The sequence below is a fragment of the Klebsiella ornithinolytica NBRC 105727 = ATCC 31898 genome (genome assembly GCF_001598295.1).
Taxonomy (GTDB): domain Bacteria; phylum Pseudomonadota; class Gammaproteobacteria; order Enterobacterales; family Enterobacteriaceae; genus Klebsiella; species Klebsiella ornithinolytica.
Genome location: NZ_BCYR01000007.1, coordinates 113,566 through 170,893, shown reverse-complemented (window position 1 = coordinate 170,893; position 57,328 = coordinate 113,566). Strand labels below are relative to the sequence as shown.

Sequence of the window (57,328 nt, the reverse complement as noted above, 5' to 3'; positions counted from 1 at the left end):
CAGGCCATCTTCAAACAGCGGCCCCGTCGAGCGCGGCGGCCGTTTAACCCCCTGCTGCACAAACCACTGGTTCCATGTCGTGCGCTCCTCGTCGTGCAGCAGCGGCATCTGCAGCAGCTGCTCCGGGGTATCGATATGCCCGTGCAGACGCAAAAAGGCCTGACTGCATACCGGCACCATTTTACCGGAAATCAGCTTTTCGCTTTGATAGCCCACCCAGTGACCGTTGCCAAAGCGAATCGACATATCGGAAGCATCGCTAAGGTAGTTGCGGTGGTTCGCGTAAACCACGTTGATTTCGGTATGCGGATTGGCGTGCACGAACGACGGCAGACGGGGAATAAACCAGCCCATGCCAAACAGCGGGATCAGGCTGATCGTCACCTGCTGGGTTTGCACCTGATCGACCAGATGTTCGGTGGCCTGGCGCAGCACGTTAAACGCCGCGCGGATCGAACGGTAATACTCCCGCCCCTGCTGGCTGAGGGTCAGCCGCCGCCCCTGGCGTTCGGTAAGCGGGATCTGCAGATAGCCTTCCAGCACCTTCAGCTGGTGGCTTACCGCCGAGGGTGAAATCGCCAGCTCCTGCGCCGCCAGGGTCACGCTGCCCAGGCGGGCGATCGCCTCGAAGGCGCGCACCGCCCGCAGCGGCGGATCGTTGGCTAACGTACTCTCAGACCAACTAACCGGCCCTTCTGACTGTTCTGTTTTTTTCATATATTGATTTTCTTAGCGTATTTCACTACTCGATGCTTTATTTAATTATATTAAAAATCATAAAGATAGTTAACAACGCATTTATCATAAGAAAGAATATATGCGTATTTTACAATTTAATTCATTTGTTGGATGGTAGCTATTATTTGAGCATCTTGTCGGAAGAACCAGTTGGACACACTCATACAACAAATCATCAACGGGGTCATGCTCGGCAGCATCTACGCCCTGATCGCGCTCGGCTACACCATGGTGTACGGCATTCTGCGCATTATTAACTTTGCCCACGGCGATATTCTGATGGTCGGCGCGTTAACCACCCTTTCCGGGATGAACGCGCTGAATGCCCATTTCCCCACTCTGCCGCCGCTGGCGCAGCTGGGGCTGGCGCTGCTGCTGGCCATGGCGGTCTGCGCCCTGCTGGCGATGGCGGTCGAGCGCTTTGCCTACCGCCGCCTGCGTAACGCTCCGCGCCTGGCGCCGCTGATCTCCGGGATCGGCGTCTCGGTACTGCTGCAAACCGTAGCGATGATCGTCTGGTCGCGCAATCCGCTGATGTTCCCGCAGATCCTGCCGATGGATCCGATCGCCGTGACCCGCGGCAGCGAAGCGCATCCTCCGGCGCTCATTACCGTCACCGGTATCGTCACCGTCACGCTGGCCCTCGCGGTAATGCTCGGCCTGTGGCTGCTGGTGGAGTACACCCGCTTAGGTCGCGGCATGCGCGCGGTGGCGGAAAATCCGCGCATCGCCACGCTGATGGGGGTGAACCCCAACGCGATTATCATCCTCACTTTCGCCATCGGCGGCGTATTCGCCGCGCTGGCTGGCGTGATGATGGCCAGCAACTACGGCAGCGCCAGCTTCTCCATGGGCTTTCTGCCCGGCATTAAAGCTTTCACCGCCGCGGTGCTCGGCGGCATCGGCAATATTCGCGGCGCGATGGTCGGCGGCCTGCTACTGGGCCTGATCGAATCCCTGGGGGCCGGCTATCTCGGCGACCTGACCAACGGCGTCTTTGGCAGCAACTACCAGGATATCTTCGCCTTTATGGTGCTGATTCTGGTGCTGGTCTTCCGCCCTGCCGGTTTACTCGGCGAACGCGTCGCGCACCGGGCCTAGGAGAAATATTATGACAACGGCACAACTCGATACACCCGTCGTCTCCCGCCGCTTCTGGTCCGGGATGACCCTGTTCGTCTGCGCGCTGCTGGTGGCGCCGATGGTCGCCAGCCAGCTCGGCGGCAACTACTGGGTGCGGGTCATCGACTTCGCCCTGCTCTACATCATGCTGGCGCTGGGGCTGAATATCGTGGTCGGCTACACCGGCCTGCTGGATATGGGCTTTATCGCCTTCTATGCCGTCGGCGCATACCTGGCCGCTCTGCTGGCCTCGCCGCATCTGCTGGAGGTGTTCCCGCTGTTAAATAACCGGTTCCCGGAGGGCCTGCACACCTCGTGGCTGGTGATTATTCCGCTTGCCGCGCTGGTGGCGGCAGGCTGCGGGATCGTGCTGGGGGCGCCGACGCTGAAGCTGCGCGGCGACTACCTGGCCATTGTCACGCTCGGTTTTGGTGAGATTATCCGCATCCTGATGCGCAACCTCGACCGCCCGGTCAACATCACCAACGGCGCAAAAGGCATTTCCGGGGTCGACTCGCTGAACCTGTTCGGGCTGAAGTTTAGCGGCGTCTATCACTGGTTTGGTTTTAAAGTCCCGGCGCTGTGGCTGTGGTACTACCTGCTGATGCTGGTGATTGTGGCGATTATTTTCGTCTGCCTGCGGCTACAGCATTCGCGCATCGGCCGCGCCTGGCACGCCATCCGCGAGGATGAAGACGTCGCCCGCGCAATGGGCATCAATCTGCGTAACTACAAACTGCTGGCTTTCGCTATCGGCGCCTCGTTCGGCGGCGTGGCGGGGGCGCTGTTCGGCGCATTTCAGGGCTTCGTTTCGCCGGAATCCTTCACGCTACAGGAGTCAATTGCGGTACTGGCGATGGTGGTGCTGGGCGGGATGGGTCATATCCCCGGGGTGATCCTCGGCGCGGTGCTGCTGACCGCGCTGCCAGAGCTGCTGCGCAGCCAGGCGGCGCCGCTGCAGCAGGCGCTGTTTGGCGAAGTGCTGATTGACCCGGAAGTGCTGCGCCAGCTGTTCTACGGCCTGGCGCTGGTGCTGGTCATGCTCCTGCGCCCTCAGGGCATCTGGCCCGCGCGTCATCAGGGAGTCAAAGCATGAGTCTGTTAAGCGTACGCCACATGTCAAAACGCTTTGGTGGCCTGACGGCGGTCGATGACGTATCGCTGACCATTAATGAAGGTGAAATCTACGGCCTGATCGGCCCCAACGGCGCGGGGAAAACCACCTGCTTTAACCTGATTACCGGGCTGTACCCGGCGGACAGCGGCGAGTTCGCTATCGCCGGTGAGCCCTACTTCCCGAAGAATATCGAGAAAGTCACCGCCGCCGGCATCGCCCGCACCTTCCAGAACGTGCGGCTGTTTAACCAGATGTCGGTACTGGAGAACGTGATGGTCGGCCGCCACGTGCGCACCCGCAACGGTCTGTGGGCCGCGCTTACCCGCCATAAACGCGCCCGCGCCGAAGAGGCGCAGACCCGCGAGCTGGCATGGCACTGGCTGGACTACACCGGCATTGCGCAGTTCGCCCACTACCGCGCCTGCGACCTCGCTTACGGCCACCAGCGGCGGCTGGAGATTGCCCGTGCGCTGGCTACCGATCCGCGCCTGCTGGCGCTGGATGAACCGGCGGCCGGGATGAACGCCGCCGAGAAGATGGCGCTGGGCGAACTGCTGCTGCGCATTCGCGATGACGGCAGAACGCTGCTGATGATTGAGCATGACGTCAAGCTGGTGATGGGGATCTGCGATCGCCTGATGGTGCTGGATTACGGCAAAACATTAACCAGCGGCACGCCGGAGACCGTGCGCCGCGATCCGGCGGTGATTGCCGCCTGGCTGGGAGGCAATGTCCATGTCTGATCTGTTAACCGTAACCGGCCTCAGCGTGCACTACGGCGGCATCCAGGCGGTACGCGACGTCTCATTCAGCGTTAAAGCGGGTGAGCAGACGACGTTGATCGGCGCCAACGGCGCGGGAAAAAGCTCCACCGTCCGCGCCATTACCGGGCTGGAACCCTTTAGCGGCGAGATTATTTTCAACGGTCAACCGGTTCGTCGACGCAAAGCGGAGTCGCTGCTGCGCGAAGGGCTGGTGATGGTACCGGAAGGCCGCGGCATCTTTACCCGCATGACGGTACTGGAAAACCTGCAGATGGGCGCCTGGCTGCGTCGTGATAGCGCGGCGGTCCGACAGGAGATGGACGAGATCTTCGCCAACTTCCCGCGCCTCGCCGAACGCCAGCACCAGCTGGCCGGGCTGCTCTCCGGTGGCGAACAGCAGCTGCTGGCGCTCAACCGCGCCCTGCTCAGCCAGCCGCGCCTGCTGATCCTCGATGAGCCCTCGATGGGGCTGGCGCCGCTGATGGTCGAGAACGTTTTCCGCGTGATCGCCACTCTCCGTCAGCGCGGCGTGGCGCTGCTGCTGATTGAGCAGAACGCGCGTCTGGCGCTGGAGGCCACCGACAGCGCGTGGGTGATGGACAGCGGCAGCATTGTGGAACGTGGTGCCTCGCAGGCGCTGCTGGCCGACGACCGTATCGCACAGATTTATTTGGGCGAAGTGCCCGCATAACACTAACCAGCATCAGGGAAAAACAATGAAAACAGTCAAAATCAGTGCGCTCAGCGCCGCTATTCTGCTCAGTGGCTTTGCCTCATCCGCCGCATGGTCTGCGGCCAGCGAAACCGTGATTATCGGCCTGGCGGGCCCGCTGACCGGCCCTTCCGCGCGTATCGGCAAGGATCTCGAAAACGGCGCGCAGCTGGCGATTGACGATATCAACAAGCAACACCCGACCATCGGCGGCAAGGCGGTAACCTTTAAACTGCAATCTGAAGACGATCAGTCCGACCCGCGTACCGCCGTTGCCGTCGCTCAGCGTCTGGTGGATAGCGGCGTCGCCGGCGTCGTCGGCCACTGGAACACCGGCACCAGCATTCCCGCCGCACGGGTTTACCACGATGCCGGCATCGCCCAGGTCGCGCCGGTCGCTACCGGACACGCCTATACCAGACAGGGTTTCGACACCAGCTTCCGCGTGATGGGCCACGACGATGACGGCGGCCAGTTTGCCGGGCAGTACGCGGTACAAACCCTGAAGGCCAAACGCATCGCGGTGATCGATGACCGTACCGCTTTTGGTCAGGGGCTGGCGGACGAGTTTATTAAGTCGCTGGACGCGCAGGGGATCAAAATCGTCGATCGCCAGTATGTTGACGACAAAACGGTGGACTTCAGCGCCGTACTGACCGCCATCCGCAGTAAAAATGCCGATCTGATTTTCTTCGGCGGCGTCGATAGCCAGGCCGCTCCGCTGGCGCGTCGTATCAAACAGCTGGGCATGAACGCCACCCTGATGGGCGCCGGCGGTTTCGTCAGCCAGACCTTCCTGCAGCTGGCGCAAAAAGAGGGTGACGGCGTGGTGGCGCTGGAGCCGGGACTGCCGGTTGAACAGATGCCGGGCGGCAAAGCCTTTGAGCAGGCCTACCAGGCGCGCTATCACACCCATATCGAGCTGCACGCGCCGTTCGCCTATGACGCCACCCGCGTGCTGGTGGCGGCGATGGAAAAAGCTGACTCCGTCGACCCGGCCAACTATCTGCCCGCGCTACGCGCCATTAACTACTCCGGGGTCACCGGACACATCGCCTTTGATAAAGAGGGCAACCTGAAATCGCCAACCTTTACCGTCTACAAAGTCGTCGACGGCAAATGGCAGCCGCAAACCGTACTCGGCGGCGCAACAACGAAGTAACGCAGTGAGGCAATGTGATGAGTGATAATAATGAGCTGGGCATTCTCGCCCGCCGCAAAATTGAAGCCGAAATTATTAAGCCGATTTACGACATCCTGGTGCGCGAGATAGGTAAAGCTCGTGCCCAGGCGGTCATCGGCGAAGCCATTGAAAACGCCGCGATTGAGGCGGGAAAAACGTTTGCCCGCCAGGAGCCGAACGGCGCGAACATCCAGAGCTTTGTCGCCCTGCAATATCTGTGGGAAAAGGACAATGCCCTGGAGGTCAAGGTGCTGGACGCCGATGACCAGCAGTATAACTACAACGTCAACCGCTGCCGCTACGCCGAGATGTACCACGAGATGGGCCTCGGCGAGATTGGCCACCTGCTCTCCTGCGCCCGCGACGACAAGTTTATCGTCGGCTACGCGCCGGAGGTGGAGCTGACCCGCACCACCACCATCATGCAGGGCGGAAAGTGCTGCGACTTCCGCTATCGCGTGAAGAAGGACAAGCCATGATAGCCATCAACGCTGAACGTCTGTGGTCAACCCTCAACGAGATGGCGAGGATTGGGGCGACGCCGGCCGGCGGCGTCACCCGGCTGACGCTGAGCGACGAGGACCGCCAGGCGCGCGACCTGCTGCGCCAGTGGGCACAAGAAGCCGGTTTTCCCTGCGCAGTCGATAGCATGGGCAATATGTTTATCCGCCGCGCCGGAAAAAATCCGCAGCTGGCCCCGGTATTGACCGGTTCGCACGTCGATTCGCAGCCGCTCGGCGGCCGCTATGACGGGATTTACGGCGTGCTCGCCGGGCTGGAGGCGCTACGCACGCTGAACGAACGCGGCATTGAGACCGAACGCGATATCGTGCTGGTGAACTGGACCAATGAAGAAGGGGCGCGCTTTGCCCCGGCGATGCTGGCATCCGGCGTCTGGGCCGGGCAGTTCAGCGAAGCTTTCGCGCTGGCCCGCAAAGATCGCGACGGCATCAGCGTCGGCGCGGCACTGGAGGCGATCGGCTACCGCGGCGAGCGTCCGACCGCCGCGTTCCCGGTTCATGCCTGTTATGAGGTGCATATCGAACAGGGACCGATTCTGGAAGAAGAAGACGTTGATATCGGCCTCGTCCACGCGGCAATGGGCCAGCGCTGGTTCAACGTCACGCTGGAGGGCTTTTCCGCCCACGCCGGCACCACGCCGATGGGCAGCCGCCGCGATGCATTGACCGCTTTCGCCGAGCTGGCGCTGGCGGTGGAGCAAATCGGGATCGCCCACAACCCCGACGGACGGGCGACCATCGGCATGGCGCAGGTGATACCGGGTTCGCGCAACGTGGTGCCGGGGCGCGTCGAATGCAGCGTGGAATTCCGCCATCCGCAAAGCAGCGCGCTGGAGGCAATGGAACAGGCGTTGCGTCACGCTGCCGACACGCTGGCCAGACGCGGGGTGCAGGCGCAGATCGAGCGCATTTTTGACTACGCGCCAATCGCCTTCAACGCCCAGTGTCTGGCGCGCAGCGAGCAGGCGGTTCAGATGCTCGGCTACAGCGCCAGACGCATGGTCTCCGGCGCCGGCCACGATACCTGCTATATCAGCAAGGTCGCGCCCGCCAGCATGATTTTCATCCCCTGCGAGAAGGGAATTAGCCATAACGAGGCGGAGAATATTCTGCCCACGTGGGCAGAAAAAGGGGCCAACGTACTGCTGCATAGCGTACTGCTCGCCGCCAGGGAAAAGTAAGCGCCCTTCTGCTGATCGTTCTGGCGCCGCGCGGTGCCAGAACGACAGCTCACCGCCGTGACGGTACGCCAGCTCCTTCCGGGAAGGAGATAACTGCAGGCATAACCAAATTAAAACAATATCTTAGATTGTTTACCCGCTCGGACAAAAAGCCATTTATTTGTGGATTATCTGCTAAAATCAGCCAATAGATCGCATAGAGCAGGCAGGTATGCGGACATAACGGCATGACATTCCGTTGTATTTCAGTTCAATTCAATGATTTTCGAATCGCTTCTTTTTTACTGCTGACGCCCGGGTACGTGTGAAAACGAAAAAGAGATCCTCAGCATCGTCCAATATTCTCCGCTATATCTGGGGATCCGCGCTGGCGACGATTTTTTTAACCACCATTCTCTCCTTCTGGCTGCTTTCCGGCTCGTGGGGAACGTGGAAAAGCGCGCATAACAATGTTACCCAGTTCGATATTTTCTACCGGGTACTGCAGGTCTCTAATGACCTGGCCGGTGAGCGCGCCTTCGTTAACGAGCTGATATTAAGCTCGCCTGAGGAGAAAGAGTCACGCTGGCAGGCGCTGGTCGCCCATCGCGACATCACCGACCGCGACATGCAAAAGATCCCGAAAAACCTGCTCTCTCCGGCGCTGATGGGCGAAATGATGCAGCAGCTGGAGCGTTCCCGTCGTATTGCCGACCGCTTTCGCACCCAGGTGCTGAGCGACCCGCAGTCCGCAGATTTGGCCATTCACGATATGGTGGTGGCAACGGATTTCTATCATAAGGCGCTGTTCGAGCGCACCACCGAGTTTCTGCTGCTGGAGCCCAGCGCGCTGGGTCCGATTCTGCGCGCGCAGGCGCTGGGCGAGCTGCGCGATGCAACGGGTCGACTCGGTTCTCAGGTGCTGATTCCGCTGGCCACACACACCCCGATTCCGCGGGCCAACCGGGAAGGATTGATTCGCGGTATCGAACGGATCAATACCGCGTGGTGGCTGCTGCAAACGCAGGGCAATGAGGCCACCTATCTTCCCCACTTCCAGAAAACGCTGGAAAACACGCGCCGGGACTTTGAACATCAGGGCATTGCGTTAATCAATCAGTTAAGCGCTGAGAGCGACAGCGGTAAGCCCTATAGCGTGAGCGCCGAACAGTTTGCCGTCGATTATCACGCCAGCCTCAGTTCGTTTGATGATCTCCTCAATACCTATATGAACGGAGTAAAGGAGCACTACACCGCCGCCGAACATCGGGCCTTAGAGAATTTCCTGCTACGGCTGGTGGTGCTTGGGCTGGTGTATACCCTGACCATTGCGATGATTTTCTATATTCGCTCTCGCGTTTTACGCCCCATTCTGCGCTTAAATGAGCTCGCCGCGGCGCTGATTGCCGGAAAACAACTCCACGTCCAAATCGATGACGATACGGCAGAAGAGGTGCAGAGCCTGTTTTCATCCCTCGGGACCCTCGGGAAAAAACTCCGTGAAGATGCCCGCATCAGCCGCCAGTACCAGCGCCAGTCGGAAGAGGATCCGCTGACCCATCTGTTTAATCGCCGGGCATTTAACGCCCGGGCTGATGCGCTATTAAGTCAGTCCAGCAAGGCGCTTCCGGCCTGGTTAGTGATGCTCGACGTTGACCGCTTTAAGTCGATAAACGATAACTGGGGACACCCGATGGGTGACGAGGTGCTGGTTGCCCTGGCCAAAACCCTGAGTAAGTTGAGCCGCCCGGAAGACGTGGTGGGGCGCCTCGGCGGAGAAGAGTTCGCGGTCCTGTTTCTGGCCGCTTCGTCAGACGAAGTCGCCAGCTATACCGCGAGGATTCAGCAGGAAATCCGCAAGCTGACCCTCCATACGACCGGCGATATCACCTTTAAGATCACCGCCAGTTTCGGGGTAGCTAAAGGCTGGCAGTGCCCGCTGCAAGAGCTGATGTCGCGGGCCGACAGGGAGCTGTATAACGCCAAGAACAGCGGGCGTGACCGGATTTGCGGCCTCTCCTGAGCGCACCGGCGCCTGCGTGCCTTGCCATTTTAATCGTCCCCCGGTTTAACAGCGCGAAGAGATACCCCTGATATCACCTCAGGGCTATCTCTACATTCGCTTAGTGCTTCTTACGGTTACGGCGCATGTCTATCGTCACCGCCGCAACAATAATAATCCCTTTGATAATATCCTGAACGTAAGCGTCGACGCCGACGAAGGTGAAGCCGCTTTTGATTAAGCCGAGAATCATCGCCCCAATCAGGGTGCCGGTGATGCGGCCGACGCCGCCCATCAGGCTGCTGCCGCCGATAACGGCCGCGGCGATAGCGTCCAGTTCGTAGGACATCCCCATACTGGACTGCCCGCTGCTGACGCGCGCCGCCAGCACAACCCCGGCCAGCCCCGACAGCGCGCCGGCGATGGTGTAGACGATAACCAGATACTTATTCACATTGATGCCGGATACTTTTGCCGAGGTCATGTTGCCGCCGATGGCGTAAACATATTTACCGTAGCGGGTGTGTTTCAGCGCGATGTGAAACAGAGCGGCAATCACGAAGAAAATAATCACCGGCATCGCCCCCTGACCAATCGACGTAAAGCTATCGGACAAGAAACTGATGGGATTTCCCTGGGTGTAATATTGCGCCAGACCGCGGGCAGAGACCATCATCCCGAGAGTGGCGATAAACGGCGGAATCCCGGTACGGGTGACCAAAAAGCCGTTGGTTAATCCACAGATCAGCCCGACGCCAATCCCGGCGCAAATGGGAATGACCGCCGGTAGGTTAACCAGTGACGGGAACATCGGCGACAGGCTATCCGAGGTTTGTGCCAGGCTTGCCGCCACCACGGCAGCAAGGGCAATGACCGAGCCGGAGGAGAGGTCAATCCCGGTAGTGATAATGACCTGCGTGACGCCGACGGCGATAATCCCGATAATGGCGACCTGCAGGACAATCAACACCAGGCGGTTGGTGTTCATCAGGAAAGACTGGTCGCGGACAAACCAGCCGGCAACTTCAAAGGTCAGGGCGATGACCACCATAACAATAAAGATACCGGTATCTTTCGGTAATTTATGCCGTAAATTACCAAGGAAAGAGGATCGCGCATTTGCAGCTGTTGCGGTCAGTTTCATATTGCTCATTCTCTACACCTCAGTGGGATGCCAACGACAAAATGGTTTCCTGATCGGCCTCGTCTTTGTCGAGGATGCCGGTAATACGTCCTTCGTGCATGACCATAACGCGATCGCTCATGCCCAGAATTTCCGGCAGTTCAGAAGAGACCATAATCACCGCAACGCCGCGATTCGCCAGTTCGCTAATCAGGTGATAAATTTCAGCTTTCGCCCCCACGTCAATCCCGCGGGTTGGCTCATCAAGAATTAATATTTTGGGCTGCGCTAAAAGCCAGCGGGCAATTAAGACCTTTTGCTGATTACCGCCGCTCAGGTTATTAATAATCTGATCCATGGTCGGGGTTTTAATATTCAGACGACGGATCTGTTCCATGCAGTCTTGCGCCATCTTCATATGTTTGACAAACCCGCTCTTGCCGATATATTCCGGCATATTGACGATACTCATGTTTTCCATCACCGAGAGCACGAGGAACAGTCCGGACTTTTTGCGGTCTTCGGTCAGCAGCGCCATCCCTTTTTCGATGGCCACGGAAGGCGAGTCGATGATCACCGGCTGGCCGTCAATCAACACTTCGCCACTGTCAAAGCGCTCCATCCCGAACAGGCTCTCCATCACTTCACTGCGCCCGGCGCCAACCAGACCCGCAACGCCGAGAATTTCGCCACGGCGGACGCTGAAATTCACCTCCTCAAAATAGCCTTTGCGCGACAGATTGCGGACCGTCAGCACCTCTTCGCCAATGGTATTATTGAATTTCGGGAACAGCTGAGTTAATTCGCGGCCCACCATCTGGGTAATAAGCGACTGACGGGTAAATTCGCCCGTCTGCCGGCTGCCCACCCAGGTCCCGTCGCGAAAGACGCTAATTTCATCGGTAATCGCGAAAATCTCATCCATCTTGTGGCTGATATAAATAATGGCTTTACCCTGTTCGCGTAAATCGCGAATGATGGTGAACAGGTGGGCCACTTCACTTTCCGTCAGCGCCGAGGTGGGTTCATCCATAATGACAATATCCGCGTTCCACGATACCGCTTTGGCTATTTCCACCATTTGCTGGGCGGCAATGCTGAGCTCGCCCACCAGCCGGTCGGCGGATAAACGGATATTCAGTTTATTGAGCAGTGTCTGCGTCTGGCGGGCCAACTGTCGATGGTCGACAAAGCCGTATTTCATCGGCTCGCGCCCCAGCCAGATATTTTCTGCCACCGTCATATGCGGCACCAGATTCAGCTCCTGGTGGATCATGGAGATCCCCGCGCGCAGCGCATCCATCGTATCCTGGAACTGCACCGGTTCGCCCTTCACCCGGATCGCGCCCTTATCGGGACGGTAAATCCCGATAAGGCACTTCATTAACGTCGACTTTCCCGCACCATTCTCCCCCATCAGGGCGTGCACCGTCCCCGGGCGCACGCGTAATGAGACATTATCGAGCGCCTTCACGCCAGGAAAGAACTTACTGATACCTTCGGCTTCAAGTGCAAAAGCGTTCATACCTCCCCCTCCGTACCACTGAGCCAGAAATGATTATTTTTGATTACGGCTGACAAATTCAGACATATTCTCTTTGGTAATCAGCTGGTAAGGGACATCGATGACTTTTTCGACTTTTTCCCCGTTCGCCAGTTTGACGGCTGCATCCACCGCCCCTTCCCCCTGGCCTTTAGCATCCTGGAAAATGGTGGCGATCATCTTGCCGTTTTTCAGCATCTGCAGTGCGTCAGGGGTCCCATCGACGCCGGCAATCAGAATGTGCTTCGGATTGCTCCCCAGCGCCTGCAGCGCGCCAATCGCCATTTCATCGTTATTGGAGGCGATCGCCTGAATATCTTCCCCACTGGTCATCCAGTTACTCACCACATCTACGGCATCGTTACGCATGAATTTCGCCGTTTGCTTCTGAACGATCTTGATATCCGGGTATTTCGCAACCACCTCTTCTACGCCTTTGGTACGATCGCGAGTTGATTCGTTCGCCAGGTCGCCCAGCAGAATCGCCACGTTGCCTTTGCCGTTCATCGCCTTCGCCAGCGCTTCCATCTGCAGACGGCCGGCCAGCACCGAATCCGAACCGACGTAGGCCATTTTGTCGGTCAGCGTAATCTGCGGACGGCGGTTAACGAAGACCAGCGGAATGCCGGCTTTGGTCGCCTGATCGATAATCGGCTTCACGGCGTTGGTATCGACCGGGTTGACGATGATGGCATCGACGCCCTGACCAATAAAGTTCTGCACCTGCTGCAGCTGCTGCGCGACATCACCCTTGGCATCCTCTACCTGCGACTTCACCCCCTCTTTTTGCATCTCTTTTTGCATGGCGGTACGCAGGATAGTCAGGAAGTTATCGTCGAAAAGCGCCATGGAAACGCCGACGGAGAGATCTTTTGCCATCACCGCAGCGGGCAACATACAGACTAACAAAGAGGCAACAATCGTTTTCTTGATGTTCATAGTTGTTCCTTGGGGTTCAGTGATATGCCAGTTCATTGAGATGAAATGAAAGATTCATTTCGTAAATGCGTGTTGCTGATACCTGCCGGATCGCCAGCCAGAAGTTTCACTTCTGAGCGCGCTGTTTTTGCACATGTTTATCAGAACCACCTAATTCAGTGGTTTTTTAGTGAATTATTAAAACAGCAGTTCATAAAACATACGATTTATCACCCGGAAAATTTCAGACGTTTTATTTCATTAACAACACATATGAAACTTTTATAATTAAATAACTGAAATGAAAATTTTAAAACCGTCTGATAACAGAACTTTGACAGATATCTAACATTGCGGCATAAACGCGCAAAAAATGAGAGGCGCCCAGCAGTTTGCAGACAAGTCACAGGCCCGCCGCTGGCAATCCGCCAGAGAAGATTTTCCGCCTAAAGAAGAGGGGGATTTGAAACGTCAGCGATCCTTTCAGGAGGGCCGTTACAAATTGATCCGATTTTCACTCCCGTCATGATGAGAGGAAAAGAGCGCCCGCTTTGTCATCCGCTGCCGGTATCAGGCTAACGGTTTCAACATGTTAGCGTGATGACCACGCTCACCTGGCTCGCACACGCCGCCGTGTACCGCCCGGCAGGTCTATTCCCATGACCATCGCAGGGGCATAGACTGCTCACATCTTTCATCGTGCCCCGCAAGGCAACCCGATATGTCGCGTCTCCTTTCGCTGAAATTCGCCCTTCCGGCGCTCGCACTTTCCTTCTCTTCGCAGGTTGCGGCGGCGCCCGATATAGAGGTAGGTTTTTCCCCCGAAGGCTCTGCCCGCCAACTGGTATTAGAGACCATTAATCAGGCGCAAACCTCGATCCAGATGATTGCCTACTCTTTTCAGGCGCCTGATATTGCGCGGGCGCTTGTCGCCGCCCATGACCGCGGCGTCAAGGTGCAAATCGTGGTCGATAAAAGACGCAACGCGGTGGAAGCCAGCCAAAAGATAATGAAGTATGTTGCGGAGCACGGGGTGGCATTACGTATTGATGGCCACTATCACATCCAACACGATAAGACGATTATTGCCGATGGGGCGACGGTTGAAACCGGGTCATTTAACTATGCTCCGTCCGCCGAAACAAAAAATAGTGAAAACGTCGTGGTGATACGTCATCAGAAAGCCGTGGCCTGCCAGTATATCGCCCACTGGCAGTCGAGATGGGAGCTGGGTGTCCCTTATGCGGGGTAAATACGCGTAAAAAACGCCGTCTTCACCCGGCCCGCGGCGCAGCGTGAAGACGGCGGTTGCATACTGGAAAAGTCAGTCCGTGACTTTCAAGGCCAGCTCATAGGCACTGGTTTTTCCTTCATCGCGCGCGCCGCCCATCTGATACACGCGGACGGTATATTTTCCGTTGGTTTCGAGACGCTGCTCAAAAGCACCTTCTGTCATCGAGCCATTAAAAATGGTTTCGTTCGCGGGGTTGATCACGTTGAAATAAGGATGGGGCCATTTGCTCTTCATGGTGACGTGCATTAGCTGACCAGCTTTCGCCACCAGCGTGTAATCTTTCACATCGGCGCCGCTCAGGGCATTTTTAATGGTGGTTCCGCTGGTACCTTTATCGAAATGAACCGGGATTGTATTTATCTTATAACCCGCCATGACAGATAATGGTGCGAATAAACAACCAGCGCAGATCAAGCTACCAACAATTAACTTTAAATTTTTCATTTAATTAACACCTTATGTTTTTATATCTGGTGTTATAACACATAAGGTATTCCAGAAAAATTTCAGGAAATAGATTGAAACGATTTCATCGTCGTCTCGCGGTGAAGTAAATCGCTATAGATAGCAGTTAATATCCCACCGGGGCGAAACTCTTTCTTTATCCACTGCGTCACCTGCCCACTGGCCGCATGCTGGGTCGCCAGCAGCATTCCTGAATCCTGGCGCGGGTTATGAATCTGGCGGGTAATCAGCCGGTTTTCCGCCATGGCCTCACGAACCATATAATCCGGCAGAAAACCAATGCCTTCACCGAGGATCTGGCACTGGCATTTGGTATTAAAGTCCGGCACCAGAATCGCCTCCTGCCCGTGCAGTAACCAACCCACTTTCTTATTAATGGTGCTGGCGGTGTCCTCCACCATAATATTGGGGTAAAGCCGTAGCTGGCTTTCCGCTATGGGTTCCGGCATAAACGCCAGCGGATGATCCGGGGCAATGGCGAAGACCCAACGAATGGCACCAATTTCAGTGTAGTCAATGCCGCCGCCGTCGAGCAGCGTATCCGGCGCGCCAATCGCGATATTAGCCTGCTGATTAATTATCGCATCCCAGACGCCGTTATACACCTCCGTGGTAACGGTAATCTGGCAGGTTGGAAACTGTTTTTTGAGCACCTGCAACAGACGCGCCGTGTGCCGCGGCGTATAAAGCAGCTGGTTGATGCAGATACGGACCCGGGCCTCAATCCCCTGGGCTATGGTATCTATGCTGCGCTTGATGGCATGGAAATCATTGAGCAAATCCGTGGCCTTACGGAAAAGATAGTAGCCGGACTCGGTCAGCTCGATGCTACGGGTATTACGGGTAAACAGCACCACGTCCAGCCCCGTCTCCATGCGCTTGATGGTGTAGCTGATGGCTGATGTCGTCAGCCCCAGCTCGTCTGCGGCTTTGCTGAAACTGCCAAAGCGCGCCGCCGTGGTAAACGCCAGCAGATTTTCTTCAGTAAAAATTGAGTTCATTGGCCCGCTCCTGCTTTCGTCAACCGCTCATTAGCCCCACTCTGCAATCGACTCTATTTCCTGTCCCTGCCATCGGGCAATCATTTTTGAATATCTTTTAACACCATGCGAATTGTCGGCCCGCGCGGGCCGCGAAATTCTCCGCGGCGTCATGGTTCAGCGCGAGCTTTTTGAGGTTGCCTCGCTCAGTTTACGACCGGTATATTCGGAAATCAGCCCCACGCCGTTGCCGGCCAAAAAACCCAGCAGCGTCACCGGCCAGTTCATCCCGGAGGCGAAAAACAGCGTCATGCCAAGAAAGCCGCCGGGAATAAACGCGGTGAGGGAAAAGCGCCCCTGCCAGACAATCACCGCGGAGAACGGCACCGTGGTGATAACGCTGGCCCAGAAGGATGATATCCCGGTGGCGGCAGTCAGCCCACCCGCGGCCATCGCCGCCAGAAATGCCCACGCGGCGCCGGTGTAGTTGACAAAAAGACTCTTCACAAACCCCTCTTTACCGCCGCCTGCCGCATAAAAACTGCAAAAGGCGACAAAGCCGATCGTGCCAAGCAATCCCCAGCGCGGATCAAGCCCAACCTGCGAGGAGATCAGCTGCCAGATCCCGGCACAAATGCCGACAGTAATCCCCGTTGCGGTGAGTCCGTTCATCTCTTCCCCCTCGTGATAGTGGTCGTGGAAATTGGTTTCGTTCGGGAACTATATAGAAATAATCCCCTCTTGAATTACGGGAAATCGCATGCAAGAAACAAACATTGCACTGCCGCACAGTCTGCATCCATTATTAAAAAATATTCAACAATGAGTGGGGTTATCGCGAATAAAATTTAAGCGGGTTCTTTTATCTATTTTTGGTTGCTATGCTCAGGTCATCAAAAAGTCTCAGCCGCCACCACAGGAGTAAGATGATGACCACGGAAAATATTATTGCTGAATATCTTTTGGCTGCGGAGCAAGGCAATGTCGAACAATTAAAAACCTGTTTAGCCCGTGGCGTCGATATTAATGCCAGCAATCGCCAGGGGCGAACCGCTATTACTCTGGCCAGCCTGAATAAACATTATGCCTGCGTGTCTGTGCTCATTGCCGCTGGTGTCGATATTGATAAGCAGGACCAGACCTGTTTTAACCCGTTCTTACTGAGCTGCCTGAATAATGACGTCGAGCTGCTGCATTTAATTCTGCCAGCGAAACCTGACCTTACGCGTTTAAGCCGTTTCGGTGGCGTCGGTCTGACGCCGGCCTGCGAAAAGGGTCATCTTGAGATCGTAAAAATTCTGTTGACCGAAACCGATATTAACGTCAACCACACTAACTTTGTCGGCTGGACGCCGCTGCTGGAAGCGATTGTTTTAAACGATGGCGGCGCAACGCAGCAGGAGATCGTTAAGCTGCTGCTGGACCACGGCGCCAATCCCCATATGACCGATAAATATGGCAAAACGCCGCTGGAACTGGCGTGGGATAAGGGCTTTGCTGAAATCGCCCACCTGCTGGTTGCCGCCGGCGCCTGAGGAAGGAGAACGGCCATCGACACCTCCTTACGGCGGTGTGTGCAAGCGCTAACTGCGGATGAGAGCTTTCTCACTCAACGCGGCGGCGGACGGGTCGAGCAGGTCTTCTCGCGTGCGGTCAACCTGCGGATTCCCGACAAGCCAGGGCTCCTGACGCTGCTGTGCGCCGCATATGACAATGCGCCCAACAGCTGTAGGTTAGCACTCACCTACTTTGACAACCTGTTCCGGCCAGGGGAAAGCGTCCGGTTCACCGATTCAGGAATGTATATTGGCAATGATAAATGGATAGACCTCCAGCGCTGTGAGCGCTGGCAAATGCCAACGGCCGTATTAAGCGCGGCAGCATTGACCCGGATAGCCTGGCGACGCTGGCAAAACATTATCATTGAGCAACTGCATGAGGACGATACCTTATTTCTTTATCGCGGCGACAACCCGTTTTATAAAGCGATGGGGTGCGAATTACAGCATCGCCGGAAAACATTATTTAACGCCCTTCGGCAAAATAAAAATATCAGTGCCGCCATCGCTAATATGCTCGGACTAGGTATTGGCCTGACGCCATCGGCGGATGATTACCTGGTAGGCCTTAGCGTTATTTTATTTATTAACGGACATCCGGCTAATCAATACCGGGATGAATTTTTAGCGGCGCTGCAGTGTGCCAGACATAACACCACGCCGCTCAGCGCGATTACGCTGGAGGCAGCTATTAATCAGCGCTATCGCGAAAGTATCGCCGGGTTGATTAACCTCATGATTAATCAACCGACAATCTTTTCTATTGCGGCAATTGCCGATATTAAAAATATTGGCTCAAGTTCCGGCAGCGACATGCTATTGGGCATGGCGGATGCCTGCGCGCTGAGCCAAACGTATGGAGGGAATTATGTCAGTTAAAATAGTCGTGAAGAAGAATACCTATTTTGATTCCGTCTCATTAATGTCGATATCCACCCGCGCCAATAAGATCGACGGCGTAGAGCAGGCATTTGTAGCGATGGCGACCGAAATGAACAAAGGAGTCCTGAAGAATCTGGGACTGCTGACGCCGGAGCTGGAAGCAGCGAAAAACGGCGACCTGATGATCGTCATTAATGGCCAGGACGGCGCCGATAACGAGCAAATTCTCTCCGGGATCGAAGCGCTATTTAGCCAAAAAGCGCAAAGCGGCCAGCACGAAGCGCGCTATGCCACCCTCGCCAGCGCTAAAAAACATCTTCCGGACAGCAATATGGCGGTTATCTCAGTCAACGGACTGTTCGCCGCCCGCGAAGCACGACAGGCGTTACAAAACGGTCTCAACGTGATGTTGTTTTCCGATAACGTCTCTCTCGAGGACGAACGCGCGCTGAAACAACTGGCCCATGAGAAAGGTTTGCTGCTGATGGGGCCAGACTGCGGGACCGCCATCATTAACGGCACCGGTCTGTGCTTCGCAAATGCGGCACGCCGCGGCAACATCGGTATTATCGGCGCCTCTGGCACCGGTAGCCAGGAGCTGAGCGTGCGTATTCACGCGTTCGGCGGCGGCATATCACAACTTATCGGCACCGGCGGTCGCGACCTGAGTGAAAAAATCGGCGGCATGATGATGCTCGATGCCATTCAGATGCTGGAAGCGGATCCGCAAACGGAAATTATCGCCCTCGTCTCCAAGCCGCCCGCCCCGACCGTGGCGAAAAAAGTGCTGGAGCGCGCACGCGCCTGCCGTAAACCGGTTGTCGTGTGCTTCCTGGGCCGCGCCGAACCACCGGCCGATGAGCAAGGTCTGCAGTTTGCCCGCGGCACCAGAGAAGCGGCGCTGAAGGCGGTACTGCTGAGCGGCGTTAAGCAACAAAATCTCGATTTGCCCCCGCTGGACCCGGCATTGATTGCTGAAATTCGTGCACAGCTCACGCCGCAGCAGAAATACATTCGCGGCCTGTTCTGCGGCGGCACGCTGTGCGACGAAACCATGTTCGCCGTCCTGGAAAAACAGGCCGAAGTTTACAGTAACATTCAGCCGGATCCGGCTTATCGCCTGAGCGATATCAACCACAGCATCAAGCACACCTTCCTCGATTTCGGCGATGACGACTTCACCAATGGTAAACCGCACCCGATGATCGACCCAACCAACCGCATCAGCCGCCTGCTGCAGGAAGCGCGCGATCCAGAAGTTGCGGCGATCGTGATGGACTTCGTGCTGGGCTTTGGGTCGCATGAAGATCCGGTCGGGTCGACGATCGAGGCGATCAAAGAGGCAAAAGCCATTGCCGCCGCCGATGGCCGTCGGCTGACGATCCTCGCTTACGTTTTAGGCACCGATATCGATACGCCATCGCGGGAACAACAGCGCCTGATGCTTAGCGAGGCGGGCGTCATTCTGGCCAACAGCAGTACCGAGACCGGCCTGCTGGCGCGTGAACTTATCTGCAAAGGGGAGAACGCCTGATGAATCAGTCACTATTCAGCCAGCCGCTGAACGTTATTAATGTCGGGATCGCGATGTTCAGCGATGATCTGAAAAAGCAGCATACGGCGGTGACCCAGCTCGACTGGACGCCGCCAGGCCAGGGCAATATGCGGGTGGTCAATGCCCTCGACGCGCTTGCCGACTCCGCGCTGGCGGATAAAATCGCCGCCGCCAACCAGCAGGCGCTGGAACGCATTATCCAGTCGCATCCGGTCCTCACGGGCTTCGACCAGGCCATCAACGTGGTGCCTGGGATGACGGCAAAAACCATTCTCCACGCCGGGCCGCCGGTAACGTGGGAAAAGATGTGCGGAGCGATGAAAGGTGCGATCACCGGCGCGCTGGTATTTGAAGGGCTGGCAAACAATCTGGCTGATGCCGCCGAACTGGCCGCTTCAGGTGAAATCACCTTCTCGCCATGTCACGAACATGACTGCGTCGGGTCTATGGCCGGCGTCACCTCCGCCTCCATGTTTATGCATATTGTCGAGAACAAAACCTACGGCAACATCGCTTATACCAACATGAGCGAGCAGATGGCGAAGATCCTGCGCATGGGGGCTAACGACCAGAGCGTTATCGACCGTCTGAACTGGATGCGTGACGTCCAGGGGCCGATGCTGCGCGACGCCATGAAGGTGATTGGCGAAATCGATCTGCGCCTGATGCTGGCGCAGGCCCTGCATATGGGCGATGAGTGCCACAACCGCAACAATGCCGGTACCACGCTACTGATCCAGGCGCTGACGCCGGGCATTATTCAGGCCGGCTATCCGGTCGAACAGCAGCGTGAAGTCTTTGAATTCGTCGCCAGCAGCGACTATTTCTCCGGCCCGACGTGGATGGCGATGTGTAAAGCCGCGATGGATGCCGCCCACGGCATTGAGTACAGCACCGTCGTTACCACCATGGCGCGTAACGGCGTCGAGTTCGGTCTGCGAGTCAGCGGGTTGCCGGGAGAGTGGTTCACCGGCCCGGCGCAGCAGGTGATCGGCCCGATGTTTGCCGGTTATAAGCCGGAGGATTCCGGTCTCGATATCGGCGATAGCGCGATTACCGAAACCTACGGCATTGGCGGTTTCGCTATGGCAACGGCACCGGCCATCGTCGCACTGGTTGGCGGAACGGTGGACGAGGCCATCGATTTCTCCCGCCAGATGCGTGAAATCACCCTCGGTGAAAACCCCAACGTCACTATCCCGCTGCTCGGGTTTATGGGTGTGCCGACCGCTATCGATATTACCCGCGTCGGCAGCAGCGGTATTCTGCCGGTGATCAATACCGCCATCGCCCACAAAGATGCGGGCATCGGTATGATCGGCGCCGGCATCGTCCACCCGCCGTTTGCCTGTTTTGAAAAAGCCATTTTGCGCTGGGTCGAACGTTACGGCGCTTAAAAACATCCCCGGCCCGGGGCGAAAGCGCCCTGGCCGGGCGATAAATCTGATAACAACAACGCCATTACCTTCTGTACCGGGAACCTACACGATGAAAGAACTTGTGGTCGTTGCCATTGGCGGCAACAGTATCATCAAAGATAACGCCAGCCAGTCAATTGAACATCAGGCTGAAGCGGTCAAGGCCGTGGCGGATACGGTGCTGGCCATGCTGGCGTCGGACTACCATCTTGTCCTGACCCACGGCAACGGGCCGCAGGTCGGACTGGATTTACGCCGCGCTGAAATCGCTCATGAGTGCGAAGGTCTGCCGCTGACGCCGCTGGCCAACTGCGTTGCCGACACCCAGGGTGGAATCGGCTACCTGATTCAGCAGGCGCTCAATAATCGCCTGGCCCACCGCGGCGAACAAAAAGCGGTGACCGTCGTCACCCAGGTCGAAGTCGATAAAAATGACCCCGGCTTTACCCACCCGACGAAACCGATTGGCGCTTTTTTTAGCGAAGCCCAGCGCGATGATCTCCGGCAGACGCATCCGGACTGGCACTTCGTCGAAGATGCCGGGCGTGGCTATCGGCGGGTGGTCGCCTCGCCGGAACCCAAACGCATCGTGGAAGCCGAAGCCATTAAAGCGCTGACCCGACAAGGGTTCGTGGTGATCGGCGCCGGCGGCGGCGGCATCCCTGTAGTCCGCAGCGCGCAGGGAGATTATCAGAGCGTTGATGCGGTGATTGATAAGGATCTCTCAACCGCGCTACTGGCACGGGAGATTCACGCCGATATCCTGGCCATCACCACCGGCGTTGAAAAAGTGTGCATTCACTTTGGGCAGCCCCGGCAGCAGGCGCTGGGGACGGTCAATATCAGCGATATGACCCGCTATATGCAGGAAGGTCACTTTCCGGCCGGCAGCATGTTGCCCAAAATCGTCGCCAGCCTCGCGTTTTTAAAGCATGGCGGCAAGCGGGTGATTATCACCACGCCGGAGTGTTTACCCGCTGCGCTGCGCGGAGAGACCGGTACCCATCTTGTGCACGACTGAGCAAATGAAAAGAAAGAAAAAGGAAGATTCATGAATAAAGACAATAGCCGTCGCGAATTTCTCAGCCAGAGCGGAAAAATGGTCACCGCCGCCGCCCTGTTTGCCGCCGCCGCACCCGTCGTTTACGCCGATGAGCGCTCGATATCCGCGACGACCTGCGACAACCAAAAGGTTATCAGCCCCGACGACACCCACTACTATCTCGATAATGTCCTGCTGGAAAGCGGCTTTGAGTATGAAAATGACGTAGTAGTACACACTCGTACCGAACGGCAAACCCTCGAGATTGCCGACGGCAAAATTATCGCGCTCCACAACCATCGCAGCCACCCTGATGCCTCCCTGCCCCGCTATGATGCCGGCGGTAAGCTGATGCTCCCGGCGATGCGCGATATGCATATCCATCTGGATAAAACCTTTTACGGCGGCCCGTGGCGTTCACTCAACCGCCCGGCGGGCACCACGATTCAGGACATGATTAAGCTTGAGCAGAAGCTGTTGCCTGAGCTCCAGCCGTACACCCGCCAGCACGCGGAAAAACTGATCGACCTGCTCCAGTCAAAAGGGTCAACGATAGCCCGCAGCCACTGCAATATCGAACCCACCTCCGGGTTGAAAAACCTCGAAGATCTGCAGGCAGTCCTCGCGCACCGCCAGCCGGGTTTCGCCTGCGAGATTGTCGCTTTTCCGCAGCACGGACTCCTGCTGTCAAAATCAGAACCGCTGGTACGTGAAGCCATGCAGGCCGGCGCACACTACGTCGGTGGCCTCGATCCGACCAACGTTGATGGAGCGATGGAGAAATCCCTCGATACCATGTTCCAGATAGCGCTGGATTATAACAAAGGGGTCGATATCCATCTCCACGAAACCAGCCCGGCGGGCGTCGCGGCGATAAACTATATGGTAGAGACCGTAGAGAAAACCCCGGCGCTAAAAGGCAAGCTGACTATCAGCCACGCTTTTGCGCTGGCGACATTGAACGAACAGCAGGTTGAGGCCATTGCCAGCCGCATGGCGGCCCAGCACATCACCATCGCCTCCACCGTGCCGATCGGTACCCTGCACATGCCGCTGCAGCAGCTGCGGGATAAAGGGGTATTTGTAATGACCGGCACCGACAGCGTGATTGACCATTGGTCGCCATACGGCCTGGGCGACATGCTGGAAAAAGCCAATCTCTACGCCCAGCTCTATATTCGCCCCAACGAACAGACCCTTTCGCGTTCGCTGGCAATTGCCACCGGCAACGTACTGCCGCTCAACGATCAAGGCCAGCGCGTCTGGCCGAAAGAGCAGGATGAGGCCAGCTTTGTGCTGGTCGATGCCTCCTGCTCCGCCGAAGCGGTGGCACGCATTTCACCGCGTACCGCGACCTTCCACAAGGGCAAGATGGTTTGGGGCAGCGTCGGCGCCTGAATATGACCGCATAAAAAGCCCCGGCAAACCGGTGCTTTCGCCCGGCGGCGCTACGCTTACGAAGGCCTCGAGGCTGAATGCGGTCGACAGGCCGGGCAAGGCGCCCCCGCCTCCCGGCCAATAAACGCAAAACCCCGGCACCGGGCCGGGGTTTTATTTTTCACATCTCGCGGTTATTTCTGCGGACGCATCGCCGGGAACAAGATCACGTCGCGGATGGTGTGGCTGTTGGTAAACAGCATCACCATCCGGTCAATCCCGATGCCCAGACCGGCGGTCGGCGGCAGACCATACTCCAGCGCGGTGACGTAGTCTTCGTCGTAGAACATCGCTTCATCATCCCCGGCGGCTTTCGCATTCACCTGGTCCTGGAAGCGCTGCGCCTGGTCTTCCGCGTCGTTGAGCTCGCTGAAGCCGTTACCGATTTCGCGGCCGCCGATAAAGAACTCAAAGCGGTCGGTAATTTCCGGATTCACGTCATTACGGCGCGCCAGCGGAGAGACTTCCGCCGGGTATTCGGTGATAAAGGTCGGCTGAATCAGGTGCGCTTCCGCCACTTCATCAAAGATTTCCGTGACGATACGACCCAGGCCCCAGCTCTTCTCAACGTGAATACCGATGGACTCCGCAAGGGCTTTCGCCGCGTCGAAGTTATCGAGATCCGCCATCTCGGTTTCCGGACGGTATTTCTTGATAGCCTCACGCATGGTCAGCTTTTCAAACGGTTTGCCGAAGTCGAAGATCTGGTCGCCGTATGGAACTTCTGTTTTACCCAGCACGGTCTGCGCCAGGGTGCGGAACAGGGATTCGGTCAGCTCGATCAGATCTTTGTAATCCGCGTACGCCATATAGAGTTCCATCATGGTGAACTCTGGGTTGTGACGCACGGAGATGCCTTCGTTACGGAAGTTACGGTTGATTTCGAATACGCGTTCGAAGCCGCCCACAACCAGACGCTTCAGATACAGTTCCGGCGCGATACGCAGGTACATGTCCATATCCAGCGCGTTGTGATGGGTGATGAACGGACGGGCAGACGCACCGCCGGGGATCACCTGCATCATCGGGGTTTCGACTTCCATAAAACCGCGGCCTACCATGAACTGGCGCATCGTCGCGAGGATCTGCGAACGGACTTTAAACGTGCGGCGGGATTCGTCGTTGGCGATCAGATCCAGATAGCGCTGACGGTAACGGACTTCCTGATCCTGCAGGCCGTGAAATTTGTCCGGCAGCGGGCGCAGAGCTTTGGTCAGCAGACGCAGCTCAGTACAGTGGATAGACAGCTCGCCGGTTTGGGTTTTAAACAGCTTACCGCGGGCGGCAATAATGTCGCCAAGGTCCCACTTTTTGAACTGTTCGTTATAGACGCCTTCCGGCAGATCGTCGCGCGCAACGTACAGCTGAATACGCCCGCCGACGTCCTGCAGAGTGACGAAAGAGGCTTTCCCCATGATGCGACGGGTCATCATACGACCAGCAACGGAGACTTCAACGTTCAAGGAGGTGAGTGCTTCGTTATCCTTGTCATCGAATTCAGTGTGCAACTGGTCAGAAGTATGGTCACGACGAAAATCATTCGGGAACGGGATACCCTGCTCACGAAGCTGAGCCAGCTTTTCACGACGGGTTTTCAGTTCATTATTAAGGTCAATTGCCTCATCGGCACTTTGTGCTTGTTGTTCAGACATGTTGGTTCCTCATAACCCTGCTTTCAAACTTGCTTCGATAAATTGCGCCAGGCCACTATCCAGCGCGGCCTGGTCAGTGCGGGTCTCTACACCAGTGCGCGGCCGATCGTTGACGTTATCGCCAAAGACCGAACGATAGAATCATAAATAACCTGGCCTTACTTAAGGCTGATATCACTCAGCAATAGCCAAACTAAAGTTTTTTTCATCGATGGCTTGCCACCTATACAGAATATCCTCCTCCTAACAGTCAAACGATGCAAGGCGCTGTTTTCGCACCTGCGTCGGCCATGTATTGATCCTTTCGCTCGGCGACATATCCCGGCGGCGCGCAGCGCCTGAGCGGGCGACGAGCCCGTAGCGCCTGGGTTTTGCCGCCCGGAAACCATGGCTACGCGCCCCCTCCGGGAAGTTCACCGGTCGCGGCGCGGCGCTTGCCGACGCTGCAGGCGGCAGCGAAGGCCAGGATGACAATCACCGTTACGCAGCCCAGCGTCCACTCCCCCATCTGGGAGAAGAAATGCTGATACGCGGCGATCGCCGTTTCGCTAATCTGTGATTCGGTGGTCTGCTGCGCGACGATACCCGCCAGCCAGTTGGCCACCGCGCCGGTCGCCAGCATATAAATTCCGGTCAGTACCCCGGTCACGCCCGGCATATTCAGGCGCGTGATCTGCGCCATCGCCACCGGGTCGATAAACAGCTCGGCGAAGCCCATCAGCGCCAGTCCGCCGACCATCAGCCCCATTGATGCCTGGCCATCGACGGCGCCATGACGTGCGTTCAGGGCCAGCACAATAAAACCGCAGCCCATCAGCACCAGGCCAAAAGCAAATTTCAGCCACACGCGAAGCACCGATCGCGTGCTGCCTTCCGGGCGCATCAGCCAGGCCAGCGCCACGCCTGCCGCCATCACGGCAACGGCATTCACCGACTGGAAGAGAGCCGTCGGCACCTCAATGGTGAACAGTCGGCGATTAACAAAGCGATCGATAAACAGGCTGATAGAGCTACCGCCCTGCTGCGCCAGAACCCAGAACAGCGTGCCGGTCAGCATCAGCAGTACGATTTGCCACAGCGCGCGACGGTGCTGCGGAGAGTTCACCATAATGCGCGCCACCATTTGGGCGGCGAAGACGCAGACAATAGCCAGCAGATAGCCCGACCAGTTATTTTCCAGCAGCAGCGTGAAGAACACCGGCGCCACGCAGAGCATGACCACCAGCCAGCCCCAGGTCGGCAGCACAAATTTCACCGCGCACAGCGCCTGCCTGTCGACGCCGCGGGTGTGGCTGAAGTGACGATGGCCGCTGAGGAAAATCAGCAGGCCGATAAACATGCCGATCCCCGCCAGCGCAAAACCGATATGCCAGCCATACCACTGCGCCGCCAGCCCGCAGGCGATGGGTGCCGCGATGGAGCCGACATTGCCGGCGGCGTACAGCAGCGAGAAACCGCCGTCGCGGCGATGGTCATCAACGGCGTAAAGCTCGCCCAGCAGGCAGCTGATGTTGGATTTGAACAGGCCGTAGCCGCAGATAATGATCGCCAGCGCGAGGTACAGACTCCAGGTTGCATCAGATTCAACGCCCAGCACGACGTGGCCGAGCGTCATCAACAGCGCGCCGGCAATGACCGCCGTGCGATTGCCGAGCAGGCGGTCGGCAAGCCAGCCGCCGAGAATGGGGGTAACGTAAACCAGGGAAGCGTAAGCGCTGAACAGACTGATGGCGTGGCTGTCATCAAAGCCAAGCTGATGGGTGAGGTAGAGGATAAGTAAGGCACGCATGCCGTAAAAGCTGAAATATTCCCAGATTTGGATCGCTACGATGTAATAGATCGCGCGCGGTTGTGAGGGTGTTTTCATGAGGTCTCCTGCAGCGTGAAAAAGGGAAGTGGCACGCCACTTCCCCTGGAGCTTCAATTACTTGTTGTTTTCTTCTTTCAGCACTTTAACGGTGTAGCGACCATCCGCCTGACGATATGCGCCGTGGATATCGGTTTCGAAGCCCGGGTAGTGGGCGCCGATTTCGCACAGCATCTGCAGGAACTCCAGCACCGGACGGCTCTCTTCGGTGATCATTTCGCCCGGCATCACCAGCGGAACTCCCGGAGGATACGGCAGGATCATGTTGGCGTTGACACGGCCCACCATCTCTTCGAGATAGACCTCTTCCGTCTGACCGTGCAGCTCTTTCTGGAACGCAGCGTACGGCGTGATCATCATGGTCGGCAGCACTTCGAAAGCGCGGAACATCAGATCCGGCAGGTTGTGATGCGCAATCAGTTTGTGAATATTCTGCGCCAGTTCCTGAACTCGCATGTTTTCATAGAACTCCGGATCTTCACGATACAGAGACGGCAGCATGTTTTTCACGCGCAGGTTCAGGTCGAAGGCACGTTTAAAGTCGGTCAGCGCGCGCAGCAGGCTCAGCGCTTTGGTTTTGTCGATACCGATGCTGAACAGGAACAGCAGGTTGTACGGACCGGTTTTCTCTACCACGATGCCGTGTTCGTCGAGATATTTCGCCACGATGCTTGCCGGAATACCGAACTCATCCATGGTGCCGTCTTTCTTCATCCCCGGAGTCAGCAGCGTGACTTTGATCGGGTCGAGGTACATGTGTTCGTTATCGATGTTTTTGAAACCGTGCCATGCGCTATCAGAACGCAGCGGCCAGCATTCCGGGCCATCGATATGTTCCGGCTGCCAGACGTCGAAGAACCAGCCTTCGGATTCGCCTTTCAGACGTTTGATCTCTTTACGGAACTTGATAGAACGTTCGATAGAGCCATCGATCAGACGCTTACCGGCATTACCTTTCATCATCGCCGCGGCCGTTTCCGTCGAGGCAACCACGCCGTAGTGCGGAGAGGTGGTAGTGTGCATCATGTAGGCTTCGTTAAAGGTCTCTTCGTTAACATCGCCTTTAACGTGAATCATCGAAGCCTGAGAGAACGCCGCCAGCAGTTTGTGCGTGGACTGGGTTTCATAGATCACTTTCCCTTCCACACGGCCACCGCTCATCCCGCATTTACCGGCATAGATTGGCGAGAAGTTGGTGTAAGGCACCCACGCGGAGTCAAAGTGGATAGATTTCACATCCAGCGTTTTCTTGATGAAGTCGGTGTTATACAGCAGACCATCGTAGGTGGAGTTGGTGATAACCGCGTGCACCGGCCAGGTGGCGTTCGGCGTCTCTTTGACGCGTTTGGCGATAGTGGCGTGCTGGAATTCGCTCTGCGGAATACCGCCGAGGATGCCGTAGGCGTTACGGGTCGGACGGAAGTAAATCGGCGTAATATCGCTCATCATCATCAGGTGAGTCAGCGATTTGTGACAGTTACGGTCAATCAGTACGGTGCTGCCAGCAGGCGCAGAGTACATACCGACGATTTTGTTCGCCGTTGAGGTGCCGTTGGTCACCATGTAGCTGCGTTCGGCGTTAAAGACACGCGCAATATACTCTTCAGCTTCTTTATGCGGGCCGCTGTGGTCCAGCAGGGAACCCAGTTCAGAAACCGAAATGGAGATATCGGATTTCATGGTATTTGAACCAAAGAAATCATAGAAGATGCTGCCTACCGGGCTTTTCTGGAAGGCGGTACCGCCCATATGGCCTGGAGTACAGAAGGTGTATTTACCTTCACGCACATATTTGAACAGCGCTTTGGTCAGCGGCGGCAGAATGGTATCGATGTATTCATCGGTATTCTGTTTGATTTTATCGGCAATGTCGTCGGCCGCACCCAGCGCATATTCGAAGAAGCGCACCTGCATACGCAGATCGTTCAGGCTAACGTCCAGCGTCGAGTAGGTGTTGGCGAAAGCGTACAGCGGCATATATTCGTTCAGCTTGCTGATCTCTTCGCACAGTTCAAGATTGTATTTATCCCAGTCGAAGATCACGCCGCACAGACGGGCATTGTTTTCGATCAGTTTCAGTAAATCTTCGCGGTCGTTCGGATAGACAATACGGAAGTCCAGGCGTTCAAGGGCGCGATGCAGTTCACGGATAGGCTCTTCTTTAAAGTAGACGCCCATGTGATTCATGATTGCGATAACGTTCATAGTCGAATCTCCAGATATGGAGAGCCCCTCCCGTCACGTGGTGACAGGTGCAGGAAGGAGCTCCAGGAAAAGGGGTTACGGATTAATGCGCGCTGGCGGCAGAGCTGTCAGTGGTGTCGTTTTCGTGCTGACGCTGATGCATTTTGCGACCGTAGAACATCAGGATAATCAGGCTGACGATAAAGGTACCGGCCAGTTCGAAGGAGCTTGCCCCCATCAGGGCGATGAAGCAGAACGCACAGCCCAGGACGGAACAAATCAGGCTGACAAGGTTGCGAATGTTAATGCCTTCGAAACGAATCAGGTCAACGCAGGAGTAGAAGTAAGGCAGCATGGTCAGCAGGACGGCGATACCGGTCAGTTCACCGAACAGGTCAGACGCTTTACCACCGCTGGAGTTCATCAGGGTAATCAGCACCATCAGCGCGGTCATTTTCACCGCCGCCAGCAGCAGGCCTTTTTTCGGAATACCGTTGTTATCCACTTCACCGTACACTTTCGGGAAGTTGCCATCGTTAGCGGCACGGACCCCGGCCTGACCAACCAGCATCATCCAGGAGCCCAGAGAAGTCAGGCAGGCAAATGCGGTGAAGGCAGAGACGACCGGCGCAGCCCAGCCGCCAAGAATTGTTGAGGCGCTGATAGCGAACGGCGCACCGGAGGCAGCCATCTGAGCCGCAGGGTACATCCCGGCGATAACCTGAGTCGCAGCGATATAGACCACGCCGGCCATCGCGGTTCCCAGCATGGTTGCCAGCGGAACGGTACGTTTCGGGTTTTTCACCATCCCGGTGCTGACGGCGGCAGACTCAACGCCGACGAATGCCCACAGGCAGAGCAGAATACTTTTGATTACCGCATGGCTGTCTGGCGTGCTGGAGGTGTTCCAGTTTGCCTGATAGGTCGCCGCATCAAACCAGTGCCAGCCGATAACCGCGGTCATCACTACCGGAATTAATACCAGCACCAGACCAATGGTGGTCAGACGGCTTACCCAGGTCCCGCCGAGCATATTAACGAAGGTGAATATCCAGACGATCGCAATACACGCGATACCGGCTGGAATGGGGTTATTCAGAATCGGGAAGAAAGTAGACAAATAAGAAACGGCGGTAATACCGATGGCCAGATTACCAATCCAGTTTGCATGATAATAAAGGACGCCGGTCTGGAAACCGAACGCGGGAGATATTTCCCCGGCATAGGCAATTGGACCACCCTGCTGTGGGTTCTTGGTCGCCAGTCGGGCATAAACATAAGCCAGAGACATCGCACCAATAATAGAAATAACCCATCCCCAGATAGCAATACCACCGATGCTGGCGAGGTTCGCAGGTAATAATGCAATACCGCTCCCCATCATATTACCAGCGACGACGCCGGTACAGGCAAATAGCCCTATCTTCTTGGCAGAACTCATGTTTGCTTTTCTCCTAAGTTTATTTGGGAGGTACAGATCATGATATAGAACCTTTAATTGACCCGACCAACTGCCAACAAGATTACTGATTCAAAGAAGATAAGTCCTAAAGATAAAGTGAAATAACAACAAACATCAGACAAATGATATTTTGACCTTTTTCAATTAACATATCAGGATGACATGTTGATATCATAAAAAGATAAACATCGTTGTTTTACAGTAGGTTATAACCAATTCCGCGTGTTGAATTTGTGTTGTATTTCGCCATTGTGGCGTTAAATATATATAACAATCAGGGTGCTCATGAGAAACATAAAATTAACCTCACCACACTCAATATCCTGAGTATGGTGAGGGTTTACTTATTCTGAAGAGAGGAAATTATCGAGGTACGGGACCACGCGGGTAACCGAGGTCTGGAATACTGCATTTTCAATCCAGTAAAAGGTGTTCTCGCCCGGGCGTAAATTAAAGGCCGTCAGATAAGCATCCGCTGCTTCCCGGTTCTCCCCTTTCATCTCGTAGACTTTACCCAGCAGCACGTAATTCATCCACGACATCTCAAGGTCGATCCCGGTATTAATCGCGTTATACGCTTCATCGACTTTACCCTGGCCCAGCAAATCCACTGTTTTAATTTGGTAAAATACCGCCGTATCTTTGATCCCCGGCATATCGCCAACCCGAGTGATTTCAGCGTACAGCGCGTTGAGCTGCTCTTTATTTAACGGCTGCTGCGAATGACGTAAAACATCCACCAGCGTTTTTTCCGCATAGGCGTAAGCAAACTCAGGCGAGTCTTTAATCACATCATCAAGCAGCGCGCTGGCCTTACCTAAGGAATCGACATCACCGTTCATTAATAACTGATGCGACTCGTAGAAATGGGTCAGCGCCGTGCTGTGCGACGGTTGATACTGTTTCAGCATCGCCTGCATGCGTTCCGACCACGGCTGCTTTAAGGCCTCCGATAAGCTGCTCAGCAGATCGTTTTGAATCGCCAGCTGGTTGTCGCTGGTAATGAAATAACGTTTGTCCATCATCGTTGAACCGTCGGCGTTATCCACCATCTGCACGGACATAAAGCACTGCTGCGCGCGATAGTGCCGCTGGTTGACGAACTCAATCGTCAGCGTTTTACCTGAACTGCTTGGCTCATTAATGTTGTAGTTGGTTTTGTCATGCACCATAAAGGTCGAGAAGGTGTTGAGCGACGTGGTCACCAGACTGCCCAGGCCCACCGCATACGAATGCTGCGATGCCCAGTTGGTGCAGGAGTTACCTTTCAGCAGATGGATATCGATATCGCGCGGGTTCAGCAGCAGGCGCGCTTTATTCACCGGTGGCCGCGACTCGATCGACGACAGCGCCACCAGGGCCACGCAGGAACCCAGCGCCAGCAGGAACAGGATCCATACCCAGAAGGTAGTAATACGTCGGCGCTTCTCCGGTTTTGCGGACGGCGTCTGGCCTTGCTCAATCTCGCCGGCAGCGCGCGTCGGGGTCGTCAGGTCAGGCGTCGCAGCGGGGACCGCAGGGGAGATCGCCATCGCGGGCTCTTCCCCCTCTTCCGTGCACCAGATGACCGGCACCGTGAGCTTATAGCCGCGCTTGGGTACCGTCGCAATATATTCGAGGCTACTATCATTGCCATCTTTCAACGACTTACGTAGCTCGGAAATACTCTGCGTGACGACGTGGCTGGTGACCACGTTACGTGTCCAGACATTATCAATAAGCTCGTCCCTGCTGAGCACTTCACCAGGGTGACGGGCAAAGAAGACCAAAAGATCGATTAAGCGCGGTTCCAGAGTAAGCTGGCGCCCCTTCCGGCTGATTTGGTTAACAGAGGGTGTAACCAGCCATTCTCCCACGCGAACAACAGGTTGTTGCATAAAAAAGAGCCCAAAACGAAAAGGGAAAGGCGCGATGATAACACATTTCCCCTCCCTATTTATGATAGGGGTCATTACCTTGAACGCGTTATATCATTCTGCACTTATTTCGCTTAGCCAGTTTTTATTTCTAAACAAAACCGGCAATGGTTTATTAACATCTGCGTCATTACTTCAGAAAAATGAAGGCCTGTTGTGCCTCTGACGTTTCGGGAAGCCCCCGAGCGGCCAGACTATTCATGGAGACACATGCTGCTATTCCCCCCGGCTCTCTACCGACATTGCCCAGGAAAAAGCGGATGATGATGCCCAATGCTCCGCTCATGCGGCGGGACAAGCTACGTCGCCGCACAGACAGAGAAGTATTACGCCCAGCGCAGCGACTGATTTTCCGCAGGACGCGGACTATTCCGGGAAACACCCGCGCGCGGGCGCATTAAAGAGGCGTGCTTCAGCGGCGGTAAAGCCGGTTATCTGGACTCCCCGCCGTCGCCGCGCAACAGATCCGCGGCCCCGGCAGGGACGAGCTCCGGCTTTCAGGCGGATCGATGCTGCGCCACCGCCTGCTCCAGCGCGCTAATATCCGGGCTGGAGAGCAGCGGCTGCAGGTTCAACAATGTCTCTTCCTCTAATTGATAGAGATCCAGCTTCAGCAGTCGCTCAATGTCCGGTTCGGGGAAACGATACTTAATAAAGGTAGCCGGATTTCCGCCGACGACGGCATATGGCGGAACGTCTTTGGTGACCACCGCTCCCGCCGCCACCACGGCGCCTTCGCCAATTGTGACGCCCGGCATAATCATCGCCCGCATGCCAATCCAGCAACCATCTCCGAGCACGGTATCACCGCGATGCTGATAGGCTTCGTTAACGCATGATACAAACGGATAGAGGCTGATCCAGTCCATCCGGTGCGTGCTGTTGCCGCCCATCAGGATCACCACTTCCGGCGCGATACAGACAAAATTACCAATAAAGAGCTTATCTACATGACCTAAGGGCTCCCACCCTTCGCTGACGGCATCGCCGTGCAGGTAGCGCACCACGCAACGTTCAAATCCGCGATCCCAGCAGTCGCTGTAGTAGCTGTGGCTGCCGCGAATGATCACATTCGGGTTGGTTACCGTCAGATGCAGGCGTTCGGTGATTGACCAGTGTTTATCGGCCATCGAGGCATTCCTTCTTGCGTTAATATATCCGCTTGCTGACCCGTTATCATAACCCGGAAAAACTCAATACCGGAGCAACCGCTGTAAGCGTTGCTGGCATCATGATGGCTGACTCAGGGAATATTTTGTTGAGAATAAACTGACAGGCATTATGTTTATTTTCTCGCGCCGCCATTATCCATAATTAAACAAAATAGCTCCACCCCGATCATATTCTTAATGATAAAAACGGGCACTTCCCCCACGCTGCCAGGTTTTTCTGTGTCCAGACTTCTTATTCTTACTTTAGTGTTACCGCTGACCGCCTGCGCGGGGTATTTTTCACCGCCGCCAAAAGAGACGGAAGGTGACAACGCCGGACAGTCCAGTTCGCTCCCTGACTGTCGTAGTCGTCACCACGTTATTATCTGCGACTGGGGGAAAGCGTAGCGAATAACCGCTCGCCTGCGGCCAGAGGCGAGCGGTTATCTTATGGCGCCCGATCGGCTTCGGGCGGATGAATCGTCGATAAGATGGGCCGGGAACGGCGGCTATAAAAATAGAGCCCGGTCAGCAGCAGCGTAAACGGAATGCCAAACCACAGCGTCATGCGGAAGAAATCGGTAAACGCTGTTGAAATCAGCAGCGCCAGCATCAGAGCAGCCCCCAGCAACGGGCTCCAGGGATAGCCCCACAAGCGAAATTTGAGCACCGTTTGCGTATGCTGGCGGCGGAAAAACAGGTGGGTGATAAAGATCATCAGCCAGGTGAAACAGGCTCCATAGACCGAAATAGACATCATCGCGGCAAACGCCTGCTGCGGGTAGAGCACGCTCAGGACAATAGAGACCATGATGCCGACGCAGGAGAGGGCCAACGCATTCACCGGGATCCCGCGCGCGCTGATCCGACCGAACGCAGCCGGTGCCTGCCCGGCACGCGATAGCGAGAACATCATCCGCGTGGTGATATACAGCTGGCTGTTCATGGCCGAGAGCGCCGCGATCAGGACGATAAAGTTAAAAATACCGCCGGCATACGGCAAGTGAATCACGTTCATCGCCACCAGGAAGGGGCTTTCGCTGGTGCCGGACTGACGCCACGGCACAATCGCCAGCATGAGCGCAATCGACAGCATATAGAAAATAAACAGGCGCAGGATGGTCCCTTTAAACGCAGACTTCACCGCCACCACCGGGTTTTTCGCCTCGCCTGCCGCCACGGCGATCATTTCAATACTCAGATAGCTGAAGATAGAAACAATGGTCGCAAACCACATGCCGCTGATCCCAAACGGCATAAACCCACCGCCATCGGTAAAATTATGCAGGCCGTAGGTTGGGTTGGCGGAGAAGGCCAGGATCCCCAGGCCGATGACGATAAAAGCCACGATCGCCAGAACCTTGATCGTCGATAGCGCATACTCCACCTGTCCGAACCATTTCACGCCAATAACGTTGATCACCATCACCAGGGCGGAGAACAGCAGCACCCAGGGCCAGACCGGCGTATGCGGGAACCAGAACTGCATATACATTCCAATGGCCGTCACCTCGGTACCCACCGCCAGCACCACGCAGGACCAGTAGGAGTAGCGCACCAGGAATCCACACAGCGGACTGAGATAAAACTCGGCATAGTCACCGAATGAGCCGGGGGTCGGATGCTCTGAAGTCATCTCCGCCAGGCAGCCCATCAGCAGCAGCGCAATCACCCCCCCTATCAGATAGCTCAGCAGCACCGACGGTCCGGCCATCTGAATGGCGTAGGCGCTCCCCAGAAACAACCCGGTACCAATCGCGCCGCCGATCGCCAACATCGACATTTGCCCGGCGGTAAGCTGTTTCTTCAGCCCGCCCTGGCGCTGTGCAATCTCATCAAAACGCTTGCGATCTTTCATTCGTTCCTGCCTTAGCGAGCGGCGGTGGTCACATCGAGAATAGCGGCGGTGACATAATCAATGTTGTCACCATTAAGACCGGGTAGACACATCCGTCCCGGTGCCACCAGATAAATGGCATAGCGCTGGCGCAGCTCGCTCACCTGCCGTTCGTCCAGACCGGTATAGCTGAACATCCCGCGCTGATCGCGGATGCGCCGGTAATCCAGCTGAGAACCGCCCTGCTCCAGGCCGGCGGACAAACGCAGGCGCATCTGCTGGATCCTCTGACGCATGGCCGCCAGCTCTTCCTGCCACAGCTGGCGGAGCTGCGCGTCGGCTAACACCATGTCGACGATCCGGCTGCCGTGGGTCGGCGGACAGGAATAGCTACGGCGAATTAAGGTCTTTAAGGCCCCCTGGACGTTGGCGGCGGTCTGCGCGTTGGCGCAGCGCACGGTTAATCCCCCGACCCGCTGGCCGTACAGGGCGATATTTTTCGAAAAAGAGTTGGCGACGATAAAATCCAGATCGCTTTCCAGCGCCAGCCTCAGCGCATAGCAGTCCTCTTCCAGCCCGGCGCCAAAACCCTGATAGGCGATATCGAAAAATGGCAGCAGTCCCTGCGCCTGAACCACGTCCAGAAGCGTCTGCCACTGGCTGTGGCTCAGATCGGTCCCGGTTGGATTATGGCAGCATGGGTGCAGCAGCACCGCCGTGCCGGCGGGTAGCGTCTGCAGGGTCGCCAGCATGTCGGCAAAGCGCAGTTCGCCGCGGAGATTGTCAAAATAGGGATAGCGGTTCACCTGCAGCCCTGCGCCGGAAAAAATCGCCTGATGGTTGGCCCAGGTTGGATCAGAGACCCAAATCTCTTTACGCTGTAAAAAGTGAACGAGAAAATCGGCCGCCAGCTTCAACGCCCCAGAACCGCCAACGGTTTGCACCGTCGCCAGCGCATGCTCCGGGGCGGCAGGCCCCAGCAGCAAGGTCTGTATCTGGCTGGCAAAGCTTACGCTGCCTTCAATCGGCGGATAGCCGTGCGGCAGCTGCTGCGCCAGCAGGCGCTGTTCTGCCAGCTCGACGGCCCGCATCAGCGGTACCTCCCCTCGCTCGTCATAATATAAGCCGATGCCCAAATTCACTTTCCGCGGATTGCGGTCCTGCAAATAGGCTTCCATTAACGACATAATAGGGTCGGGAGTCGACGGTTTAATTTCTGCGAACATAGGTATCCTTAGCCATAATAAATATGACTGGCAGGTGAATATTTATTTTTATTTTCAGGCCGTAGCGCTGACGGTAATTTCTATTTTCATTCCCGGCACCACTAATTTATCAACGATCACCGTCGAACGATTAGGATAAGGGGCATTGAAATAGCGCTGGTAAATATCATCAAGGCGTGCAACATCATTGACGTCAGTCAGATAAATAATAACCTGGAGAACATTATCGCTATGGCTCCCGGCCGCCTGTAGCGCCTGGGTGAGATTATCGAAAGTCAGGGCGATCTGCTGTTCCGCCGGGCCGGTTTCAATGGTGCCATCAGCCCGAACCGGGCCATGCGCGGTAAAGAGCATCCCGCCGCCGCGTGTCGCCCAGGAGAACGGCTGACCGATATCCGGAAGGCCGGTGTGAATTACGTCTCGCATAAAGGATTCTCGTCGTGGTAAAGCTGGCTGAAAAGTGCGCCATCGGTGGCAAACAGCGCGTCAAGGATGGTGTAGTGGTTAGCTCCCGGCAGGGCTATTACGTCAACCGGCCTCCCCCGCTGGCGCAACCGCTGAGCATAGTTTTCACTCTGCGCGATAAGCTCGGTTCGCTCGGCGGTGCCGTAAAACAGCGTCAGAGGGGAGATCTTCTCCGCTAAATGACGCAGCGGACTGAGGTCGTTCACCTCCGCGGGCGTCAGCTGCAGTGACCGGTTGACCGCCGTACTCAGCAAAGGCTCAAGCTCATAAATCCCGCTGATTGCCAGGACCGCATCGGCGACCGGATGCGCCTGCCAGCAGGCTGCCAGATGGCCGCCTGCGGAGTGCCCACTCAGATAAACCGGGCTGCACAGACCCGGCTGGCGGCCAATGGCATCCAGCGCCGCGCCAATCTGCCGATGGATCTCTGTTAACGTCGCCTGCGGCGCTAACGTATATTCCACCAACATCACATCAAACCCGCGGGTCAGCGGCCCGGCAGTAATAAAAGCAAAATCCTCTTTATTACAGGATTGCCAGTACCCGCCATGAATAAATATTATCGTGCCCATTTTACTGGCGGCAGAAATAAACCAGTCAATACGTTCCCGTGGACTTTCACCATAACAAAAAGTCATGATATTTTCGCCGCACTGATATGCCTGCTGACTTCGCTGCTGAAAGTCAGCCAGTATTTCTGCCTCATTATCTACGGTTGTGCTGTTGTCATAACTCCCGACGCTGAGTTTCATATATTAAACTTTGTTTATTATTTAAGATGTGGCTTAACTATTAGCAATGAGAAAATATGTTGTCAAGCTTGTACAAAGTGGAATGCGTGAGAGTTAATAGAAATTAAATCTCAGGGCTAATAAGTTTTACCAGTGAAACTTTTATCGACAAATGCGCTCGCAAAAATGATGGCGGTCAAGGATCGGCGCTCACCTGTCCGCGCATTCGTCTGCTTCTCCCCCCTTCCTGCCCGGCGTACTGTGACCGAGCCAACGTCCTGAGAAACCACTGAAGGGACAAACTGTACAAACATCGTGAAAAGTTCATACTCAACGCTATAAGTGAGTCAATATTTTTGCTATTAAAATGGTCGTCGTCGTGTCAGGTCTCAGAACTTATAAAAAGGAATACAGACCAATGAAATACAAATTAGTCAAGCAGGTTGTCCATGATGATGTGTTAAGAAACAGCTTCATTAATTTGGCAATTAAGACCTTTGACCTCTCTTTTAAAGAGTGGTACAAAAAAGGCTACTGGACCGAGTCCTATATTCCTTATGCGTTTGTTGATCATAATAAAGTGATTGCCAATGCGTCGGCTAACATTATCGATCTAATGTGGCAGGGGGAGCCCAGGCGCTATATCCAGATTGGGACCGTGATGACCGCCACCGATTATCGCGAAAAGGGTCTGGCCAGCCAGCTGATTAACCATATTCTGGCTGACTGGCAGGATCAGGCCGACGGTATTTTTCTCTTCGCTAACTCCACAACCGTTGATTTCTATCCTAAATTCGGCTTTGAACAGACCGACGAATACCAGTACGCCCTGCCGGTTACGCCCGTTGCCGGGGATTTTCGCAAGCTGGATATGGATAAAGAGAGCGATGTGAATATCCTCAAGTACTATTATCAGAAAGCCAACCCGTTCTCCCGCCTCTCGGCACACAATAACTTCGGTCTGCTGATGTTCTACTGCTCGGCGTTTATGAAGCACTTTGTCTATTACTCGGAGAAAAATAATGCCGTGGCGATCGCCATGCAAAACGATCATGCATTGCTCTGTTTTGATATTTTCTGTGACAGCACCAGTTCGATGACCAGGATCGTGAATGAACTTGCGGCGCAACATACCCGCCAGGTTATTTTAGGCTTTACGCCCAGGGAAGACCGGGCAGGTGAATACGAAAAAATTGAAATTGATGATTTTCTTTTCATCTATGCGGCAAAAGAAAATATCTTTAAGGAGCGTAAGCTGATGTTCCCGACGCTCTCGCATGCCTGATTCTCCTGGCCATATCGCCACTGGCGCAAGCTCGTAGCGACGCTGAAGCCCAGGCGGCAGCCGCCTCTCCCGCCATGCCCCACCGGGGCGTGACGGAAGAGGTGAAAGCATTATTTAGTGGCAATAAACAGGGACTTGCAGCGCGGACACATTAATGTCGCCCCTTTTTTAATTTTGTTCACCGGCTGCCGTGATTTATGCCCGCATTGCGGACAGGTTACCGTGGTATCAGAGGTGGAACTCAAGCGCTTCACTGCGTTGTCGAAGAATGACATAGACCTTTACCCGCTGAATGAATGTGGTCTATCATACCACTAACTGATTAAAAAACACACAACCTCAGGGCGCATCGGGAAATGACCATGATGAGGAATTTATCGGGTTTTAATCCGCTATTTACCTGATAGCATCACGTCGCGCTGAAATCAGGATGCTTCATTCCTGATTTTCTGTTCATCTCTCGCGATGGTGATACTCCATCGTCAGATATTATTAACCGCATCCATATAACACCGGTTTTACTTATTTGTCGGAAGGCGTCCCGCTGGTGGCAAACTCGGATTGAGGTATCATGATGCGCAAATTCAGGTGTTTTCACTAAAAACAGCACAATCACCCTATTAAATGCAGAAATCCCGATAAAAATAAGATAAATAGTATGAGTCTTAATTTAACGCTTATATGATGAATGAGATATGGTAATGTTTATTCATATCGAATGATTACAGACAAACAAGAGATAAGAAATGACTGAAAACTCAACAATTCACGCTCAAAATTGTCGTACCGATATCGGGATTGGGAAACAGGTCACGGCCAGCGTAAAAGGTTACGTCGATGGCCATCTCTATATGATTGACATCACCGTTCATCCTGTTGAGATCACATTTGATTTTGGTGAAGAAAAAATTATGCGCGGGTCTTATTTTAGTTCTAAGAATCAGGAGATGGTGTGGGCGGCGGAAAGAAAAGAGCTGACCATCTCCGATGAAAAAGGATCTTTTACAATAGCCTTTTAATGTTCAGGTTCAATGTCGATAAAACGTGCCGTCGCTATGCCCTGAGCCAATACGGCCCGCTTCAATTAAGATTTCATCGATAACATCTTCCAGGCACGCCGAACCATGATTCTCACAAATCATATGAACCTGTTTCAATATTTCTTCCTGGGACATCTCTCCGCGTAAAGCGGAGGTCAGCATCACCGATGCCCAGCGCCGAACTTCCGGGTGCGTAATCATACAACTTTACCTCGAATAGCAACACACGCCTTTAAATTATAGGCGCTCACCGGACATTCACCCATTAAATCATGCTGTCGCCCCTGTCGGCGCGGCATAGAAGTGGACTCATCCTGCCGCGGGCGACCGGCTATCGCCGCGCTATGACAACAGTTTTATCGCCGCGTTTTGAATCTCGGCTGAGGTTAAATCGCGATCGGAGGCAACATGCACAATGCGATGATCGCCCGTCAAGGAAGGAAATTCAGCAGACATGATCTGCAGCTGTTTTTGTTCACCGTTAGGATACTCACGTAATATTGTTGTTACCCCCGGCACTATTTTCGCGACAACTGCCGGTAATGCATTGAAAAAAACAATAACTTTCTTCATGAGTCTACCACCTGGCTGAAAGCATAATGATGGCGATGCCATCCATTGGGTGATGAAAAAGAAAAGGCCCCGTCCGGGGCCCTTTCGTTATTTCCGACACGCCATTGTCGCCGCGCCGTTGGAAATGTAAGGAGCAATATTATCAAATGTAATCATTGATGTTTTACAAAAGATACATTTTGCGCCAAAGGGATTTTTTTCCGTCACATCGTAATTCGATGTTCTGTATTGTGACCCATGACAACACGGGCATCTGAAATGAATGTATTCAGTCATAATGTTAACCTTTATGTGTGACAACATTCACTACCGCAGGGACTAGAGGTTATACTCTGGCGAAAACTCATCTGTGGTTTTCAAGGATAGTGCAGAAATCACCGTGCTGAACAGCAGGCCAAGAATACGCTTTCTTTTGCGACCGTTCTCTGCATGATTAATCTGAGGTTTTTCACCAACTTAATCATGACTTATTTTAGTGATTGTCTAAGATATGTTGTTCGTTTTTTTAACTTGCCCTTGGGCATATCTGGTCTGCAAAAAAACTTATCGAAGAGAAAAATACCCAAAAGGAGATATCAGAAGATAAATGCGATGAGAAAATTCCAGGAACTGTTGCAGATAATTTTTAAGACTCAAACCGTTGAAGCCATTAACGCACGTAAACCAGCCTTTGGCAAGCATTATTTTTCACAGCTTTTTAACAGTATTTTTTGCCAGTAAAACTATGCGCAAACTGACTATAACTGACAACTTTATCAGGCGCTTATTCCTGCCGGCGCCCCATGTTACGCTTATTTTGTGGTATTCTGTCTCTCCCGGAGATTTTTGCTATGAAATCGGAAGACATCCTCGACTGGTACCCAGCCCAGCTCCCGCCCGTTAAAATCATTCTGGGTAATGCCGTGCTTGAAGTCGGAAAGCTTGGCCGCCCGATCAACGCCAGAACGCTACGTGAGTATCTGCAGGTGCTTCAGCGCACGCAAAAAAGCCGCGATGATAAAATCGCCCTGCAAACCGCAATCGACGTTTTGTCGGATAATCAACGCGTAAACGGAAAATTATAATGGTCACGGCGGCTGCACCGCTGTAAGACTCACTATCCCCTTCAATAACTTAAGTTTTTTTAAAATGTTCTCTGAAGGGAATTAATTTGTATCTTTCGCCTGTAAAAAGGTGCATCGTCGTAGGTGGCCCACAATGATATGCAGAGTCATTTGCCTGAGCCAACGTAAGAGCCAGCAACTCGCACCGAACGCGTCCTTCGAGGTTTCAACATGAAAGCGGCAAACACTTTTTTTTGCCTTCCATCCGAGCTACCGACGGTCAGAGCGATTATCGGGGACGCCGTGCTTGAAATTATCAGAAGCGGTGCGCCTGTGGGTGCTGCAGGACTGCTGACGCTGCTGAAAAGCCCGGGAGCCAGGAAGAACTGGTCCGATGAAGGCCCCCTCTTGCAGATTGCGATTGATGCTCTGGAAGAGAGCTTATCGATTGATTTCAAAAAAATATAACCCACACAGATTAACCACACCGAAGGTCACACTATGTTTATGACACTATTTATTTATCTCGGAATTATCGGTTCCGTCGCCGCGCTGGCTTTATTTTCCCTGTCCCTGCTATGGATTGCCGTTTCAAATAACCCGGATAACACGGATATATAAACTTCAGCGCAATTTACTCTTCCGATAAAGGCCAGCCCCTCGACGCTATCTCTTCCTCAGACATCCTGTTGCATCGCTACCGGCTGCGTTTCAGATAGCATAACGACGTATCTCCGGCCAACCGCTCCCTGTCCTGCCCCGCATGTAGAAAGTCCGGCAATGCCTTTCATCACCGGACCGGGCATGCGCTTATTTTATCCCGCGACGCGAAACGTAATCCCGCGCCGCTTGTCCGGTGTAAATCTGACGTGGACGGTAAATATTCAGCGGCGACTCGTGCATTTCATTCCAGTGCGCGACCCACCCCAGCGTACGTCCCACCGCGGTCATAACGACAAACATCGACGAAGGTAGCCCCATCGCTTTCAGGATCACGGCGGTATAGAAATCGACGCTCGGCGAAAGTCCATTCTCCACAAAGTAGGGATCGTTGAGCGCCACCTCTTCCAGAGCCATTGCCACCTGAAGCAGTCGGTCCGACATGCCCAGCTCTGCCAGCACCTTATGGCAGGTTTCGCGCAGAATGGCCGCCCGGGGATCGAGATATTTGTAGCGCGAGTTGCCAAAGCCCAGCCGGCGGAAAGCCAAAGGATCCCTTTTCACCTTACTGATAAACGCCGGGATCTGTTCGATGCTCTCAATATCCCCCAGCATTTGCATACTGGCCTCGTTGGCGCCACCGTGCATCGGCCCCCACATCGACGCCAGACCGGCCGCCACGCAGGCGAAGAGATTCGCCCCGGAGGAGCCGGCCGCACGCACCGTTGTGGTCGATGCGCACTGCCCGTGATCGGCATGGAGCACCATAATCTGGTTCAACGCCTGCTCAATAACCGGGTTCACCTGGTACTTTTCCGCTGGAACCGCAAACAGCATATGCAGGAAATTCCCGGCATAAGAGAGATCGTTTCTCGGGTAGACCGCAGGTTGCTCGATGGAAAACTTATAGCTCATCGCCGCAAGCGTAGGCATTTTGGAAAGCAAGCGGGTGGCGGCCAGCGCACGATGCTCGGGGTTTTCGACATCCAGCACATCGTGATAGAACGCGGCCAGTGCGCCCACCATGGCACACATCAGCGCCATCGGATGGGAGTCGCGCCGAAATCCGCTGCACATTTTCGACATCTGCTCATGCACCAGGGTATGGCGGGTAATTTTTTCCCGGAAGACCTGATAACGCTCCTCATCGGGCGCCTCGCCGTGCAGCATAATGTACGCCACCTCCAGGAACTCACACTGCCGGGCCAGCTGGTCAACCGGGTAGCCACGGTGCAGCAGGACGCTATTTTCCGTATCGATATAGGAAATCGCCGACTCACACCCGGCGGTATTGCTGAAGCCCGGATCAAAACTGCACATTCCTGAATTCGCGAGCGCGCGGAGATCAATACCGAGGTGACCCAGCGTCCCGGACACCGTATTCAGAGGGATGGCCTCTTGTCCATCCAAAGAAAGTATTAACGGTTTCGTTCCCATCCTGTAAATTCCCCTCAACAGCCAACGCATGATCACCCTGAAGACATTCTCCAGGCCGAATTTCCAACATAGCCAGGGTGATGCGGCTATTCTTTGATATAAACGGTTAAACACGCGATAAAAAGCGGGTTTTACCAGGGCTTCCTGTGCTCTAACCTGACTAAGGACTACCGTGTTAGCCAATACGCTTATTTTTGTCGTCGCCGCCATCCATATCTACATTCTGATTCTGGAGATGTTTTTGTGGGAGAGTAAAACCGGGCGCCGGGCATTCGGCCTTAGCGCCAGTTTTGCCCGTGAGACCCGGGTGATGGCAGCCAATCAGGGTCTGTATAACGGTTTTCTGGCCGCCGGTTTGCTGTGGGGACTGTGGAGTCCAGAGAGCGGGTTTGAGTTTAAAGCGTTCTTTCTGATCTGCGTGGTGATCGCCGGGCTGTTTGGCGCCGCAACCGCCAGTCGAAAAATACTGTATGTACAGGCACTCCCGGCAACGGTGGCGCTGATAGCGCTGTACGTCACTTAACCGAGAGCCCGGAAAAGACCGCCGCCGGCATTGACGGCGGCGGGACGTTAATCAATCCCCAGGCGGTAAGTGCCGGGATGCTTCCCAGGCCATTGGCGAAAGCACCCATATGCTCGCCACTTTATGGACCCGCGCATCGGACATCGCTGGCCCGATACTCAGCAGCGAAGCCATAAGTAACAGCAGATACACTCCTTTTCTCTTCATCTCGGTAATTCCTCATCGTTGCACACGGAATGTAGTGCCGGCTTATGTCGTTCAATCATCGACAGGCAGCCTACCAGTACAACGATAATGGCCCCGAAGATCAGGCTGACGACGTTGGCGCCAAAGCCAAAACCGCCGTTTTCAACCGGCTGTGATAACAGGTCACCGCAGGCTGCGCCGAAGGGACGGGTCAGGATATATGCCGCCCAGAAGCAGAACACCGCATTGGCACGGAAAACAAAACGTGCCGTCGCAATGATTAGAAGCCAGCCGCCAAAGAAGGCCGCTGCGCTGTAATAGCCCATGTTCAGCCCTTCAGCGAGACCATCCCCCACGGCGGTTCCCAGCGCAAAGGTAAACAAAATAGCCAACCAGTAGAAGCGCTCTCTGACGCGGTTATCGATATGGTGAATGGACAGGGTCTTTTCTCGCGCGTACCACAGAACAAAAGTCACCAGCAGCGCCAGGGCGAAAAAGAGTGAGCTATAGGCTAGCGGTACATGTAAAGCATCGGTTAAGTTATCGGTCACCAGGGTCCCGAAAATGCTGATAAACACCACCGTCAGCCAATAGATCGCCGGCTGATAGCGAGTTTCCCGCAGTTGAAAAACCAGAGTGACGAGCAACAGTCCGCCGACCACCCACGAAGTATTCAGCAGACCAAATCCCAAATCCATATTGAGGTAATCGGCCCCGGTTTCCCCGACCGTGGTCGACATCATTTTAATTAGCCAGAAGACCAGTGTGACCTCAGGCACTTTATTCAGCCACGGCGGTGATGTCGTCGACGTATTCATATATACCCTCTTATTACATATCTTTTGCTGGTACAGACCAGCGTTAACGTAGCGTGCAGACATACACCAGTGCGGGCGGCAGATTGCGCATCACCACAATGCGCTGCCAGCGGAAATAGCGGGAAAGCAGCGTTTCAGACAACGGGCTGTACTGAAACTGGATAAACAGCCCGTCCGCCGACATCTGTTGGCGGATCTGATTCAGAATGCGCATACTGATGCGCAGCGGAAGCGAGAGCAGCGGCAGGCAGGAAAAGACGATATCGTAGGGATTGATCAGCCTTTCCGCCGATGCCGCCACCACGTTAAGGCGGCGATCGTCAATGGTCCGTAGCTGGCCGATGAATCCCGGATTAATTTCATAGGCATCGAGCATCGCATCGCGGCGCATCCGCGACAGGATCCCTTTTGTTAACACACCGTTAGCCGCACCCAGCTCGGCAATCGACAGGCTGACGCCCCAGTCAACCTGATTCATCATCGCGCGACAGAGCACGGCCGACGAAGGCAGCAGCGCCCCGGTCGTCCTCGGGTCGGCAATAAACTGGCGTAAGTAAGAACAACCACGCGTCAACGCGGCGCCGGCAGAATGAGAATGTGGGTTGTTATGCATGATGATCACCTGACAGTCAGCGGATAATCCATTATCCGCTACCGTGGATGACTCAGGCTCAACGCCCGGATTACAATTTTGTTCGGTTGAGGGCGCTTTCGTTACGCTCAGGCAGGATCAATGAAAAACAGCTTCCCCGGCGCGGTGTGCTCGTCACAACGATCCTGCCGCCGTGCAGCTCCGCAATGGTTTTGACCAGCGCTAACCCCAGACCGGTGTTCTCTGCGTTGCTACGGGCGTCATCCATTCGGTAGAAACGGTCGAAAATATGCGGTAAATGTTCGGGGCTGATACCTTCACCATTATCTTCAACGCTGAGCACAATCTGGCCATTTTCCCGCCCGGCGCGCAGCACAATTTTACCGCCGGAGGGCGTGTGGCGTAACGCATTGGACAGCAGATTCGACAGCGCACGCTGCAGATGAATAGGGTCAGCGTAAAAATCCACGTCCCCTTCGCTGACCAGGGTGATGTTCTTCTCCTCCGCCAGCACATCATAGAGGTTTATCTGACGAGCAAACTCCGTCGCGCTGGTGAGGTGTTCAAGATGCAGCGGCTCGCGACTATTATCCGCCCGGGCGAGGAACAGCATCGATGAAATCATTCGCGACAGGCGCTCTCCCTCTTCCACAATGGCCGCCAGCGTGTCCCGGTACTCCTCCGCGCTGCGCGCTTTGCTTTGCGTTACGCTGGCGGCGGAGATGAGATTGTTGATGGGGCCACGCAGCTCATGGGCAATATCCGATGAAAAGCGGGTCAGCTGCGTAAAAGAGGCTTCAAGACGGGTCATCATGCCGTCGAAGGATGCCGACAGCGCATTCAGTTCCGATGGCCAACGCTGGCTCGACAGGCGGGTGTGTAACTCCCCGGCGTGGATATGCTCAATCTCCCGGCTCATGGTGCGCAGCGGCAGCAATCCCCTGCGCGCCAGCCAGTAGCCAAGAGCAGAAAAGAGGACCAGCGCCAGCGCCGCGACGATCTGCATTCGTCGCCAGTAGTCTTCAATGATCTCATTGTTTTTTGACACATTCAGCGCCGCCTGAACTCGCCACGGCTGATTATCTTTGAGGATAAACTCCGTTGAGACGATGAGATACTTTTCACTGACGTCGTGGCGGTGATATTTCCACTCGCTGTAGTGGAACTCACTGGACGGGGCCGGAAAATCCTGCTGCGGTACGTGCATATTTTTCGACTGCGCCCAGACCTTACCGCCCGGGCTGATAATCCGCAGCGACAGCCGTTCCTGACGAGCGATGAACTCGAATAGCTCCTGCTGCCAGAGATCCTTCGGCCCCTGGCGCTCGCTGATGGTCGTAGCTATCTCCTGCTGAAAACGCAGCGTACTGCGCAGTTCGTCAACATCCTTCTGCCCGAGCTGGTTACGCATCGTCGAGTACAGCAGGCCGGTCACGCTGTACAATACCAGCCCCATGGCGAGGGAGAAGTAGAGCGTCAGCCGCAGCGTTATCGGAAAATTACGCGGAATCAGCATCGTTCCTCTCTTCCAGCACGTATCCCGCGCCGCGGATGGTATGCAGCAGTTTCACCTCATACCCGTCGTCAATTTTGCTACGCAGGCGGCGGACGGCAACATCAATCACGTTGGTCTCCGGGTCAAAATTCATATCCCAGACCTGTTCGGCCAACACGGTACGCGACAGCACTTCGCCACGGCGGCGCATCAGCAGACTCAGCAACAAAAACTCCTTTTGTGTCAACTCAATACGTTTGCCATTACGCGATGCGCGGTGCTTGAGAAAATCGAGTTGCAGATCGCTTATCTGCAGCACAGCCTCCTCGCTGCTGGCAGCATGAGGCGCGCCACGGCGCATAATCACCCGTACTCTCGCCAACAGCTCGCTGAAAGAGAAAGGCTTAATCAGGTAGTCTTCAGCCCCCAGCTCCAGGCCACATACCCGGTCTTCAACGTCATCACGGGCGGTGAGAAACATCACTGGCGTCATCTTTCCCGCCTGGCGGGCCAGCTCCAGGATCTTCCAGCCATTCATGCCGGGCAGCATCACATCGAGGATCGCCAGATCGTAATCGTTAGTCAGCAGAAAGTGTAAACCGTCTACGCCATCGTGCGCGACATCGACCACAAAGTCGTTCTCCCGCAGCCCCTTCGCAATATAGTCCGCCGCCATGGTTTGATCTTCGACCAGCAGTAGTCTCATTGTTCCTCCGTCTGCGGCGTCAGGGCCGCACTTTTCCGCGTAGTTTTCTCAAAGAGAAGATACAGTACTGGGGTAATAAACAGGGTGATCAATTGCGAGAACACTAGCCCACCCACCACAGCAACGCCCATCGGTTGACGCAGCTCCGCCCCCGCCCCCCAGCCAAAAGCAATCGGCAAGGCCCCCATCATGGCGCACAGTGTAGTCATCATAATTGGCCGAAAGCGCTGCATGCAGGCCTGGATAATCGCATCATGGGCGGAAAGCCCGTGGCTTCTTCGCGCCATCAGCGCGAAATCAATCATCATGATGGCATTCTTTTTCACAATACCTATCAGCAGCAAAATACCGATCATCGCAATAAACGTGAGATCCATGTTCATCAGCCGCAGCGCCAGCAGCGCTCCGACGGCCGCAGATGGCAACCCGAGGAGAATCGTCAGCGGATGAATCCAGCTTTCATAGAGCACGCCGAGGATAACGTAGATAACCGCCAGCGCCATCACGATAAGCCATATCTGGCTGCTCTGCGACTGCTGATATAGCGCCGCCTGCCCGGCGTAACTGCCGATAACCGCATTCGGCAGCGCAATCTCTTGCTGGACCTCGGCTATCGTTCGAGTGGCGTCCGAGAGCGACTTGCCCGGCGCCAGGTCGAAGGAAATCGTGATCGCCGGTAGCTGCCCCTGATGGTTTACCGCTGTCACCCCCTGCCCACGGGTAATCCGGGTAAAAGTAGTGACCGGCAGCAAGGTGTTCGCGGAGGAACGCACGTAGATTTTCGCTAAATCACTCTCATTTTGACGGAACGCGCTATTCACCTCCATAATCACCTCGTAGCTATCTTCCGGAGCGTAGATCGTCGAAACCTGCTGGGTACCAAAAGCGGCATACAGATTATTGCGGATCTGATCGATGTCGACGCCCATCAGCGAGGCTTTAGCGCGATCAATTTGCAGCCGGGCCTGAAGTCCGTTGAGTTCGGCATCACTGTTAACGCCAACAAAGACCCCACTCTGTTTCATCCCCGTCATCAGCTTATCGGCCCACGTATTAAGCGAAAGCCCACCGCTGCTGTTTACCGACTGCAGGGTATACTGGTAGCTGCTTTTCGACGATCGCCCGCCCACCTTGAGGTTTTGCACCGGGCTGTAAAACACGGTGATTCCAGGCAAATAGCGGGTTTCGGCGCGCATTTGCTGCACCACCTGCGCCATCGGCGGGCGCTGTGCGGCATCTTTCAGGGTCAGCATCAGTTGGGTCGTATCGTGATCAACCTTGGTGACAATATCGCTGACCGCCGGATCCGCCTGCAGCGTTTTTCCGATCCGCTGTGCCACCGCCAGCCGTCCGGCATAGGACATATCCTGCGGGGCATCGATGTTGGCGGCGATCTGACCAATATCTTCCTGGGGGAAAAAGCCTTTTGGCGCGTTCAGGTAAAGCACGACGCTGAGCACCACTGTCGCCACCGCAGTCAGCACCATAACCGCTTTGTGCGCTACCGCCCACTCCAGCGCACGGCCATATGCCTGGCGCAGCGTTTCAAAACCGTGATCAAAGTGACGACTCCAGGCCGGCGCACGGTAAGCGGTGTTATGCTGCCTGACCAGCAACGGCACCAGCAGAGGAATAATCGTTAGCGAGGCGGCCGCTGACACCAGAATCGCCAGCGAGACGACCCAGGCAAACTCGTGGAATAACAGTCCCAGAGTACCGGGCATCAGGAAAATCGGAATAAAGACCGCCACCAACGACAGCGATATTGAGACGACGGTAAATGCCACTTCGCGAACGCCCAGCAGCGCCGCCCGCCATGGAGACTCCCCCTCCTCCCGGTAACGCATGATATTCTCCAGCACCACGATGGCATCATCGACCACCAGCCCGACGGCAATGGTCAGCCCCATCAGCGAAATGTTGTCGAGACTCATACCGAGTAAATACATCAGCGCAAAGGCACCGAGCAGTGAAACCGGCACGCTCAACGCCGGGATCAGCGTGGCGCGCAGATTACGCAAAAACAACAGGATAACCAGGATAACCAGCGCAATCGTCAGCAGCAGGGTGATGTTAACGTCATGAATCGCCTGGCGAATTGACAGGGAACGATCGTTGAGCAACTGCATTTTTACCGAAGGGGGCATCTGCGACTGCAGGCGCGGAAGCAGCTGTTTTATCGCGTCGATGGTCGAGACAATATTTGCTCCAGGTTGACGGTTAATGCTCAGTACAATCGCCGTATGACCATTGACCGCGCTATAGCTCAGGGCGTTCTCAATACTGTCTTCGACGCTGGCGACATCGGAAAGTCGCACCGGCTGGCCGTTGCGGGTCGCGATAATCACACTGGCAAAGTCTGCGGCATTTCTCAAATCCCCCTGAGTCTGTAGCATCATCATCTGCCGTCTGCCGTCCAGTTCACCAACCGGTGAATTCGCATTGGCCGATTTCAGGGCCGACTGTACATCGGTCAACGTCAGGTTCGTCGCCGCCAGGCGGTCGGGATCAATTTCAACCCGAACGGCATAGCGTTTTTGGCCAATGACGTTCACTTCCGCCACCCCTTTGATGGTCGATAGCGCCGGTGAGATAAGATCGTCGCTGTAGCGGTTCAGGTCAGAGAGCGTCATTGACGGTGAATCGATACCGATCGTCGCAATCGGCGCATCGGCCGGGTTGACCTTGCGAAACGACGGCGGCGTAGTCATCTGCGCAGGTAGATTCTTCATCGTCTGATACAGAGCCGACTGAACATCAACGGCCGCGGAGTCGATATTTACCGAGGGATCGAACGCCAGCACGATGGTCGTCGCGCCCTGCAGGCTGGTTGAGGTCAACAACGACAGGCCTTGAATCGTCGCGAGGTTCTTTTCCAGCGGTGTCGCTACCGATGAGGCCATCGTTTCAGGACTGGCGCCGGATAGCGAAGCGTTAACGCGAATCGTTGGCATATCAAACGACGGCAGCGCCGCGACCGGCAGTTTTGTCCAGCAGATAGCACCGGTGACAATCACCGCCAGCCATAGCAACATCACTGCAATCGGTCGAGACAGACAGACTTCAGCCAGCTTCATTTCACACGCTCCGCCTGCCCCGCCGCCTTCGCTACGGCGACGTGCACCCCAGGACGCAGGTTATTGCTTCCTTCAACCACTACCCGGGTCCCCTGACTCACGCCTTCGACCACCGCCATCTGCTGCTGAATACGCAGCAGATTCACCGGCTGCGTCGCCGCCTGACTGTGGCTATCAATAAGGTAGACGAAGTGTCCCTGTGGCCCGTTCTGGATCGCCTGCGGCGGCAGCACCACAACCTGCTGCGTTCCGGCCTCGACGTTGACATGCTGAAATGCCCCCGGCCACAGCAGACGCTCCGCGTTGGCAAAACGCGCCTTCAGCGCAATGGTTCCGCTCTCGGTGCTGACAGTGTTGTCGATAAAATCGAGGGTGCCGGCAATTTTTACACCTTTCGCGTTATCGACCAGCACCCTGACAGGGCCCTGGGTCTGCGCCGCCAGTACGGCATTGAGATCATTTTCCGGGAGCGTAAACGCGACTCCCACCGGATCAAATTGATTCACGGTGACCAGCGGTTGACTGCTGCCCGGCTGCACCAGGCTACCGGGATGCACATTGAGCGCGCCGGTTTTGCCGCTCACCGGGGCATAAATCCGCGTATAGCCCAGCTGCGCTTCGGCACTAAGAATATCTTCCTGTGCCGCCTGCACCTGGGCCGCATATTGTTGCCGGGTACTGAGCAAAGTGTCCCAGTCGGAGGCAGAAATATAGTTCTGCGCCTTCAGCGCACGTCCGCGGGCCAGATCCCGCTGCGCTTTGTCCAGCTGCGATTGCGCCTGCATCCGGGACGCCTGGTCCCGATGCAAGGTTGCCTGTTGCGTGGAATCATCAAGAGTAAACAGCAGCTGTCCCTGCTGGACAAACGCCCCTTCCTGAAACGCCACGCGCTTAACCGTTCCGGTAATTTGCGATTGAATATCAACCTGATTAAGCGAGACCACATGTCCTTGCGTCGTCAGACTCAGCGGAAGCGAGGTAAGCTGCGCCGATGATAAACTCACCAGCGGCGGCGGCGCGTTTTTCGCAGAGGCCGACAGGGCATTCTGGCGGAAAAAAAGCTGATATAGCGCCAGGGCGCCAGCCAGCAAAAGGATGACCGGAAAGAGTCTGATGCGTAATACGTTCATGGCTATATGCCGTCAGAAAAACAGTCATACCAGTCTACTCATCGCCGCCCGACAAAAAGGCGCCAGCCGAATGACAATTTTGTCATCTGCGTGCAGCATCCCTGCTTTCCGAAATCGGCAAAAATGGATAACGCGAGCGGTTTTTATACCCGTTTGATAAATGCAATAGACGCATAAAAAAGATAATATTAATCCCCTACATCAGAACGGTCTTAGGCCGGATGTAATATTTAATCGCCGCAGAGCGAACCTGCAATAACCATCGCATTACCGTTTCAGGCAAGGTTTAACAAATGAAAAAAACCATAGTAATAATTCTGGTTGCCGCGTTTGGCGTCATGTCGGTTTCTGCAATCGCCTGTCCGAAAGGCACCCATCCGCATGGCGGAACAGGTTCACATCATGCTGGCGGTACCTGTTATTAATCATTATGGCGACCGTGGTCGCCATTTTTAATAACGACAATTCTGCGTTCGCTTACTGAAATCGACTAACAAGTTAATAAAATTATACATCTCCCCAAATGCATCTCCCTATATTTTTCCATGGTCTGACATTGACTATTTATCATGCAATGTTGATTCTGGAGGGTTCTCATAATGGACCAGTGCAAATAACTTTACCCGGATGGCATTTAATCAGGAAAAATTCATTACGGATTAAATCTGGGGTGAGCTCATTCAGATAATCAATTTCATGTACAGTGCTGAAGGTAAGGAATCTGAACACAGCCAGGCTCTGGATTGCTGGAGAACAAGGTTGATGCCAATCCGTCCGACCTCATCTACTGGCCTACTGATGAGGAGGGTATGATTCTACATATAACGTTCAAACTGCCACGCTGCGATGGCCACCAGCATGCACAAAACGATGAGGACAACGCCCAGCACCCTGCGTCTCGAACAGAGAGCCCCCCCTGCAGAAAGACCAAGTAATGTCAGCGTGACGGGCCAGCCAGCAATTGCCGTCAGGTAGGCCACAATCAGGTAGTCCTTTATCAATTCACTTTCCTCTAACTAGATTGTCTGGTCGAACCGATGGCCGCCAGTTGGCTAATTCAGTCTGGCGTTCCGCTTTCTGTTCTACAAGCAGTGGGAACACGTAGAGATGATACGCAAAGATGCCACCTGACACCTCACCATTTCACGGAGCTGAGCGATAAATTGACGCCATTTTTGCAGAAGATGTCCCAAATATGTCCCACGAGGAAAAATCAGCGACTGGAGGAAGTTGATAACTGTTGATTTTGAATGGCCCTACAGGATTCGATATTAACACGTAAGAAACTGATTTAATTTAACTATACAGGTTATAAAAATCACACATACCCCCAAATGTACCCCCATATATTTTTCTGCGGATGAGAATTGACTATTTATCGTGCAATTTGGGGCGCAGAGTACCTTCTCACATATCAGTAATATCCACCGGCACAAAATCATACCCAAATTTATGTGCGGAAAAATTTCTCTATATACATGCAAAATGTGTTGGTTCGGTTGGTTCAGTTGCCTCAAAACGTAAATACCATTGTTTTTGTTGAGTATTTTTCAAAAAATTGAACCAACACCACCTGATTTTGAACCAACATTTAGCTGAGTGAACCAACATTCACGATATTTCAAACAGCAAAATCACACGTTCAGCAGGCGAATACTGTTACTGATTCTGCTGGCGCCACTCTTTTACCATATCCTTCGTGACCTCCTTCTTGTAGCAGACAGGCGAATACCCTCCCGCTTTGCTCCAGGCGCTACGGCGACCGCATGAGCTTCCGTTCCGTGCCGTATTGAACGGACAAGCACAAGTGCCTGGGTAGGATGCTATAGAGTCGTCGATAATTCTTTGCTTAACCTGGTCATCAGTTAACGGGTTCGATTTGGCGATGGCCATATCTGATACAAAGACGAAAGCGGCAGCAAGTATGGAAACTGTGACTATTTTGATGCTCATTTGGCTCTCTCCGAGCAGTAGATGAACATCCAAGGTATACGTTGAAAAACTAGTCAACATTGATCTTTCGCAACGGCATGCAACGCCCTGTTAGAAAAGGTAGGTAATGCTTGTAGCAGGCAGTCAGCGCGAGGTATAACCAGCCTCTCCACCTCCGTATAACAGCGTTATACAGTGGTATACTGTATGGATAGACAACACTGATATGGTGGACCCTCATGAGCAAATCAAATCTGGTAGCTTTCCGCGTTCCGGCAGAATTGCAGGACGCATTTAATCAGGCTGTAGCGGCGGCAGGCGGTGACAAAACAGCGTGGCTGCTCGATGCCCTGCGCAGCAAACTGAACCAGCCGGAGAGCAACCCACAGCTGCGTATGCTTGAGCTGGTGGAACGAATGGAAGTGGCGGCGGCTGCGCTGGCGGGCGGTAAGCAGGGGATCCCGCCGACTCTGTACAATGAAGCGGCTGTTATCGGGATTGTTGCTGATACTATCCGGGAAGGGTTCGACAATGGCCGCATTATCGCTGAGCGGCTCAATGAGGCCGGTTATCAGACAAAAGCGGGCAAGGCGTGGGATAAGGACATTTACAGCGCCTGGAAGCGTCAGGGGCGCAACGCTGAGAAGTTATCAGTAGCGCTATATTCATAGCTCCATGGATGAAGGAAACAGAAGTGCACGAGATATGTTGTAAGAACTGAACTACGCCCCTTCCTGGCCCTCATGAAGCGGGTCGTTGTCTGCATGCACGAATCCGAGCGCGTCTCCGAATCTGGCTCTAGGGAAGCCTGATTTCGGAACGCCCATCGATTCATATGAACAGCCGGGCATATTAGGTTTTTTATCGAAGAGCTCTGCAACTTGTCTGATCCAAGTTGACGCGGGGCCAATCATTTTGACTAGGTACCACATTATGCATATGGCACTGTATAGACGTTCACAGGCTCTGGCGTCAATCTTTAGTTCATCGAAAAAAATAGATTTCGGAATTGGAACAACTGCGTGCTTACGATTCCAGATACGGGAGTGATGGGCACAGCGATTACGAAGTAAATTGAGACATTGTAACCACTTCGTCAGGGTTTGTTTATTATCCAGCTGAAGGCGTTTAATAATTTTTGCCTGCATACCACCATTCAGCATGGCGTAGTATTTAGACATCTGCCCAAAATCCCAAGTCTCAACAGCAACCCAGAAAGGGATTTCTTTTTGTTGGCTGAGATGCCACATAATACACTCATCTCTACTATCCTGAATTTTCAGATCCAGTTTATTACGCCATTTTTCAAAAGTACTGGGTTTCCCATTCCGACCATCATTTAAGAGGCGTTGGTTGATGTAGGATTCCTTTCTGTAAGCAAGAGGATCATACCTACCAACCTCATGGGCGATGACTGACCGGATGTGAATCTCAATTCGCTCAAGGGCATCCATCATCAGCATTCGAAGTTTTTTATCAAATAGATAAAGATCGTAAGCCTGTTCAAATGATGTGCCAGGAAGAAAATCGTCACTCCTGAATGACAGTCCTTCGTCGCTGGTACATATAATTCGTGAGGTATACCAGAAGCCAGAAAGGCGATAATAGCCAACCTGAGATAACTTTCTCATCGCGCGTTGAGAATCATGGATAACCATGCCGCGGCTCAACAAAAGTTCGAGCTGCTGGCGATATTCTTTATGCGGCTTGGCTGCAATCATTCAGTTATACGGATTCAGATAGTAAAAGGCCCGACCGTGAGACTCACAAACCAAATTGGCTACGGAGAAACAGGGGATCGGGCTCGGTTGATGCTAAATGTACCTTAAGTTACCGGCATGTCAATGTGGCGTGTCACGGAAAAGCATCGAAAAACCATCCTAAAAATGGCTATAAACACTATATGTAGTTTATGTTCAAGTTGTTATACCCTACAGAATGGTTGTATAGGTTTTAACTATCAATGTGCTTACATTTTCCTCTTTCAGCTTTTTGCCCTGACATGCTCTACTGATAGCCTGGTGTTAGCCTTTTTCGATGCCCGTTCAAATGAACGCATTGACGCCTCAGCTTTGCGCATCACCCGGGCAAACCCTTTAGCGTCCCTCGGTTCTTTCAACCGCCAGTAAGCTGATTCAGTCTTTAGCAGGCGAGAGCGCTTTTTCTCGAAGGTATCCCATCTCATGCCGGCAGGCTTCGGAAACTTGAGCGGGCTATTTAGCAGGCTGTCCGCAGGTGGGTAATCATCCCCCCATAAATCATGCCTCTGCTTCAACACACTGCGCCGTAAGCGAGATATCTCATCTTCACTCTGGCTGGCATAGTGAAGGCTCCAGCATTTACGACACCCTACGTCCTTCCGGCCAATAAATAATTTCGCTACCCGTTTCACACAATGGGGGCAAACGTACCATTCACGAAGGCCATAACCGGCCTGCGTGATCGTGGTGCGAATAGCTCGCGTCACGCCGTTGATTGTCATGGCGTAGCTGTCGGCTTGCCGGAAGATGTACAACGTTCCGCATTCTGTCTGGGTATAAAGCTGAGTACCCGGATCAGCGTCTGCCAGTGTCCTGCGCATGTCGGCAAGAAATGGTAATCCTATGCAGGGCAGGTCGGTGGTATAGCTGCGCGTTCGCTTCCTGCCCGCCTTGCTGTCTCGCTGTTTCTCCAGCCATGCCCTATAGCCGTCGCGCTGACGTTTACGGCCGACCCTGGTCTTTGCCCCGGTGCTTTTCCCTCCGTGTAACTTACAGCGACCATTGTGGTATATCGTAGTCATTTTGCACGGAGTGCCCGCACGGG

The 57,328-nt window shown here is 54.7% G+C and carries 55 protein-coding genes and 4 pseudogenes (2 of these 59 running past the window's edge); 26 read left to right on the top strand and 33 right to left on the bottom strand.

From position 1 onward, the window contains the following. Positions 1–717 carry the 5' portion of a LysR substrate-binding domain-containing protein gene (locus ROR01S_RS15530; protein WP_004859015.1) on the bottom strand. It extends 213 nt beyond the left edge of the window, so 717 of the gene's 930 nt are visible here — the first part of the coding sequence; it begins with the start codon at positions 715–717; its stop codon lies beyond the left edge, outside the window. Between the two features lie 171 nt (positions 718–888). Here ROR01S_RS15530 and ROR01S_RS15525 point away from each other — a divergent pair, with 171 nt between their 5' ends. From ROR01S_RS15525 to ROR01S_RS15490, 8 genes are all read left to right on the top strand, one after another. Further along, positions 889–1,839, top strand: coding sequence for a branched-chain amino acid ABC transporter permease (locus ROR01S_RS15525; protein WP_015584974.1), 951 nt, complete (start codon positions 889–891; stop codon positions 1,837–1,839). Positions 1,840–1,849: 10 nt separating this feature from the next. After that, complete coding sequence (locus ROR01S_RS15520; RefSeq protein ID WP_064357314.1) at positions 1,850–2,956, top strand: branched-chain amino acid ABC transporter permease; 1,107 nt, start codon at positions 1,850–1,852, stop codon at positions 2,954–2,956. Continuing rightward, complete coding sequence (locus tag ROR01S_RS15515; protein ID WP_015584976.1) at positions 2,953–3,720, top strand: ABC transporter ATP-binding protein; 768 nt, start codon at positions 2,953–2,955, stop codon at positions 3,718–3,720. Before ROR01S_RS15520 ends, ROR01S_RS15515 begins: the two co-directional genes overlap by 4 nt. After that, positions 3,713–4,432 (top strand): ABC transporter ATP-binding protein, encoded by a 720-nt coding sequence (locus ROR01S_RS15510; protein WP_004859000.1) that lies wholly within the window; start codon positions 3,713–3,715, stop codon positions 4,430–4,432. Before ROR01S_RS15515 ends, ROR01S_RS15510 begins: the two co-directional genes overlap by 8 nt. Positions 4,433–4,457: 25 nt before the next feature. Continuing rightward, entirely contained in the window at positions 4,458–5,615 is a 1,158-nt protein-coding gene (locus tag ROR01S_RS15505) for a branched-chain amino acid ABC transporter substrate-binding protein (RefSeq protein WP_004858995.1), read from the top strand. A 17-nt stretch (positions 5,616–5,632) separates the two neighbouring features. Continuing rightward, complete coding sequence (locus ROR01S_RS15500) at positions 5,633–6,115, top strand: L-2-amino-thiazoline-4-carboxylic acid hydrolase (RefSeq protein WP_004858992.1); 483 nt, start codon at positions 5,633–5,635, stop codon at positions 6,113–6,115. Continuing rightward, a complete protein-coding gene (locus ROR01S_RS15495; RefSeq protein WP_044351607.1) occupies positions 6,112–7,338 on the top strand; it encodes a Zn-dependent hydrolase in 1,227 nt (408 codons plus the stop codon). The genes ROR01S_RS15500 and ROR01S_RS15495 overlap by 4 nt, the downstream gene beginning before the upstream one ends. Before the next feature lie 304 nt (positions 7,339–7,642). Beyond that, positions 7,643–9,340 carry a GGDEF domain-containing protein gene (locus tag ROR01S_RS15490; RefSeq protein WP_032716796.1) on the top strand — a complete coding sequence of 566 codons (1,698 nt, stop codon included), beginning with the start codon at positions 7,643–7,645 and terminating at the stop codon, positions 9,338–9,340. Between the two features lie 100 nt (positions 9,341–9,440). On the opposite strand, the gene ROR01S_RS15485 is transcribed toward ROR01S_RS15490, so the two are convergent. From ROR01S_RS15485 to ROR01S_RS15475, 3 genes are read right to left on the bottom strand one after another with little or no spacing between them, the layout of a single operon-like run. Then, entirely contained in the window at positions 9,441–10,463 is a 1,023-nt protein-coding gene (locus ROR01S_RS15485; RefSeq protein ID WP_174539224.1) for an ABC transporter permease, read from the bottom strand. A gap of 19 nt (positions 10,464–10,482) precedes the next feature. Next, entirely contained in the window at positions 10,483–11,967 is a 1,485-nt protein-coding gene (locus ROR01S_RS15480; protein ID WP_004858981.1) for a sugar ABC transporter ATP-binding protein, read from the bottom strand. Between the two features lie 33 nt (positions 11,968–12,000). Next, on the bottom strand, positions 12,001–12,924 hold the full coding sequence (locus ROR01S_RS15475) for a sugar ABC transporter substrate-binding protein (protein WP_004858977.1): 924 nt from the start codon (positions 12,922–12,924) through the stop codon (positions 12,001–12,003). A gap of 700 nt (positions 12,925–13,624) precedes the next feature. On the opposite strand from ROR01S_RS15475, the gene ROR01S_RS15470 reads away from it, so the two are divergent. Then, on the top strand, positions 13,625–14,155 hold the full coding sequence (locus tag ROR01S_RS15470; protein ID WP_004858974.1) for a phospholipase D family nuclease: 531 nt from the start codon (positions 13,625–13,627) through the stop codon (positions 14,153–14,155). Positions 14,156–14,227: 72 nt separating this feature from the next. Here the strand turns inward: ROR01S_RS15470 and ROR01S_RS15465 are convergent, their stop codons facing one another. The 3 genes from ROR01S_RS15465 to ROR01S_RS15455 all read right to left on the bottom strand — a co-directional run bounded on the left by ROR01S_RS15465 (position 14,228) and on the right by ROR01S_RS15455 (position 16,314). After that, positions 14,228–14,641, bottom strand: coding sequence for a hypothetical protein (locus tag ROR01S_RS15465; protein ID WP_004858972.1), 414 nt, complete (start codon positions 14,639–14,641; stop codon positions 14,228–14,230). Between the two features lie 62 nt (positions 14,642–14,703). Further along, complete coding sequence (locus ROR01S_RS15460) at positions 14,704–15,663, bottom strand: LysR substrate-binding domain-containing protein (RefSeq protein ID WP_004858969.1); 960 nt, start codon at positions 15,661–15,663, stop codon at positions 14,704–14,706. 156 nt (positions 15,664–15,819) lie between these two features. Then, the gene (locus tag ROR01S_RS15455) at positions 15,820–16,314 is read right to left on the bottom strand and encodes a DUF1097 domain-containing protein (protein WP_044352006.1); all 495 of its coding nucleotides are present in this window, start codon (positions 16,312–16,314) and stop codon (positions 15,820–15,822) included. A gap of 257 nt (positions 16,315–16,571) precedes the next feature. On the opposite strand from ROR01S_RS15455, the gene ROR01S_RS15450 reads away from it, so the two are divergent. From ROR01S_RS15450 to ROR01S_RS15425, 6 genes are all read left to right on the top strand, one after another. Beyond that, a complete protein-coding gene (locus tag ROR01S_RS15450) occupies positions 16,572–17,177 on the top strand; it encodes an ankyrin repeat domain-containing protein (protein WP_004858963.1) in 606 nt (201 codons plus the stop codon). A gap of 39 nt (positions 17,178–17,216) precedes the next feature. Beyond that, the gene (locus ROR01S_RS15445; RefSeq protein WP_064359657.1) at positions 17,217–18,080 is read left to right on the top strand and encodes an oxamate carbamoyltransferase subunit AllH family protein; all 864 of its coding nucleotides are present in this window, start codon (positions 17,217–17,219) and stop codon (positions 18,078–18,080) included. Then, complete coding sequence (gene fdrA / locus ROR01S_RS15440) at positions 18,070–19,617, top strand: acyl-CoA synthetase FdrA (protein ID WP_064359656.1); 1,548 nt, start codon at positions 18,070–18,072, stop codon at positions 19,615–19,617. Before ROR01S_RS15445 ends, fdrA begins: the two co-directional genes overlap by 11 nt. Then, positions 19,617–21,035: a YlbE family protein gene (locus ROR01S_RS15435; RefSeq protein WP_064359655.1), complete on the top strand. Its 1,419-nt coding sequence runs from the start codon at positions 19,617–19,619 to the stop codon at positions 21,033–21,035. The genes fdrA and ROR01S_RS15435 overlap by 1 nt, the downstream gene beginning before the upstream one ends. 91 nt (positions 21,036–21,126) lie before the next feature. Beyond that, positions 21,127–22,077, top strand: coding sequence for a carbamate kinase family protein (locus tag ROR01S_RS15430; protein WP_004858949.1), 951 nt, complete (start codon positions 21,127–21,129; stop codon positions 22,075–22,077). Positions 22,078–22,107: 30 nt separating this feature from the next. Continuing rightward, positions 22,108–23,496: an amidohydrolase family protein gene (locus tag ROR01S_RS15425; protein ID WP_004858946.1), complete on the top strand. Its 1,389-nt coding sequence runs from the start codon at positions 22,108–22,110 to the stop codon at positions 23,494–23,496. A 173-nt stretch (positions 23,497–23,669) separates the two neighbouring features. Here ROR01S_RS15425 and lysS read toward each other — a convergent pair whose 3' ends face one another. From lysS to ROR01S_RS15395, 7 genes and pseudogenes are all read right to left on the bottom strand, one after another. Further along, positions 23,670–25,187: a lysine--tRNA ligase gene (gene lysS / locus ROR01S_RS15420; protein WP_004858943.1), complete on the bottom strand. Its 1,518-nt coding sequence runs from the start codon at positions 25,185–25,187 to the stop codon at positions 23,670–23,672. Positions 25,188–25,196: 9 nt separating this feature from the next. Beyond that, positions 25,197–25,286 (bottom strand): annotated as a pseudogene (locus ROR01S_RS27585) (hypothetical protein); the annotation flags it as partial. Positions 25,287–25,578: 292 nt separating this feature from the next. Further along, positions 25,579–27,054: a dipeptide permease DtpD gene (gene dtpD / locus ROR01S_RS15415; RefSeq protein WP_004858940.1), complete on the bottom strand. Its 1,476-nt coding sequence runs from the start codon at positions 27,052–27,054 to the stop codon at positions 25,579–25,581. A gap of 57 nt (positions 27,055–27,111) precedes the next feature. Continuing rightward, positions 27,112–29,259, bottom strand: coding sequence for a lysine decarboxylase CadA (gene cadA / locus ROR01S_RS15410; RefSeq protein WP_004858936.1), 2,148 nt, complete (start codon positions 29,257–29,259; stop codon positions 27,112–27,114). Positions 29,260–29,341: 82 nt separating this feature from the next. Then, positions 29,342–30,679 (bottom strand): cadaverine/lysine antiporter, encoded by a 1,338-nt coding sequence (gene cadB, locus ROR01S_RS15405; protein WP_004858934.1) that lies wholly within the window; start codon positions 30,677–30,679, stop codon positions 29,342–29,344. A 365-nt stretch (positions 30,680–31,044) separates the two neighbouring features. After that, positions 31,045–32,577, bottom strand: coding sequence for a lysine decarboxylation/transport transcriptional activator CadC (gene cadC / locus ROR01S_RS15400; RefSeq protein WP_015584987.1), 1,533 nt, complete (start codon positions 32,575–32,577; stop codon positions 31,045–31,047). 536 nt (positions 32,578–33,113) lie between these two features. Then, positions 33,114–33,746 carry a CatB-related O-acetyltransferase gene (locus tag ROR01S_RS15395; protein WP_004858928.1) on the bottom strand — a complete coding sequence of 211 codons (633 nt, stop codon included), beginning with the start codon at positions 33,744–33,746 and terminating at the stop codon, positions 33,114–33,116. Positions 33,747–34,007: 261 nt separating this feature from the next. Here ROR01S_RS15395 and ROR01S_RS27105 point away from each other — a divergent pair, with 261 nt between their 5' ends. Continuing rightward, positions 34,008–34,175: a hypothetical protein gene (locus ROR01S_RS27105; RefSeq protein ID WP_155075085.1), complete on the top strand. Its 168-nt coding sequence runs from the start codon at positions 34,008–34,010 to the stop codon at positions 34,173–34,175. 40 nt (positions 34,176–34,215) lie between these two features. Here the strand turns inward: ROR01S_RS27105 and ROR01S_RS15390 are convergent, their stop codons facing one another. Genes ROR01S_RS15390 through ROR01S_RS15375 form a run of 4 tightly spaced genes read right to left on the bottom strand, consistent with a single transcriptional unit; the run spans position 34,216 to position 38,047 of the window. Further along, positions 34,216–35,625 carry an amino acid permease gene (locus ROR01S_RS15390; RefSeq protein WP_015584989.1) on the bottom strand — a complete coding sequence of 470 codons (1,410 nt, stop codon included), beginning with the start codon at positions 35,623–35,625 and terminating at the stop codon, positions 34,216–34,218. 11 nt (positions 35,626–35,636) lie between these two features. Beyond that, the gene (locus ROR01S_RS15385; RefSeq protein ID WP_064359654.1) at positions 35,637–36,830 is read right to left on the bottom strand and encodes an amino acid aminotransferase; all 1,194 of its coding nucleotides are present in this window, start codon (positions 36,828–36,830) and stop codon (positions 35,637–35,639) included. Positions 36,831–36,884: 54 nt separating this feature from the next. Next, complete coding sequence (locus ROR01S_RS15380) at positions 36,885–37,256, bottom strand: RidA family protein (RefSeq protein WP_004858918.1); 372 nt, start codon at positions 37,254–37,256, stop codon at positions 36,885–36,887. Then, positions 37,244–38,047 (bottom strand): alpha/beta hydrolase, encoded by an 804-nt coding sequence (locus ROR01S_RS15375; protein WP_064359653.1) that lies wholly within the window; start codon positions 38,045–38,047, stop codon positions 37,244–37,246. The genes ROR01S_RS15380 and ROR01S_RS15375 overlap by 13 nt, the downstream gene beginning before the upstream one ends. 397 nt (positions 38,048–38,444) lie before the next feature. Between ROR01S_RS15375 and ROR01S_RS15370 the strand changes: the two genes are divergently transcribed. Beyond that, complete coding sequence (locus ROR01S_RS15370; RefSeq protein WP_004858913.1) at positions 38,445–39,311, top strand: GNAT family N-acetyltransferase; 867 nt, start codon at positions 38,445–38,447, stop codon at positions 39,309–39,311. A 110-nt stretch (positions 39,312–39,421) separates the two neighbouring features. Here ROR01S_RS15370 and ROR01S_RS27395 read toward each other — a convergent pair whose 3' ends face one another. Next, positions 39,422–39,586, bottom strand: coding sequence for a YnfU family zinc-binding protein (locus ROR01S_RS27395; protein WP_213672526.1), 165 nt, complete (start codon positions 39,584–39,586; stop codon positions 39,422–39,424). Positions 39,587–40,057: 471 nt separating this feature from the next. Between ROR01S_RS27395 and ROR01S_RS15365 the strand changes: the two genes are divergently transcribed. Continuing rightward, positions 40,058–40,330 carry a hypothetical protein gene (locus tag ROR01S_RS15365; protein ID WP_004858909.1) on the top strand — a complete coding sequence of 91 codons (273 nt, stop codon included), beginning with the start codon at positions 40,058–40,060 and terminating at the stop codon, positions 40,328–40,330. Positions 40,331–40,339: 9 nt separating this feature from the next. Here the strand turns inward: ROR01S_RS15365 and ROR01S_RS15360 are convergent, their stop codons facing one another. From ROR01S_RS15360 to ymcF, 3 genes are all read right to left on the bottom strand, one after another. Beyond that, complete coding sequence (locus ROR01S_RS15360; protein WP_004858906.1) at positions 40,340–40,552, bottom strand: hypothetical protein; 213 nt, start codon at positions 40,550–40,552, stop codon at positions 40,340–40,342. Positions 40,553–40,693: 141 nt separating this feature from the next. Then, positions 40,694–40,924: a hypothetical protein gene (locus ROR01S_RS15355; RefSeq protein ID WP_004858901.1), complete on the bottom strand. Its 231-nt coding sequence runs from the start codon at positions 40,922–40,924 to the stop codon at positions 40,694–40,696. A gap of 87 nt (positions 40,925–41,011) precedes the next feature. Continuing rightward, entirely contained in the window at positions 41,012–41,200 is a 189-nt protein-coding gene (gene ymcF / locus ROR01S_RS26330; protein WP_071824640.1) for a cold shock small protein YmcF, read from the bottom strand. A gap of 554 nt (positions 41,201–41,754) precedes the next feature. On the opposite strand from ymcF, the gene ROR01S_RS15350 reads away from it, so the two are divergent. The 3 genes from ROR01S_RS15350 (at position 41,755) to ROR01S_RS27710 (ending at position 42,588) form a co-directional block, all read left to right on the top strand. Beyond that, positions 41,755–41,988: a YnaE/YdfK family cold shock protein gene (locus tag ROR01S_RS15350; protein WP_032716782.1), complete on the top strand. Its 234-nt coding sequence runs from the start codon at positions 41,755–41,757 to the stop codon at positions 41,986–41,988. 210 nt (positions 41,989–42,198) lie between these two features. Then, positions 42,199–42,435 (top strand): YnaE/YdfK family cold shock protein, encoded by a 237-nt coding sequence (locus tag ROR01S_RS15345; protein ID WP_004858894.1) that lies wholly within the window; start codon positions 42,199–42,201, stop codon positions 42,433–42,435. A 33-nt stretch (positions 42,436–42,468) separates the two neighbouring features. Further along, positions 42,469–42,588 (top strand): YnaM/YnfT family protein, encoded by a 120-nt coding sequence (locus tag ROR01S_RS27710; RefSeq protein ID WP_004858893.1) that lies wholly within the window; start codon positions 42,469–42,471, stop codon positions 42,586–42,588. A 189-nt stretch (positions 42,589–42,777) separates the two neighbouring features. Here the strand turns inward: ROR01S_RS27710 and ROR01S_RS15340 are convergent, their stop codons facing one another. Continuing rightward, on the bottom strand, positions 42,778–44,064 hold the full coding sequence (locus ROR01S_RS15340; protein WP_064359652.1) for a citrate synthase: 1,287 nt from the start codon (positions 44,062–44,064) through the stop codon (positions 42,778–42,780). A 172-nt stretch (positions 44,065–44,236) separates the two neighbouring features. On the opposite strand from ROR01S_RS15340, the gene ROR01S_RS15335 reads away from it, so the two are divergent. After that, complete coding sequence (locus tag ROR01S_RS15335; RefSeq protein ID WP_015584993.1) at positions 44,237–44,587, top strand: DUF1304 domain-containing protein; 351 nt, start codon at positions 44,237–44,239, stop codon at positions 44,585–44,587. Between the two features lie 203 nt (positions 44,588–44,790). Here ROR01S_RS15335 and ROR01S_RS15330 read toward each other — a convergent pair whose 3' ends face one another. The 6 genes from ROR01S_RS15330 to ROR01S_RS15305 form a co-directional block, all read right to left on the bottom strand. Continuing rightward, positions 44,791–45,591, bottom strand: coding sequence for a COG4705 family protein (locus ROR01S_RS15330; protein ID WP_064359651.1), 801 nt, complete (start codon positions 45,589–45,591; stop codon positions 44,791–44,793). 43 nt (positions 45,592–45,634) lie between these two features. Next, positions 45,635–46,204: a class I SAM-dependent methyltransferase gene (locus ROR01S_RS15325; protein WP_048022932.1), complete on the bottom strand. Its 570-nt coding sequence runs from the start codon at positions 46,202–46,204 to the stop codon at positions 45,635–45,637. 70 nt (positions 46,205–46,274) lie between these two features. Beyond that, entirely contained in the window at positions 46,275–47,699 is a 1,425-nt protein-coding gene (locus tag ROR01S_RS15320; RefSeq protein ID WP_015584996.1) for a heavy metal sensor histidine kinase, read from the bottom strand. Further along, the gene (locus ROR01S_RS15315; protein WP_015584997.1) at positions 47,683–48,384 is read right to left on the bottom strand and encodes a heavy metal response regulator transcription factor; all 702 of its coding nucleotides are present in this window, start codon (positions 48,382–48,384) and stop codon (positions 47,683–47,685) included. The genes ROR01S_RS15320 and ROR01S_RS15315 overlap by 17 nt, the downstream gene beginning before the upstream one ends. Next, a complete protein-coding gene (locus ROR01S_RS15310) occupies positions 48,381–51,461 on the bottom strand; it encodes an efflux RND transporter permease subunit (RefSeq protein WP_064359650.1) in 3,081 nt (1,026 codons plus the stop codon). Before ROR01S_RS15310 ends, ROR01S_RS15315 begins: the two co-directional genes overlap by 4 nt. Beyond that, positions 51,458–52,591, bottom strand: coding sequence for an efflux RND transporter periplasmic adaptor subunit (locus tag ROR01S_RS15305; protein ID WP_064359649.1), 1,134 nt, complete (start codon positions 52,589–52,591; stop codon positions 51,458–51,460). Before ROR01S_RS15305 ends, ROR01S_RS15310 begins: the two co-directional genes overlap by 4 nt. Positions 52,592–52,884: 293 nt before the next feature. Here ROR01S_RS15305 and ROR01S_RS27580 point away from each other — a divergent pair, with 293 nt between their 5' ends. From ROR01S_RS27580 to ROR01S_RS27705, 3 genes and pseudogenes are all read left to right on the top strand, one after another. Then, positions 52,885–53,016, top strand: coding sequence for a hypothetical protein (locus ROR01S_RS27580; protein ID WP_255265546.1), 132 nt, complete (start codon positions 52,885–52,887; stop codon positions 53,014–53,016). A gap of 175 nt (positions 53,017–53,191) precedes the next feature. Then, positions 53,192–53,385 (top strand): annotated as a pseudogene (locus tag ROR01S_RS27575) (hypothetical protein); the annotation flags it as partial. A gap of 249 nt (positions 53,386–53,634) precedes the next feature. Then, positions 53,635–53,825: pseudogene (locus ROR01S_RS27705) on the top strand (integrase); the annotation flags it as partial. Positions 53,826–54,250: 425 nt separating this feature from the next. On the opposite strand, the gene ROR01S_RS27345 reads toward ROR01S_RS27705, so the two are convergent. Further along, entirely contained in the window at positions 54,251–54,544 is a 294-nt protein-coding gene (locus ROR01S_RS27345) for a hypothetical protein (protein ID WP_064359682.1), read from the bottom strand. A 218-nt stretch (positions 54,545–54,762) separates the two neighbouring features. Between ROR01S_RS27345 and ROR01S_RS15290 the strand changes: the two genes are divergently transcribed. Further along, complete coding sequence (locus ROR01S_RS15290) at positions 54,763–55,194, top strand: hypothetical protein (RefSeq protein WP_064359647.1); 432 nt, start codon at positions 54,763–54,765, stop codon at positions 55,192–55,194. Positions 55,195–55,245: 51 nt separating this feature from the next. On the opposite strand, the gene ROR01S_RS15285 is transcribed toward ROR01S_RS15290, so the two are convergent. The 3 genes and pseudogenes from ROR01S_RS15285 to ROR01S_RS27660 form a co-directional block, all read right to left on the bottom strand. Beyond that, positions 55,246–56,244: an Abi family protein gene (locus ROR01S_RS15285; protein ID WP_064359646.1), complete on the bottom strand. Its 999-nt coding sequence runs from the start codon at positions 56,242–56,244 to the stop codon at positions 55,246–55,248. 263 nt (positions 56,245–56,507) lie between these two features. Beyond that, positions 56,508–57,197, bottom strand: a complete 690-nt coding sequence (locus ROR01S_RS15280; RefSeq protein WP_064359681.1) for a hypothetical protein — start codon at positions 57,195–57,197, stop codon at positions 56,508–56,510. Positions 57,198–57,239: 42 nt separating this feature from the next. Continuing rightward, positions 57,240–57,328: pseudogene (locus ROR01S_RS27660) on the bottom strand (HGGxSTG domain-containing protein); its annotated part runs 124 nt beyond the window's last position; the annotation flags it as partial.

Coding starts and splice junctions, on each gene's coding strand:
- ROR01S_RS15520 (WP_064357314.1), top strand. CDS start 1,850: ATGACAACGGCACAACTCGATACACCCGTCGTCTCCCGCCGCTTCTGG.
- ROR01S_RS15515 (WP_015584976.1), top strand. CDS start 2,953: ATGAGTCTGTTAAGCGTACGCCACATGTCAAAACGCTTTGGTGGCCTG.
- ROR01S_RS15510 (WP_004859000.1), top strand. CDS start 3,713: ATGTCTGATCTGTTAACCGTAACCGGCCTCAGCGTGCACTACGGCGGC.
- ROR01S_RS15505 (WP_004858995.1), top strand. CDS start 4,458: ATGAAAACAGTCAAAATCAGTGCGCTCAGCGCCGCTATTCTGCTCAGT.
- ROR01S_RS15500 (WP_004858992.1), top strand. CDS start 5,633: ATGAGTGATAATAATGAGCTGGGCATTCTCGCCCGCCGCAAAATTGAA.
- ROR01S_RS15495 (WP_044351607.1), top strand. CDS start 6,112: ATGATAGCCATCAACGCTGAACGTCTGTGGTCAACCCTCAACGAGATG.
- ROR01S_RS15485 (WP_174539224.1), bottom strand. CDS start 10,463: ATGAAACTGACCGCAACAGCTGCAAATGCGCGATCCTCTTTCCTTGGT.
- ROR01S_RS15480 (WP_004858981.1), bottom strand. CDS start 11,967: ATGAACGCTTTTGCACTTGAAGCCGAAGGTATCAGTAAGTTCTTTCCT.
- ROR01S_RS15475 (WP_004858977.1), bottom strand. CDS start 12,924: ATGAACATCAAGAAAACGATTGTTGCCTCTTTGTTAGTCTGTATGTTG.
- ROR01S_RS15470 (WP_004858974.1), top strand. CDS start 13,625: ATGTCGCGTCTCCTTTCGCTGAAATTCGCCCTTCCGGCGCTCGCACTT.
- ROR01S_RS15465 (WP_004858972.1), bottom strand. CDS start 14,641: ATGAAAAATTTAAAGTTAATTGTTGGTAGCTTGATCTGCGCTGGTTGT.
- ROR01S_RS15460 (WP_004858969.1), bottom strand. CDS start 15,663: ATGAACTCAATTTTTACTGAAGAAAATCTGCTGGCGTTTACCACGGCG.
- ROR01S_RS15455 (WP_044352006.1), bottom strand. CDS start 16,314: ATGAACGGACTCACCGCAACGGGGATTACTGTCGGCATTTGTGCCGGG.
- ROR01S_RS15450 (WP_004858963.1), top strand. CDS start 16,572: ATGACCACGGAAAATATTATTGCTGAATATCTTTTGGCTGCGGAGCAA.
- fdrA (WP_064359656.1), top strand. CDS start 18,070: ATGTCAGTTAAAATAGTCGTGAAGAAGAATACCTATTTTGATTCCGTC.
- ROR01S_RS15435 (WP_064359655.1), top strand. CDS start 19,617: ATGAATCAGTCACTATTCAGCCAGCCGCTGAACGTTATTAATGTCGGG.
- ROR01S_RS15430 (WP_004858949.1), top strand. CDS start 21,127: ATGAAAGAACTTGTGGTCGTTGCCATTGGCGGCAACAGTATCATCAAA.
- ROR01S_RS15425 (WP_004858946.1), top strand. CDS start 22,108: ATGAATAAAGACAATAGCCGTCGCGAATTTCTCAGCCAGAGCGGAAAA.
- lysS (WP_004858943.1), bottom strand. CDS start 25,187: ATGTCTGAACAACAAGCACAAAGTGCCGATGAGGCAATTGACCTTAAT.
- dtpD (WP_004858940.1), bottom strand. CDS start 27,054: ATGAAAACACCCTCACAACCGCGCGCGATCTATTACATCGTAGCGATC.
- cadA (WP_004858936.1), bottom strand. CDS start 29,259: ATGAACGTTATCGCAATCATGAATCACATGGGCGTCTACTTTAAAGAA.
- cadB (WP_004858934.1), bottom strand. CDS start 30,679: ATGAGTTCTGCCAAGAAGATAGGGCTATTTGCCTGTACCGGCGTCGTC.
- cadC (WP_015584987.1), bottom strand. CDS start 32,577: ATGCAACAACCTGTTGTTCGCGTGGGAGAATGGCTGGTTACACCCTCT.
- ROR01S_RS15395 (WP_004858928.1), bottom strand. CDS start 33,746: ATGGCCGATAAACACTGGTCAATCACCGAACGCCTGCATCTGACGGTA.
- ROR01S_RS15390 (WP_015584989.1), bottom strand. CDS start 35,625: ATGAAAGATCGCAAGCGTTTTGATGAGATTGCACAGCGCCAGGGCGGG.
- ROR01S_RS15385 (WP_064359654.1), bottom strand. CDS start 36,830: ATGTTCGCAGAAATTAAACCGTCGACTCCCGACCCTATTATGTCGTTA.
- ROR01S_RS15380 (WP_004858918.1), bottom strand. CDS start 37,256: ATGCGAGACGTAATTCACACCGGCCTTCCGGATATCGGTCAGCCGTTC.
- ROR01S_RS15375 (WP_064359653.1), bottom strand. CDS start 38,047: ATGAAACTCAGCGTCGGGAGTTATGACAACAGCACAACCGTAGATAAT.
- ROR01S_RS15370 (WP_004858913.1), top strand. CDS start 38,445: ATGAAATACAAATTAGTCAAGCAGGTTGTCCATGATGATGTGTTAAGA.
- ROR01S_RS27395 (WP_213672526.1), bottom strand. CDS start 39,586: ATGTCATTCTTCGACAACGCAGTGAAGCGCTTGAGTTCCACCTCTGAT.
- ROR01S_RS15365 (WP_004858909.1), top strand. CDS start 40,058: ATGACTGAAAACTCAACAATTCACGCTCAAAATTGTCGTACCGATATC.
- ROR01S_RS15360 (WP_004858906.1), bottom strand. CDS start 40,552: ATGATTACGCACCCGGAAGTTCGGCGCTGGGCATCGGTGATGCTGACC.
- ROR01S_RS15355 (WP_004858901.1), bottom strand. CDS start 40,924: ATGAAGAAAGTTATTGTTTTTTTCAATGCATTACCGGCAGTTGTCGCG.
- ymcF (WP_071824640.1), bottom strand. CDS start 41,200: ATGACTGAATACATTCATTTCAGATGCCCGTGTTGTCATGGGTCACAA.
- ROR01S_RS15350 (WP_032716782.1), top strand. CDS start 41,755: ATGAAATCGGAAGACATCCTCGACTGGTACCCAGCCCAGCTCCCGCCC.
- ROR01S_RS15345 (WP_004858894.1), top strand. CDS start 42,199: ATGAAAGCGGCAAACACTTTTTTTTGCCTTCCATCCGAGCTACCGACG.
- ROR01S_RS27710 (WP_004858893.1), top strand. CDS start 42,469: ATGTTTATGACACTATTTATTTATCTCGGAATTATCGGTTCCGTCGCC.
- ROR01S_RS15340 (WP_064359652.1), bottom strand. CDS start 44,064: ATGGGAACGAAACCGTTAATACTTTCTTTGGATGGACAAGAGGCCATC.
- ROR01S_RS15330 (WP_064359651.1), bottom strand. CDS start 45,591: ATGAATACGTCGACGACATCACCGCCGTGGCTGAATAAAGTGCCTGAG.
- ROR01S_RS15325 (WP_048022932.1), bottom strand. CDS start 46,204: ATGCATAACAACCCACATTCTCATTCTGCCGGCGCCGCGTTGACGCGT.
- ROR01S_RS15320 (WP_015584996.1), bottom strand. CDS start 47,699: ATGCTGATTCCGCGTAATTTTCCGATAACGCTGCGGCTGACGCTCTAC.
- ROR01S_RS15315 (WP_015584997.1), bottom strand. CDS start 48,384: ATGAGACTACTGCTGGTCGAAGATCAAACCATGGCGGCGGACTATATT.
- ROR01S_RS15310 (WP_064359650.1), bottom strand. CDS start 51,461: ATGAAGCTGGCTGAAGTCTGTCTGTCTCGACCGATTGCAGTGATGTTG.
- ROR01S_RS15305 (WP_064359649.1), bottom strand. CDS start 52,591: ATGAACGTATTACGCATCAGACTCTTTCCGGTCATCCTTTTGCTGGCT.
- ROR01S_RS27580 (WP_255265546.1), top strand. CDS start 52,885: ATGAAAAAAACCATAGTAATAATTCTGGTTGCCGCGTTTGGCGTCATG.
- ROR01S_RS27345 (WP_064359682.1), bottom strand. CDS start 54,544: ATGAGCATCAAAATAGTCACAGTTTCCATACTTGCTGCCGCTTTCGTC.
- ROR01S_RS15290 (WP_064359647.1), top strand. CDS start 54,763: ATGAGCAAATCAAATCTGGTAGCTTTCCGCGTTCCGGCAGAATTGCAG.
- ROR01S_RS15285 (WP_064359646.1), bottom strand. CDS start 56,244: ATGATTGCAGCCAAGCCGCATAAAGAATATCGCCAGCAGCTCGAACTT.